This is a genomic window from Actinomyces sp. MRS3W, assembly GCF_032465695.1.
Classification (GTDB): Bacteria; Actinomycetota; Actinomycetes; order Actinomycetales; family Actinomycetaceae; genus Actinomyces.
In genome coordinates this window covers 1-57318 of record NZ_JAWDJJ010000209.1, presented here as the reverse complement: position 1 = coordinate 57318, position 57318 = coordinate 1, and the positions used below count along the sequence as shown (strand labels likewise).

Genomic DNA, 57318 nt, shown 5'->3' with positions numbered 1-57318 from the left:
AGACCTCGGCCCTCATGTTCCCGCCGCAGCCCCAGGGCTCATTGCCGATCCCGAAGAAGGGCACCCGCCACGGTGCTTCGCGGCCGTTGGCCCGTCGCAATCGCGCCATGGGGGAGTCGCCGTCCCGCGTGAGGTAGTCGACCCATTCGCTCATCTCTTGCACCGTTCCGGAACCGACGTTGCCGGTGATGTAGGCGTCGGTGCCGAGCAGCTCGCACAGCTCCATGAACTCGTGCGTGCCGAAGGAGTTGTCCTCCACCACGTCCCCCCAGTTAGTGTTGACCATGGTGGGGCGCTGCTCCTTGGGGCCGACGCCGTCGCGCCAGTGGTACTCATCGGCGAAGCAGCCGCCCGGCCAGCGCAGGTTGGGGATGGCGATGGCCCGGAGCGCCTCAATGACGTCGGTGCGCAGGCCGTGGATGTTGGGGATGGGGGAGTCCTCGCCCACGTAGAAGCCGCCGTAGATGCACCGGCCCAGGTGCTCGGCGAAATGGCCGTAGAGGTGGCGGGAGATGATGGGGCCGGGGACGTCGAGGTCGACGACGGCGCGGCTGGGCTGAATGGACATGGTGCTCCTGACTTGGGCGGGTGATTCGGTGGTGGAAGCAGGCTCGTGCGAGCTGTGGCTGTCTGCCGCCGTGCGGAAGACGGTGGATGGAATGAAGGGCAGCGACATGATCAATCTTTCAAGTAATGGTGATCAATGGCCGGTCACTGCGCAGAACATGCTCGCGCCGTGCGCAGGCACAACGCTCTGCCACCAGCCATCGGTCAGCGTTTGAGTCTCGCCCGACCACAGATCGAGCACCGCAGCCGTCGCCGCTGGCAGGCCGAGATCGTCCACATGCAGCCGGATACGTCGCGGCGACCGGCCGAGATTGAAGACGGCGCGAACCTCTTGCTTGTCGCGCTTGACGGCCGCGTCGGTGTTGCGGCAATGATCGGGGCGGAGTGTGGATCGCCAGACGACAAGCTCCTGGTCCCGGATAATTTCGCGGCAGTTCTCGCCGCGCTCGCCGACGGCGAGAACCGCATCGGCTTGAAGGAGAGCGATTGTCTCCGGAACGGAGTCGGGAAGGTGCCCGCCGACCATGAGTGGTGAGCGCGCGATGCTCCACAGTGTCACCACCGTGCGTTGTTCCTCAAGGGTGAGGCGCGAATCGCGTGGTCCGCCGACATGTGCTCGTATGCCCAGGCGCCCGAGCGGAAGCATATCGAGATCACCGACGCCGTCGTCGGACTGGACGTGGGCCCAGCGGGCGGCTCGTTGGAATTGTTCAACTATGGCCGGCCAGTCATCCCACAGATCGTCCGAGACACGCCACATCTCGGCGTTATCTCGAAGAAAAGCAGCATGTTCGAGCGAGAGCTCGCGTCCGGGGGAGAGGCTGAGGATAATCCCTCCTCCCGCGTGTTCAATAGCCCGGTGAATCATGGTGATGTCCGCTCGCCTGATGGGCGGATAGAGAACGTCATCGACTTTGACGAAGTCGACGCCCCACTGCGTCAAGAGAGCGAACACCGAGTCATACCATGCTTGGGAACCAGGATGATCGGGGAGAACGCCCTCATAATCCGGATTCCAGGGACACCGCTCCGACTCGGGTGCCGCAATGTCCCGAGCGGTGTATGAGGTCCCCAGGATCGGGGAGTCGGCCTGCACCGCCCGCCGCGGGATTCCGCGCATGAGGTGAACCCCGAAGCGCAGCCCCATGGCGTGCAGGGCCTCGGCCAATGGCGAGAAGCCGCGCCCGTTCGCGGCGGAGGGGAAGCGCGAGACGACGGGCTGAGGGCGGCCGTAGTCATCGATGACGGCATTGGAGACGGAGTTGTAAGCGTTGATTCCGGGGTCGGGCTCGTACCACTGGATGTCGACGACGACGGTATCCCACCCATGCGGGAGCAGGTGGTCTCGCAGGAAGCGTGCGTTATCAAGCACCTCCTGCTCGGTGACCGAACCGCCGAAGCAGTCCCAGGAGTTCCAGCCTCGCGGCGGGACAGTGGCTGATGCAGGTGACGTCATTGTCATCTCCTCACGTGGCAGTGCGACGATATGATGACCGCAACGATGAAGCGTTGTCAACTCGGTGGGCTCGCATGTGCCGACGCCAGACGACGGCGAGGATGCTGGTGATGAAGCGTGGCACATCGCAGCTCTATACCGCAGTCGGTAGCGTGTGCCCACGAGGATCGGGGGTGAGATGCCATGGCTGCCACAATGCGTCAGGTTGCTGAACTGGCTGGCGTGTCGCTCAAGTCGGTCTCGCGCGTGGTCAATGACGAGCCCAATGTGAGCCAAGCGCTGCGGCGCAAGGTATTGGCAGCCATCGATGAGCTCGGCTGGCAGCCCAACGCCCTCGCCCGGACGCTGCGGACCGGGCGGACCGAGACCATAGCGGTATTGATCCCCGAACTACGTGATCGTTGGGTCGCTGCGCTGACACAGGCCCTGGTTGTCGAGGCGGATCGGCGCGGTCTCACGGTCACCATCGAGCCCTGTGGGGGTGATCCCGAGCGGGTATCACAGGTGCTCATTGAGCAGAGGACGGCGTTTGACGGCGCCATATTGGTGGGCACTGTTCACGGTGATACCCCGAGCCCGCCGCCCGATTATGCGTTGCCAACGTGCAGCATAGGGGCATGGGCGGATGCGGAGGGGAGCGGATCATCAGACCGGGTGTGTCTTGATCTCGACCGCGCTGCGGACGCGGTGGCGCGGCACTTGCGCGCTCTGCGATTCAAGGCCATCGCCGTCGTTGGGCCGCCTCAGCCCGGGCAGGAGGCCATGACGCGGGCGCTGGCCGATGCGATTCCGGGCGCCGTTGTTCTAGACGCCCAGTCCTGTGCACATCGCGCGGAGGGGCTTCGGATCGGTCGGGCGCTCACCAAGGATCGGACGGCGGTGGATGCGGTGGTGTGCGCGGACGATGACCTAGCGCTCGGGGTGCTATCTGGACTGCTTGCTGGCGGGGTACGCGTGCCGGAGGATGTTGCCGTGTGCGGCTGCGGAGACCTCGAAGACGGCCGATTCTCGACCCCCACACTGACAACCCTGCGCTTCCCCATGTCCGAGATTGCCCGAGCGGCCCTCGACGATCTGGAACGCCGATGGGAAGTAGAGGCGCGGTCGCCGCACAGCACCACGGTGGGGCCGACACTGGTGCGCAGGGAATCAACGCTCGGCTTCAGCTCGGCTGTCTACATCGAGCGGCGACGATCGGGGGGTGCCTTGTGAGAGGGCGTGTCAGGCTGCGGGATGTTGCCGAGGCCGCGGGCGTCTCGCTCTCGACTGCGTCGACGGCTTTGTCGTCCCGCCCCAGCGGGACAACCCGGCTGTCCCCGAGTACGCGCGAGCGCGTGCGCCGGGCTGCCCGCCGCCTCGGCTATGTTCCCTCGGAAGCCGCCAGAGGCCTGGCGCGGGGCTCGTTCGGGCGAGTCGCCATTGTGGTTCCCAACCTGCATCAGCCCTACTTCTCGCAGATTGCCGAGCTACTTATTGATGAGCTCGCCGGCCGGGGAATGCGTTCAACGATCCGCCTGACGGAGGACATCCCGGAACGGGAGGTCGAGGCTGCCTTGGGCATTTCCACGCACGACGCCGATGCGGTGCTCCTATGTCCCCATCACCTCAACGACGCGCTACTCGCCGGTAGGCGGCCAGCGCTGCCCGTTGTCCAGGTTGGGGCGCTGCCGACCGAGGGGATTGCCAGGGTTGCCATGGATGAGTATGGCGGTGCGCTCGCAGTGGCACGTCATCTGGTCGAGTCGGGGCGGCGACGTATCGCCAACCTTTCGACGGCGGGCCTAGGCGGGGAGGGCGGCCCACGTTTCCAGGCATATCTTGACGCTTTGCAGGAGGCAGGCCTGTCAGCCGATGAGGAGCTGTTCGTAGCCGGTGAGGACTGGGACCGCCGCGATACGGGACTGGAATCCACTATCGGGCTGCTGCGCTCGGGTGTCGACTTCGATGCCCTCATGTGCGTCAATGACGCTGTTGCGATCGGAGCGATGCGCGCACTCCAGGCCGCCGGCTTGCGGATCCCGGACGACGTCGCCGTGACGGGTTTCGACAACACGGAGGAGGGGGCTTACAGCACCCCATCGCTCACGACTGTCGACCCCGGCAGCGCCGAGATGGCTCGACTCGCCGTGCAACAGGTGATCGCTCTGCTCGAGGGCCGTGCACCGGTACCGGACGCGGCCGCTGCTACGCGGCTCATCGTGCGTGATTCCAGTCGCTAATCGCTCTTCCCGGGCTGATTCCCGGTCTCGCGGGCATGTTCCCGGGCCGCGGCCCGGTCGGGAGCAGCCCGGTCGCGGTATGTCCGACGGGTCGTCAAGCGGTTGTGGGCACTCGGCGCCGATCCACTGGGCGACGCGGCATTCCGGTCGCCTGACGTATCGTCACCAAAACGTAATTGACAACGCTTCATCAATTCCTTCATCATGGTCGTGCCACAACGATGTGAGGAGCAGACCGTGTCATCAGCGCAGCCCCAACGGACAGGAACAGCCGGACGTGTGAGCGTCCCGGCGCTGCCCGGGACCCATGCGAAACGCACTCCCCTCGGCATCGGCTCCGTCAGGATCGCGGCGGACAGCCTGATCGGTCGCTGGCAAGCCCGTAACGCAGAACGAACCCTCCCGCACTGCATCGCGAACCTTGAATCCTCGGGGGTTATGGACAACTTCCGGCGGGTGATCGGGGAATCTGGTGCGGAGTATCGCGGCTTCGTCTTCGCCGATTCTGATCTGTATAAGGTCATTGAGGCGGTCGCCTGGGAAATCGCCCGTTCGGGAACGCACGATTTCGATGCGTGGCTGGACGAGTCGATCTCGCTCATCTCTCGCGTCCAGGAGCCCACCGGGTATCTGCACACCTGGATTCAGGGAGGACATCCCGATAAGCGCTTCGCCGAACTCGACTGGACGCATGAGATGTACGTCCTCGGTCACATGATCCAGGCCGGAGTGGCCCTGGATCGTGCCGCGGGAAGGGATGACTTACTGCGGATCGCCATCCGCTTCGCGGCACTCGTCGACCGCCGCTTCGGTCCGGGCAGAGAGGACGGAATACCCGGACACCCTGAAATCGAGACGGCGCTCATCGAGTTGTACCGCCACACCGGCCAGCTGCGCTGGCTCAAGTTGGCCGAACATCTTGTCAATCAGCGCGGACACGGCATCCTTCCCAACAAAGGATTCGGCAACCGGTACTACCAAGACCACATTGCTGTACGCGATGGCGTGGATCCGTCTGGCCATGCCGTCCGCCAGCTGTATCTGAACGCCGGAGTCACCGATCTGTACCTGGAGACCGGAGAAGAGGCGCTGCTCGCCGTCATGCGGGAGCAGTGGCAACGTGTCCACGAACGCAAGATGTACCTGTCCGGCGCCTTCGGCTCCCGACACCGCGACGAGTCCTTCGGCAACGACTACGAGTTGCCCTCGGACCGCGCTTACGCCGAGACCTGCGCAACTATCGCCGACCTCCACTGGACATGGCGCATGATGCTTGCGAACGAGGACCGCCGCTATGGCGACGTCATGGAACGCGAGTTGTTCAACGCCCTGGCGGCATCCGTGGACCATAGTGGTACGCGGTTCTTCTACTCCAACCCCATGCAGCGACGCCCCGACCGCTTCAGCGAGGAAAACGCTCCGGCCGAGCGCCAACCCTGGTACTCGTGTGCATGCTGCCCACCCAATATCGCCCGCATCATCGCTCAGGCAGGTGCCTATATCGCCACCGTTCAGGGCGGCAACGTGCTCGAGATCCATCAGCTCATCGCCGCGGATATTGATCTGCCTGCCGCTCTCGGCGGGGGTAGATTGGTCATTCAAACGCGTTATCCCGCAGACGGTGACGTAGCGCTCCGGCTAGAGGGCTCGGCGCTACCACCCGGCGCATACCTGCGGGTCCGCATTCCGGCATGGGCCGACGGCGCCACGCTGCTTGTAGACGGTCAGTCGCGGGCAGTATCCGAAGGCGAGCTGGCTCAAGGTTACGTTGAGATCAACGCGGACGACGTCGACGGCGCTGTCCTCAGGCTCCCGATGCAGCCCCGCTGGACGGCGGCACACCACCGCGTGGACGCAGTCCGTGGAAGTGTCGCCCTTGAGCGTGGTCCCATCCTGTACTGCCTGGAGCAGGCCGACCTTCCCCAGGCCGTCGCTGCCGATGACGTGTATCTTCCCGAACCGCCGGCAATCACCGAGCTGCCGCTTGCACCGGATGCCCCGGCACCCACGCTGCGGGTTGGGATGCATGTACATGCGCCTGAAGACACGCTCTATCGAGATGCGTCTTGGAACGAGCGCGGTCGTTCATCCCCAACAATTCACGCGGACATGGTGCCGTTTTCCACCTGGGGCAACCGTGGCCCAGGCGCCATGCGCGTATGGATCCCTGTTTTCTGACCTGCTGCTTGAAGCTAGAGGGGGAGGGTATCGTGGCCTTGACTCTCTGAAAGTGAACGTTCACAATAGGGGCGTCCGGGCGGCGGCCGCATGCCGCGTTCGGAGCCGGACACGTCGGGCTCGAGGGGGTGCCCTTGGGTGTGGCTGGTTTTGTGTGTTGCTGCTAGAACTTCAAACCCGCTATGAGAGGGAGAAATGAGATGACCGAGCGGATCGTACTGGCCGAGCTGGATCCTGAGGTGCAGGCGGCCGTGGCCGCTACTCGGGAGAAGGTGGCGGTGCTGCATGCCGAGTTGCCCCGTTGGGGGCTGGTGGTGTGGACCGCCGGCAACGTCTCCGAGCGGGTGACGCTGACTCGCGCCGACGGCAGTGTGGAGCGGACCGACCTGTTCGTCATCAAGCCCTCGGGGGTGTCGTATGACGAGTTGAGCGCGGACAACATGGTGGTGTGCACCCTGGATGGGGACAAGATCGAGGATGGCACGCCGGCCTCGCTGGCGCCGTCGTCCGACACGGCGGCGCACGCCTACGTTTATCGGCACATGGACCGTGTGGGCGGGGTGGTGCATACCCATTCGACCTATGCGACGGCTTGGGCGGCGCGGCGTGAGCCGATCCCGTGTGCGTTGACGATGATGGGTGATGAGTTCGGCGGGCCGATCCCGGTGGGGCCTTTCGCCCTGATCGGGGATGACTCGATCGGACGCGGCATTGTGGAGACCCTTAAGGACTCCAAGTCCCCGGCCGTTCTCATGGCCAACCACGGCCCCTTCACCATCGGTAAGGATGCGCGGGCGGCGGTTAAGGCTGCGGTGATGTGCGAGGAGGTTGCCCGTACCGTGCATATTGCGCGCCAGGGCGGTGAGCTGGAGCTTATTGATCAGGATCTCATCGACCGGCTCAACGACCGCTACCAGAACGTCTACGGACAACACTGAGCACGCGGTGGCGGTACCGCCCGGTCTGCTTGACACGTCCTGGTCTGCCCTGCCGCATGTTGCTCGGCCTTTACCCACTTACTCGGCTACTTACCTACTGACGACTCCGTCACTGATTCAAAGGAGAATTCCGCATGAACGCCCTTCCCAGCCCGTTTACCGGCAAGGCGATCTGGTTCCTCACCGGTTCCCAGGACCTCTACGGTGAGGAGACCCTCGCCCAGGTCGCCGACCAATCCCAGCAGGTGGCCGCCTGGCTCGACGACGCCGACGCCATCCCGGTGCGCATTGTCTGGAAGCCGGTCCTCAAGGACCGCGACGCCATCCGCACCGCCATGCTCGCCGCTAACGCCGACGACTCCTGCATCGGCGTCATCGCCTGGATGCACACCTTCTCCCCGGCCAAGATGTGGATCGCCGGTATTGACGCCTTGGCCAAGCCGCTGGTTCAGCTGCACACTCAGTACTCCGAGTCCCTGCCCTGGTCCACCATCGACATGGACTATATGAACCTCAACCAGGCGGCCCACGGCGACCGCGAGTTCGGCTACATCCTCACCCGCCTGAACCAGCCCCGCAAGGTCGTCGTCGGCCACGCCTCCCAGGCCGCCACCCAGGCCAAGATTGCCACCTGGGCGCGTGCCGCCGCCGGGTGGGACTCCCTCCACCACACCCGCCTCGTCCGCTTCGGGGACAATATGCGCAACGTTGCCGTCACCGAGGGCGATAAGACCGAGGCTGAGCTCCGCCTCGGAGCGAGCGTCAACACCTGGGGTGTCAACGACCTCGTTGCCGCCGTCGACGCCGTTACCGACGCCGAGATCGACGCTCTTATCGAGGAGTACCTCGCCGCCTACGACGTCGTCGAGGAGCTGCGCCCCGGTGGTGAGCGGCACGAGTCGCTGCGCTACGGCGCCCGCATCGAGGCCGGCATGCGGGCATTCCTGGAAGAGCGCGGGGCCACGGCCTTCACCACGAACTTCGAGGACCTGGGCGGGCTGCGTCAGCTGCCCGGGCTGGCGGTCCAGCGGCTCATGGCCGACGGCTACGGCTTCGGCGCGGAGGGCGACTGGAAGACCGCCCTGCTCGTGCGCGCAGCCAAGGTCATGGGCTACGGCCTGCCCGGCGGCGCTTCCCTCATGGAGGACTACTGCTACGAGATGACCCCGGGCAAGGAGAAGATCCTCGGCGCGCACATGCTCGAGGTGTGTCCCTCGCTCACCGAATCCAAGCCGCGTCTGGAGATCCACCCGCTGGGTATCGGCAACCGGGAGGACCCCGTGCGGCTCGTCTTCGACGCCGATCGCGGCGCCGGGCTGGTGGTGGCCATGTCCGACATGCGCGAGCGCTTCCGCCTGACCGCCAATGTCGTCAACGTGGTCGGCCCCGACGAGCCGCTGCCCAAGCTGCCCGTCGCCCGCGCCGTGTGGGAGCCCGCTCCGGACTTCTACACCTCGACCGAGTGCTGGATGCAGGCCGGCGCCGCCCACCACACCGTCATGACCACGGCCACCACCCTGGCGATGTGGCAGGACCTGGCCGAGATCGCGCAGATGGAGCTCGCCGTCATCGATGAGCACACCAACACCCGCCGTTTCGGACACGAGCTGCGGGCCGCGCAGGTGTACTACCGCCTCAACCAGGGCTGAGGCTCAGTTACCGGATGGCGCAGCCGCTGCACTTCTCCCCGCCCCGGCGCTGTTGACTGTGGAATCACGCACCGACAGCGCCGGGGCGATCTCGATCACCCGCGCCGCGTCATCATCTGCGCGGGTCGGGTCCGGCCCGAGCAGCCCAAGCGCCGCACTGGCGAGGGCGGGCAGGTCCAGGGATACGCTGGTGAGCGTCGGGGTGGAGAAAATGGCCGTCTCGGTGTCGCCGCGGCCGATGACGGCCACGTCGTCCGGTACTCGTACGCCTCGACGGCGCAGCGCACTGGTCACTCCGGCGGCGAGCGCATCGTTGTGGCACACGACAGCGTCCACGGGTGCGCCCGCATGCGCCAGACGTGCTACCGCTTCGACTCCGCCGAGTAGCCCGTCCGGGCTGTCCGCTCGGAGGACAAGCTCGTCATCTACCGTCAGCCCGGCCCGCCGCAGCTGCTCGGTGCACGCTGCGGTCCATCGGTCGGCGTCACTCGATATCCCGACGACGGCGGGGTGATGACGACTCAACTCGCGCAGGTGAGCGGCAATGAGCTCCGCCTGCGCCGAAGCGGGACACGCCGCTCGCGGCAGGGCAGGCGGGCCATCGTCCGCGATAAGGACGAGTGCGCGCTCGGACGGGGTGTCATCTGTGGGACTCTGCGCCGTCGGATCGAGCCCCCGCGGAACGAGAATGGCCGCGTCTGATTGGCGCGCCCAGGTGCCATCGAGGATCTCCTGCTCCCGGTCTGGCTCCCCGCGAGTCAATTCGAGAATGACGGCCACGCCACCGGCTGCCTTCATCACTTCCTGGGCTAGGGCGGCGTACAGGGGCTGCTGCAGCGTGGGGATCGCCAGAGTGATGCTTCCACGGCGCCCCGAGCGCAGCGCCGAAGCGCTCGTATTGAGCCGATAGTCGAGCTGCGTCACCGCTTCCATCACGCGACGACGGGTCTCCGGTGAGGCCCCCGGAGCGCCATGCAGCACGTTGGAGACCGTCTTGGCGGACACCCCCGCCCGCGCGGCAACATCGCTCATGGTCACCCGTGCGGCCACGGAGCTTCACCTCCCACCGTTGAATCCCTGGCTAGCAGTGCCACATCTTCCATGACCGTGCGCGGCGGCTGCGACGGGGACTCGATGCGCCGACGCAGCAGCGACACGGCATCGGCGGCGTAGGCGGCCAGGAAGGGGGACACGGTGGTGAGCGACGGAGAGGTGTAACGGGATATCTCCAGGTTGTCGAAGCCGGTGACGGCTACGTCGTCGGGAACTCGTACCCCGGCCTGAGCGAGTTGGCGAAGCGCACCGAGCGCCAGACCGTCATTGAAGGCGATGACGGCGTCGAAGGGCACCTGCCGCGAGAGCAACGTGCGAATGGCAGCGGCGCCGTCCGTACGCCGCCACTCGTTGGAGGCAATGACACGGTCCTCGTCGATCGCCAAGGCGTGGTGCTTCATATGGGCGCGCCACGCTGCCATGCGGGTGCGCCCCGCCGCGTGTCCTCGAGCACCGGGCAAGGGCGCTCCCAGCGCCGCAATGCGGGTGCGTCCCAGGGCATGCAGATGCGACACGACCAGGCCGATGCCCTGGTCATTGTCCATGGTGACGCGGTCGACGGCGTCATGGTGCCGCTCTCCGAGCAGCACGAGCGGGTGGCCGGCGGCAGCGTCCCGGAGCTGCGCCGTCGACATTCCCTGCCAGTACATGATCGTGCCGTCGAGCTCCCGGTGTTGGGCGAGGAAAGAGGCTTCACCCTCCCCATGCTCGCCAGTGACCCCGAGTACAACCGTCAGACCATGGCGGCGGGCCTCGGCGGCGATGCGGTCGGCGATCTCCGCAAAGAACGGTTGATTCAACTCGGGAACCGCCAGCCCGATGATGCCGGAACGGCCGGTGCGCAGCGAACGTGCCGAAGCGTTGGGGGAGTAGTCGGTCTGCGCCACCGCGGACAGCACACGCTCGCGAGTGGCGGGGGGGACCCCGGGCTCGTTGTTGATGACCCGAGACACCGTCTTCGCCGAGACACCGGCCAGGGCGGCGACGTCGAGGAGGGTGGCGGCCATGCGCGGCAGCATACCGGCAAACGCTGTCATTGTGCGGAGGCACACGTTCAACGATGTCATAACGCTATGTTGTGGCCGAAGGAGGTGTAGTCGCTGAAATATGAGGAAAAAGTTGAATGTATGGGAGGCGTGCGGGGAACATCGGTGTTGACAACGTTGAAGTAGGGAGGTCATGATGATGCTGCAAGCCGGAAGGCACACCCGACAGGCTCAAAGGAGAGGCACTCTTGTCTGCACGTATCTCGGTCGACGTCGACCGCCCCATCGGTGAGATCTCGCCCCGCATGTATGGCTCCTTCGTTGAGCACATGGGCCGGTGTGTCTACACCGGCATCTTCGAGCCGGGACACCCCACCGCCGACGAGCATGGCCTGCGCCAAGATGTCATGGAGCTGGTCAAGGAGCTCGGCGTGACCACGGTCCGCTATCCCGGCGGCAACTTCGTGTCCAACTACCGCTGGGAGGACGGCGTCGGTCCGATTCAGGACCGACCCCGCCGCCTCGAGCTCGCCTGGCACACCACTGAGCCCAACACCTTCGGCACCGACCAGTTCATGACCTGGTGCGACCAGGCCGGCATCGAGCCGATGATGGCCATTAACCTCGGCACCCGCGGAGAGACCGACGCGGTCAACCTCCTCGACTACGTCAATGGCCAGGTGGACACCGAGTACGCCAATATGCGCCGCGCCAACGGGCACGAGGAGCCCTACAACGTGCGCATGTGGTGCCTGGGCAACGAGATGGATGGCCCCTGGCAGGTCGGCCACAAGAACGCCGAGGACTACGCCTACCTGGCCCTGTCCACCGCCCGCGCCATGCACATGGTGGATCAGAACCTCGAACTGGTGGCCTGCGGCTCCGCCTCCTGGGAAATGCCCACCTTCGGCGACTGGGAGCGCACCATCCTCGACTTGGCCTACGACGAGGTCGATTACATCAGCCTCCACCGTTACGTCGACCCCGACGCCCAGGACCGCGCCAGCTTCCTCGCTGCCGGCGTGGACCTGGACCGCTTCATCGACGGCGTGATCGCCACCGCCGACGCCGTCGGCGCCAAGCACCGCTCGAGTAAGAAGATCATGGTCTCCGTTGACGAGTGGAACGTCTGGCGCCTGGGGGCATGGAACTCCATCGAGCACAGCTTCGCTCCCGAGGACTGGCCGGAGGCGGCCCCCCGCATTGAGGACGTCTACACCGGCGCCGACGCCCTGGTGGTGGGTGGCATGCTCATCTCCCTGTTGCGCCACGCCGACCGCGTCAAGGCGGCCTCCCTGGCGCAGCTGGTCAACGTCATTGCGCCGATTATGACGGAGAAGGGTGGTCGGGCCTGGCGCCAGACCACCTTCTACCCCTTCTCCATCGGGGCGCGGATCGCGCGCGGCAAGGCCTACGACGCCGTCGTCGCCAGCCCCACCACCGGCACCGAGTGCTACGGTGACGTTGACGCGGTCGACGCTGTGGTCACGTGGGATGAGGAAGCCGCAACCGGTTCCCTGCTCGCACTGAATCGTTCACTCACCGACTCCATCGACGTCACCGCCGCGCTTGGATCGCTCGGCGCCAGCCGAGTCGTGAGCGCGCAGATCATCGCCCCCGACGACCTCGACGCCGTCAACACCGCCGACGATCCCGACCGTGTACGCCCCGTCGCTCACGAGGTCTCACTGGTCGACGGCGTGCTGGCCACCACCCTGCCGCCGGCCAGCTGGCTCGCCGTCGAGCTCGGTTGAGCAGAGGGCATCGGAAGATCCGTCGCGAGCAAGGAGCAGGAAACTCCCATGGCGAGCAAGTGGTATGAGGACGGGGCGCTGCACTTCGCCCTCGGATTCGAGGACACCTTCGTGCCTCAGCCCGGGCCGGGCGAGCGGCCTATCGACGAGTACGAGTTGACTGAGCACTACACGCGTTATGACGAGGACTTCCGCAACGCCGCTAGGTCAGGGGCCGAGCTCCTGCGGTGGGGGCTCCCCTGGTATCGGGTCAACCCCGAACCGGGCGTGTGGGACTGGGACTGGGCTGACCGCGCGGTGGATGCGCTGACCACCGCAGAGCTTCGGCCAGTCCTGGACCTCCTTCACTACGGCACGCCCCTGTGGCTTGATGATCAGTTCCTTAACCCCGACTATCCGGAACGGGTCGGTGACTACGCCCAGGCCGTCGCGGAGCGCTACGGAGACCGGATTGAGGACTACACACCTGTCAACGAGCCTATGATCCATGCGCTCTTCTGCGGCGAGTACGGCTACTGGCCTCCGTACCGCTCGGGGTTCGAGGGCATGTGCCAGGTCGCCCTCGCCTTGGCGAAGGGCTTTGTGCTGAGCCAACAGGCAGTCACGGCGGCCTTGGGATGCCGAGCGACTTTCGTACACGTCGATGCAGGTATGCGCTACGCCAGCGCGGATCGAGATTCCGAACACCAGCAGACTATTGCCAGGCTGAATGAGCAACGTTTTCTCGTGGAGGACCTCGTGACCGGGCGCGTTGACTCAGCCCATTGTCTGGCTGAGAGCCTCATGAGGCACGGCGTCTCGGAGACGGATCTTGACTGGTTCTCCACTTATCGGGCCATGCCGGATGTCATGGGCGTGAACTACTATCCGCGCCAGTCAACCGAGCTATTCGAGAACGGCGTCTATCACACGGGCGGCTTCGCGGATCCGCGCCCCTCACGTGATGACGGGACAGAAGGCCTCGTTGACGTCCTGACGACCTGGTCTCGGCGCTACGGTGTTCCAGTCATGCTCACGGAGACCTGTGTGACGGCGAGCGTGGCCGAGCGAGTGGCATGGATGCGCGAGTCTGTCAGCGCCATTGAGAGCCTCCGGGACGATGGCCTCAACGTCGTCGGCTACACATGGTGGCCCTTGTTCGACATGTACGAGTGGACCTATCGCCACACGACCGAGCCTCGCGGCTCCCACCTTCTCACGATGGGACTTCAGGACCTCGTCGAGACTTCGAAAGGACTCACGCGCAGGGACAACGACGCCTTGCTGGAGTTCCAACGGCTCGCGGGTGCTTGTACCCGGGTCTGAGGTTGCGCGGGCCGGCTGAAGGGCTACGACTAGCCCATCCCGGCTTGTACTTCCCATCGCGACACCCCATCCATCGCTGAGCTCAAAGGAGAGACATGACGAACCTCAGCCGGCGTCACTTCGTAGGCGCTGCTTTGATGACGGGAGTTGCTGCGCATCTGATCGGTGAGATACCGGAGGCCGCAGCCGCAACCCTCACGGACCTCAGCCCCCAGCTTATCTACTCGCCGGACGCAGGAACCTCATTTAACCCAGAAGGAGGGCGCGCGGCGGGAACGACCTACGCGAAGACGATCATCCTGAAGAACTCGGGTTCTTCCAACGGAACCGCTCTGGTCACCTACGACCAGCTCGTCCTGGAGAACGGGGTCCAGGTCTACCCGATCTACCGTCGCCTAGCAGGCTCCGACCAGTGGACCAGGATTGCGACTATCACGCCCAGCCAACAGTTCCCGTCCCTGACTCGCACCGCGCAGCCGTTCCTCTACGAGGTGCCACCGGGAACCGCTGGGATCACAGCTGGAACGCTGCTCTTCGCTGGCATGATCATGCCCGAGGACCGTTCAAGTTCCACTCTGGTCCTCTACTCTTCCGTGGACCACGGCATGAGCTGGACCTACCTCAGCACCATCGATGCCGGAGGACCCGCCACCTACGACCCCTCACCCAGCTCGACCACCACCACCGTCTGGGAACCTTCGCTCGCTGTTGACGCCCAGGGTGGACTGGTCGCGTACTACTCGGATGAGCGCCAGAAGAAGGATGGGGTCCTCCAGGCTGTGGTGTATCGCCGGTCGCTGGACGGGGGAAAGACATGGGGCGAGCTGGTCAACGTCTCCGCCCCCAATAATCGTAGCGATCGCCCGGGCATGATCACTGTGACCAGGATGGCGAACGGCAAGTACATCGCCGTCTATGAGGTGGTCAATCGCCCGTCCCGTACCCAGAACAATGCGGTCATCTACTACCAAATCTCCGAGGACGGGCTGACCTGGCAGGAGCGGAGTATCGGCACCAAGATTGAACTCGCTGACGGGCGCGGCATCGGCTCCTCACCGTTCGTCCGTTGGGTTCCCGAGGGCGGTCCAGAGGGAATGGTGGTCGTTGCCTCGAAATGGGCGTTGGACGCGGAGGGGAACATCGACGGCGGCCAGAACTACTATGTCAACCGGGCCAGCGGACAAGGAACCTGGGAACGCCTTCCGTACGGTGCCACGTACGACGCGTCTGATACCGCGGGAGGAACGTTCTCTGGGTTCGCGCAGGCGCTTGACTACGACCCCTCCACCAGGACACTGTGGCAGGCGACGAATGTCGAAAACCTGACAACAGGCTACAACGACATCGTCATGGCGCCGACACCGCTCAACGCCGTCGTATACGAGGCAGACCTCGCTGCATGCAGCAATACGCGCCTGGTTACGCACGGAGACGCGAGTAACGGTTCCAAGATCGGCGATATCAACGAGAGCACCTCGACCGTCACCTTTGCGGTGACCGCGCCCCAGGATGGGACCTATTCTCTGGATGTCCGTTATGACAATGGTACTGGGGCGCCTTCCTCGCATCAGCTCTCGGTCAACGGCACACGCATCGGGACGATCCGGTATGCCGCTACCCATGACTGGGGACGATTCGGGTGGGCGAGCACAACGGTGACGCTTCGCTCAGGACTCAATACCATCGTGTTCAGCAAGGGAACCTCCTACGCGGAGATCGACCTCATCCGCGTGCGGGCCAGCGAGGTAGATATGCCGCTGAACCTTCGCCTCCTCAACCGAGGCAGCGGCAAGTATCTTGAGATTCCTTCCGAACAGACCGCGAACGGGGTGGGCGCAGTCCAATGGGAACGGACCAGTAGCCAAACTCAAGTCTGGAACTTGGCAGCCGAGGCCGGCGGCGTCTTCACCCTCCGTAACGTCAACTCCGGTCTCCTACTGGAGATCCCTGCGGCACAGACCGCGTCCGGGGTCCAAGCCGTTCAGTGGGCGGACACCGGCCACGCGACTCAGCGATGGGCCATGACGAGCGACGACGATTGGTTCCGGGTTGTCAACTCACACTCGGGCCTCACGTTGGAAGTTGCTTCGGGGAGTACCGAGAACGGTGCGGCCGTCCAGCAGTGGCAGGCAAATACCTATCCCTGCCAGCAATGGCGTCTCAGCGTCGAAGGTGCGCAATAGCACTTCTCAGGCTGAGCACACACAAACACAGCAATCGGATAACACCACATCTCAAGGGAGAGAACAGACATGGTAACGATCGACAGACGCCGTTTTCTCGGCCTCGCCGCCTCAACAGCCGTGATGACAACGCTCGCGGCTTGCGGAGGTGGTGGCAGCCAGTCGTCCAGTACCGGCGAGGGCGGCACCACCACCCTCAAGCTCTGGCACGGCTACACCGAGGCCGACGGTAAGGTTCTCGACTCCATCGTCGAGGCCTTCAACGCCAGCCAGGACACCTATAAGGTCGAAGCCGAGGTGACGGCATGGAGTTCCATCAGCGAGAAGCTCCTCACCAGCCTCAGCGCAGGTGACGGCCCGGACATCGTCTGTCAGGGCGTCGACACCGGGCCTGGTTATGCCAAGCAGGGCGCTTTTATCCCCCTCCAGGACTTCTACGATGACCCCGAGACCTACACCTCCTCGTCGGTCTACTACAGCAATGTCGTGGAGCAGGTCACCTGGGACGGAGCTACATACGCGGTTCCCATGGGCGTCTCCGCCTTCGCGGTTTGGTACAACACCGCCATGTGGGAGGCGGCCGGCCTTACGGAGGCCGACTACCCCACCACGGTGGACGAACTCATCGAGGTGGCGAAGAAACTCACTATCGCCTCGGACGACGGCGGCGCCCCCAAGCAATACGGGCTTGCCTTGCCCGACTCCGATGCCGGGGTCCTCTCCACCCTCCTGCATTCGGGCGGCGGGGACTTCATTAGCGACGGCGAGGTGCTCATCGATTCCCCCGAGAACATCGCGACCCTCACGACCTGGCAGAAGGCCTTTACCGAGGACCACATCAGCCCGGTCGGCATGGACGTCAACGCTGCAGCGCAGCTCTTCCAGGGCGGTAAGGCTGCCATGATCCTCAACGGGCCGTGGCAGATCACCGCAGCGGCAACTAGCGGGGTCGAGGTAGGGCTCTTCCCCTGGCCCGGGGACTGGGTCGAGTCCGTGGCTATGTACTGGTACGCAACCTCCATGGTCAACACCGAAGAAAAGACCAAAGCCGCCTACGCCTTCATGGATTTCTGGAACTCTCACGAGCAGCAGGTGGCCTGGACTGCGTCTTACTACCCGCCCAATCGCTCCGACATCACGGCGGACGAGTTCTCCGACCCACTCGTCGCGACGCTGTCCACTTTCTCGGACCAGGCGCATTACTACATGACAGGGGTGGATACGTCCGTCACCGACATCACCAATGAGACGAGCTCCATGATGAGCAAGATCGCCGCTGGTGGTGACGTGGCAGCTCTGGTGGCCGAGTGTCAGACCAAGGTCGAGGGGTACATGGCCTCCTGAAGCCAGGGGTGGTGGGCGTGCCGAATCCGACACGCCCACCACCCGGCCCGGGCTGACACAGCGGACAACCAAGGGGGAGCACAAAGGACATGACAGGACTGATGGATACGGGTCGGAGAAAACGACCTCTCGAGCCACGCACAAGCGCCGTGCCGCGCCAACGAGTAATTGACTCGCGGGAAAGACAAGCACGGGCTCGTCGTCGCCAACGAAGGCTCGATGCGCACGGTCTCGCCTTCAGCGGTCCTGGCCTGCTGATCTTGAGCGTGTTCGTCCTGGTGCCGACGTTCTATGCGCTCTGGCTATCGTTCACCGATGCTTCCGGCTTCAACACCCCGCAACTGATCGGCCTGGACAACTACATCACAGCTTTCACCGATCCCGACTCTCTCGGGGCTATCGGGCACACGATCCTCTACGCTGCGCTCTACCTGCCCAGCGTCATCATCGCAGCGCTCGCAGTCGCGATCCTTCTTAACCGTTCAGACCTTGTCGCGCGAGGCGCGATGCGAACAATCATCTTTGTGCCCTTTATTATTTCGATGGCGGTGGCGGCGCTAGCATGGGGGTTCATCCTGGATCCGGAACTGGGAATCCTCCCGTATTGGTTGAGTAAAATCGGGCTCCACATTCCGGACCTGCTTAACTCCACCACCTGGGCCATGCCCACGGTCGTATTCGTCGCTGTGTGGAAGAACTTCGGGTACTTCATGGTGATCTTCCTCGCCGGCCTGCAGAACGTCCCGCGCGAGCTGTACGAGGCAGCTTCTATCGACGGTGCAGGCACTTGGAAAAAATTCACATCGGTGACCCTGCCGGGGTTGCGCCCCACAATGACGTATGTCGTCGTCCTCGCTGCCAATGGGGCCTTCCAGGCATTCGACCAGATCTACATCATGACTAAAGGCGGGCCATTGCGTTCGACGGAGACGGTGGTATATCGCGTTTACACGGAGGGCTTCATGAACTTCCGGCTCGGCGAGGCCTCGGCGCTCTCCTTTGTGCTCATGGCCCTGACCCTGCTCGTCGGGATCGGCCAGCTCATCATCAGCCGCCGCCAGGAGAAGGACCTCGCATGACCATCTCGCTACAAGCACGATCCAGCAAGACCACAAGTAGACGGGGCTCTCGCGTTCTGGCTAACTTAGCGGTCCTTGCCGTCGCTATCTTGGCGGCCTTCCCTCTGCTGGTCGTCCTCATCACGGCCTTCAGCCCACAGTCCGATGTGCTGTCTTGGCCGCCATCCTTGCTGCCCTCATCTTGGACTGCTGAGAATTTTGCAGGGGTCTTCGAGCGTCTGCCGGTGTGGGCCGAGCTGCGCAACACCGTGGTTCTGTCCGTCTCGGTTACCATACTTTCCCTGATCTTGGACTCGCTCGTGGCCTATGCGCTGGCGTTCGTCCCCTTCCGTGGACGTTCCGTGCTCTTCATCATCCTCATCTCAACGATGATGATTCCCTTCCAATCGTTGCTCGTCCCCCTATACAAAATGCTCTCCTCGGTAGGACTCGTGGGGACAATGATCGGTATGGTGTTGCCTCGCGCGGCCGACGTGACGGGTATCTTCCTCCTCCGGCAGTTCTTCATCCAGATTCCCCAGGATCTCCACAACGCAGCCCGGATCGACGGCGCCTCGGAGTTCCGCATCTACCGCAGCATCGTGTTGCCCAACGCCTCAGCGGGGCTCCTCACCCTGGGGATGTTCAACTTCATTGGGAACTGGAACGACATGCTCTGGCCCATGGTCATGACGAACTCGGCCGAGGACCGTACCCTCACAGCAGGGCTGGCCTTGCTCAACGGTTCCTCTCTGGGCGTGATCCCCTACGGTGTCACTATGGCCGGGTCGCTAATCTCCGTCATCCCACTCGTGGTCGTATTCGCCGTCGTTCAGCGTCGCTTCATTGAAGGGGTGGCCACTTCCGGGATCAAGGGCTGAGTACCAGATGCCCGGCAGATCATCGCCGGGTCTTGCTCCAACGGATAGGTCTGTCTCGCGAGACCTAGCGAACCAGGTCGCGCGGCAGGACATGAGGCTGCTCAGAGGTGCGCCGTGCCGCCTCCACCATCATGACAAGGAGGTCACCCCAATGAATCGCAATTCCTATGTGCGTGGAATGCCGCCCAGCCGGCGCAGTTTCCTCGCCGGAACGCTCCTGGGCGGTGCCGCACTCGCCGGAACCGGCCTGCTCGGGGGCTGTGCGTCGTCGGCGTCGGCCGACGACCGGACCAGAGTTCAGCTCTGGCATCTGTTCACCGGCGGAGACGGTGGCGTGTTCCAGGCGATGATGGACACCGTCGACCAACAGAACCCACAGCTTGAGATCGACCCCGTGGTGCTCACCTGGGGCGGTCCCTACTACACCAAGCTCGCCATGTCCTCGGTGGGCGGCCGCTCCCCGGATCTGGCCGTCATGCACGCCACTCGCGTGTTCGGCTACGCCCCCGGCGGGCTACTCGACACCTGGGACCTGAACCGCCTGGCCGACCACGGCATCACCCCGGACATGTTCCCCGATCTGCTGTGGGACAAGTGCTTCGTGAACGGCGAGCTCTACGCCATCCCCCTGGACTTCCACGCCTTCATCCTCTTCTACAACACCGAGCTGTGCGACCAGGCCGGGCTGCTCGCCGCCGACGGTACGCTCACGGGCCTGGATTCGCTCGAAGGCTTCCTCGACGCCGGTCGTCGCCTGGCAGAGGTGACCGGCGGGCAGGGGATGTCCTTCGGCTACACCGGCGACGGCGCCCAGGTCTCCCGCATGTTCTGGGGCCTGTACGCGCAAACTGGAGCCACCTGCACCCTTACCCCGGGGCAGGAAGCGAGCCTCGACCGCGACGCGGCCATCGAGGTCACCTCCTTCATCAAGGACATGCTCGACGGCACCGTCGCCGAGCCGGACATGGACTATGGCGGCGCGATCGCCTCCTTCTCCACCGGTCGCACCGGCATCACCTTCATGGGCAACTGGGAATACCAGAGCTTCCTCAGCGCGGGCGTCCCCCTGGACGCCATGCCGATGCCGAATGTTTTCGGTACCCCCGCCACTTTCGGGGACTCCCACGTGTTTGTGCTACCGCACCAGACCAGCGTGGACGAGGAGCGCCGCGATGCCGCCTATGAGGTGGTCGCCGGCATGCTCACCAACTCGCTCGACTGGGCGGCCGGCGGACACACCCCCGCCAATGTGGCGGTCACCGAGTCGCCGGAATACCAAGAGCTAGTGCCCCAGTCCCACTACGCCGAGGCGATCGACCAGGCCGTTTTCGAACCAGCCGCGTGGTTCACCGGCTCCGGCTCGGACTTCCAAGCGCGCGTTGCCGAGGTCATGCAGTCCTGCTGGCTGTCGGGCTCCCTCACTCCGGAGCAGGCCGTCGACGGTCTCATTGACCGCCTCAACACCATGCTCGCTCAGAACCCGCCTGCCTGAACGGAAAGGAGATCCATCATGTCTGTCAGCACGACATCCAGCGCAGCGCATGGCGCTCCGGCCGACACGGGGTCCGGGGCACCGGCCGGGCGCTCCGCCCGCGGCTCCGAGGACTCCTCTCGTACGGTGAGGCGACTCGGCTCGGGCCTGCCTTTTGCCGTCCCCTTCCTCATCGTGGCGGTCCTCTTCCTCATCGCTCCCATCGTCTATGGGCTGTGGCTGTCCTTGACCGAGCAGTCCCTCATGGGCAACGGTGGCTGGGTGGGTTTGGCGAACTATGCCGAGGCCCTGCGCGACCCGACCATGTGGTCGACCCTGTGGCACACCATCCTGTTCACCCTCATGAGCACAATCCCCCTCGTGCTCATCGCCCTGATCATGGCACTGCTTGTGTACATCGGCATCCCTGGCCAGTGGTTCTGGCGACTGTCCTTCTTCGCTCCTTATCTGCTGCCGGTCGCCGTCGTTGTACAAATCTGGACCTGGCTGTTCAACTCCGACGTCGGGTTCATCAACTATTGGCTTCAGCAGCTCGGCCTGGATAAGGTCGGCTGGCTGACCGACGTCGATGTGGCCATGTGGTCCATGGTCATCCTTACCGTCTGGTGGACGGTGGGCTTCAACTTCCTGCTGTACCTGTCCAGCCTCCAGGCCATCCCCGACCTGCTGTACGAGGCGGCCGAGGTCGACGGCGCCGGATTCTGGCGCAAGCTCTGGTCAATCACCCTGCCGCAGCTGCGCGGCACCACGGTGCTCGTCGCCACGCTGCAGGTGATCGCCTCGCTGAAGATCTTCGACCAGATGTTCATCGCCTTCTCCGGCGGCTCCGGCCCGGAAGGGTCCACCCGTCCCATCCTCCAATACATCTATGACACGGGCTTCACGAACTACCGCATGGGCTACGCCTCGGCGATGTCGTACATCTTCTTCATCGTCATCATCGTCATCACGGTGGCCTTCCGGTTCCTGACCCGCTCCCGGAAGGAGACAAGCAATGAGCGCTGAATCCGTCGTCACGTTCCACCAAGCCCGCAGCCGCACCCGCGCCGAGCGCAAGGCGGAAATCCGGCGCACCCGGGGGTTGCTGCTTGGCCAGAGCAAGGTGGCCCGCGTGGTTGCCTTCTTGATCCTCGCCCTGTTCGCATTCTCTTGGCTGTTGCCGCTGGCGTGGGCGCTGGACACCTCCTTCAAGACGGAGGTGCAGGCACAGTCTCTGCCGCTGCAATGGTTCCCCGACGGCGGTTTCACCCTCGAGAACTACCGCACCGTATTCGCGCGCGGTGAGGTGTTCACCTGGATGGGCAACACCTTCTTCATCGCTGCCGCCGTCACCGTCATCACCGTCATCATCAGCGCCCTGGCCGGCTATGCCTTCTCACGCACCGTATTCCGGGGTCGCAAGGCGCTACTCGCGCTCACGATCGCGCTCATTATGGTGCCCGGGCAGATCCTCATCGTGCCGCTGTTCAAGGAAATGGTGCTGTTCAACGCCGTTGACACCTTTGCCGGCGTCATCCTGCCGCAAACCATTGCTCCCATGATGGTCTACATCTTCAAACAGTACTTCGACCAAGTGCCCCAGGAAATCGAGGACGCCGCCCGCGTGGACGGCGCCAGCAACTGGCGGCTGTTCTGGAACGTCATCCTGCCGATCTCGCGTCCGATTGTGGCCGCCGTGGCGATCTTCGTGTTCATCGGTGCTTGGAACAACTTCATGTGGCCGTTCATCGTCACCAACAACCCCGACCTCATGACGCTCCCGGTGGGACTGTCAACGGTGAAGAACGCCTACGGCACCATCTACGCCCAGACCATGGCCTCGGCCATGATCGCGGCGCTACCGCTGACCATCCTGTTCATGCTCTTCCAGCGCCAGATCATCAAGGCGGTAGCCACCACCGGCCTGGGCGGTCAGTAATGCCGTCGGCTGCTGCGCGGGCCTCAGCTAACCTACGGCTACCGGAGAACCGTCCGGGGCCACAACCCCCAAGAGTCTGGACAGGAATCATGCACGACACTTCGCTCAACGGAGAGCTCATCGATTTGCGCGCCGGCGACTACGAGGCCCGCATCGCCACCTCGGGCGCCACCCTCGTTCACCTGCGCCGCCTCGGGCACGATCTGGTCATCCCCTTCGACGCCGACGCCGCCCTGCCCGGTGCCTGGCAGGGCAAGACCCTGGTGCCCTGGCCCAACCGCATCGCCGATGCCCGCTACACCTACCGGGGCGTGGACTACCTCGTGCCCTGCAACGAGCCGGAGACGGGGGCGGCCCTACATGGTCTGATCGGCTGGACAAACTTCGCCGTTGCGCCCGCGCCCAACGCCGCGACGGAGCAGCCCAGCGCGGTCACCCTCACCCTGGACCTGCCCGCCTCCTACGCCTACCCCTGGAGCCTGCACATCTCGGTCTGCTTCACCCTGGACGCCGCCACCGGATTGACCGTGACGACGACCTCCACGTGCACCGGCGCGGCCCTCTCGCCCGCCGCCGGCGTCGTCGGCGCCCCGGAGGAGAACGGCGTGCCCGCGCCGGCCCCGTACGGGGTCTCCTGCCACCCTTACCTGACCCGCTCGGTGCCGTTGGACGAGTGCACCCTGCAGGTCCCGGCCGGCCGTGTCCTCGACGTCGACGCCCACATGGCGCCGGCGGGGGAGCGTGAGGTAGCCGGCACCGACTGGGATTGGCGCACCGGACGCCTGGTTGGCATCACCGCCACCGACAATGCCTACACCGGCCTGCCCTCGGGCACTTGGCAGGTGCGCCTGACCGGAGGCGAGGGCGGGCACAGCGTCGTCATGGAGGCCGCTGCCCCCTGGGTCCAGGTCTACTCCGGTGAGCACCTGGCGCGCCGCGGCGTCGCCGTCGAGCCCATGACCTGCCCACCCAACGCTTTCAACACCGGCCAGGACCTGCTCACGCTCGCGGCCGGCCAATCCCACTCCTTCACCTGGAGTTTGTGGGAGGAAGACTGAGCCGCCCGGAGGCACGGCCGCTATGACTGAACAGACCGAGCAGCATGAGCGCGCACCGCAACGGCGTCGCCCGGGAATGATGGACGTCGCCCGTCTGGCGGGGGTGTCCCACCAGACCGTCTCTCGCGTTCTTAACCGCCCCGAGTCGGTCCGGCCCGCTACCTTGGCCAGGGTTCAGGCGGCCATTGACCAGCTCGGCTACCGTCGCAACATGGCTGCGCGGGCGCTGGTCACCGACTCCACCCGCATGATCGGCGTGGTGACCACCGGCTCCCATTTCCAGGGGCCGGCGTCGACGACGGCGGCGATCGAGGTGGCCGCACGGGAGGCGGGCTACGCCACGCTCGTCACCGCGCTTGAGGGACGCGAGGAAGATCAAGCGGAAGCGGAAGTGCGCGACGTCTTCGACTTCCTCATCGATCGCGGTGTGGATGGCATCATCGCTGTCGCCCCTCAGACGTGGATTGCCACGTCCGTTGAACGGGCCGCGCGTGCGGTCCCCCTGGTCGTCGTCGCCGACGGCCTGCCGCCTGCCGAGCGCATTCATGTGGTCTCCGTCGATCAGGAGCTCGGTGCGCGCATGGCGGTGGGGCATCTGCTAGGACTGGGGCGGGAACACGTCGTCCATCTGGCCGGTCCCCCGGACTGGTACGACGCCCTGGCGCGCGCCCGGGGCTGGCGCTCCTCGCTGGAGGATGCCGGTCGTGAGGTCCCGGCCATGATCGCGGGGGACTGGACTGCGGAATGCGGTTATCAAGTCGGCACGGAGATGGTGGCGCGCGGCTGCCCCGACGCAGTCTTCTGCGCGAACGATCTCATGGCGCTCGGGCTGCTGGCGGCGTTGCGCGATCAGGGCGTGCACGTCCCCGACGACGTTGCCGTGGTGGGCTTCGACGATACCCCCGGCACCGCGTTCTTCTCTCCGCCGCTCACGACCGTGCGTCAGCCCTTTGACGAACTCGGGGTGCTGTGCATGGAGGTGCTGCTGCGCGCCATCGACGGCGAGCCGGGCGCTACCCACTCCATCTCTCCCACGCTTCAGGTGCGCCGCTCCAGCAGCTGAGGCCGTGCCCGCGCCCCGCCGTCGGTCAGATGGCCCGCGGACAAGCTCCGGCGGCGCCCGCCACGGCGCAGCCGCATGGCAGGATGGAGCATAGATCCTTGGCAGGATGGCTGATATTCTCTTGGCAGAACGGTTGATAAGACGCTGGCAGGACGGCTGATAGTGGAGGTGTCGGTCGCGGCCCGAAGGGAGAACATCATGCTGAAACCCGGTTCTGGCAACGCCGACGGCTACCTGCCCCGTTATCTTGATGAGGAGATCGAAGGTCTTCTCGCGGGGTTGCCGGCGCTGTCCATCGATGGCCCGAAGGGGGTGGGGAAAACCGAAACGGCCTCGCGTCACGTCAACGCCGTCCTGCCGCTGGACTTTCCCGAGACCAGACAGCTCATCGAGCTTGATACCCGGTCACAACTGCAACGAGCGGATCGTGTATGTGTGGACGAGTGGCAGAAATACCCTCCGGTGTGGGATGCGGTGCGCCGTCTGGTGGATGAGGGCAGCGCTACTCGCTTCATCCTGACCGGCAGTGCCACACCTGCCGCGGGTGCAAATACCCATTCTGGGGCTGGACGCATCATTTCCCTGCGCATGCGCCCCCTGGCGCTCGCCGAGCGGCGGGCAACGACGCCCACGATCGCGCTGGCCGATGTGTTCTCCGGCAATGCAACGATCGCTGGCGAAACGCCCTTCGCCGCCGCAGATTATGCCCGCGAGATCTGCGCCAGCGGGCTGCCCGGAATCAATCCCCTTGCGCCCAGATTCCGTCGTGCGGCTCTGCAGGGGTATATCGAGCGGTTGATCGATCGAGATGTACCCGAGCTGGGAACCAATGTCCGTCATCCCGCGGCCATGCGCGCCTGGCTCAGGGCCTATGCCGCTGCATCCTCCACCACCGCTGCATACTCGACGCTCCTGAACGCTGCGACACCAGGGGAATCCGATAAGCCTGCGCGCAGCACCATGCGGGTTTACAGGGAACTTCTGGCGCGATTGTGGATCCTTGAACCCATTCCGGCGTGGGCGCCCGCACTCACGCCCCTGTCGCGGCTGACCAAGGGGGACAAGCACCAGCTGTGCGATCCCGGCCTTGCTGCCCATCTGCTGGGGATCACGGAGGAGAAGCTGCTGAGTGGAACGTCCGGCGCCGGAGAGATCTTCGGGCGGCTGTTCGAGTCGCTGGCCACGCTATCGCTGCGTGCCGCAGCCACCGGCTGTGAAGCGCAGGTGTTCCACCTGCGTACCCGCGATGGCGTACGTGAGGTCGATCTTGTGGTGGAACGCTACGACGGCGCAGTGGTCGCCTGCGAGGTCAAGCTGGCCCGAGTCATTGACGATCGCGACGTGCGGCACCTCAACTGGCTCGGCGAGCAGATCGGAGAGCGGCTTGTGGACAAGCTGGTTCTGACTGCGGGGCAGACCGCCTACCGCAGACCCGACGGCGTGGCGGTGGTGCCGCTGGCCCTACTCGGCTGAACTGACAGTGCCGAGTGGCGGTGGTGCCGGGCGCCGATGCATTCCGGATGGGGGAGTGCCCCGCTGGTTGATGTTGCGGCTGGAGTGAAGGCTCACCTGTCCGATGCTGCCGACTCGTGTGGGGACATGTCCCTGGAATTGTGCGGAATACGTTGTCAAGGGTGTAGCTGGAACATGACGGCTTGACAATATTCAGGTGAACGTTCACACTAATATGGTCGTTCGTTACCGCTACGCGTCAGCGATGGGGGTGGCAGGACGGCGCAGGATCTCGAGGAGGAGATACGACATGCCTGAATCCCATACCCTGCAGATGTCTCGCCGGCAGATCTTCACCGGCGGGGCACTGGCCGCCTCCGCACTGGCATTGGCGGCATGCGGCGGCCCGGGCGCCACCGGTGGCTCCGGCAGCGATACCGCGGGAAAGGACCCGTCCGAGCTCACCATTGGCATCGCCATGCCCACGAAGTCGTCAGAGCGGTGGATCAAGGACGGCCAGAACATCCGCACACAGTTGGAGGAGCTCGGCTACAACGTCAACCTTCAATTCGCCGAGGATGACATCCCGACCCAGACCAACCAGATCGACAACATGATCACCCAGGGCGTCAACCTGCTCATTATCGCGCCGATCGATGGCACCGCCCTATCCGGTCAGCTGGACTCCGCCGGTGAGGCGGGTATCCCGGTGATCTCCTACGATCGCCTTATCCGCGACAATGAGAACGTCAGCTATTACACGAGCTTTGACAACTACGACGTCGGCACGCAGATGGGTACGTCGTTACTCATCGGTATGGGTGTTCTCGACGCTGACGGCAACGATGCGGGCAAGTCTCCGGCCACGCCCTACAACATCGAAGTATTCGGTGGCTCCCCGGATGACAACAATGCCCCGTTCTTCTTCAACGGCGCGATGGATGTGATCCAGCCCTATATTGACAGCGGTGTCCTCGCCATCAAGTCCGGGCAGACGGACTTCAACACCGTGGCTACTATGCGCTGGGACGCGGCCACAGCCCAGTCCCGCATGGACAACCTCATCACCTCGACCTACTCCGACGGCAGCCGAGTGGACGGCGTCCTGTCACCCCTGGACTCCATGTCGATCGGCATCCTCGGGGCGCTCAAGGGGGCCGGTTATGGCACCAGTGCCCAGCCCTATCCGACCGTCACCGGACAGGACGCGGAGATCGCCGGTATCAAGTCGATCCTCGCCGGTGAGCAGTACTCCACCATTTTCAAGGACACCCGTGCACTTGCAGACGCTGCAGGGCAGATGGCGGTCGCCATCCTCACCGGCGGGGAACCGGAGGTCAACGACACCGAGACTTACGACAACGGCGTCAAGGTTGTCCCCTCCTACCTGCTCAAGTCGGAAATCATCACCAAGGACAACGTCCAGACTTCACTGATCGATACCGGCTATGTCACCGAGGATGAAGTCAAATGACCCCCGCCACCCATGACACCATCCTGGAGATGCGGGGCATCACTAAGCGGTTCCCCGGAGTGGTCGCCCTGGACGACGTCAACTTCGCCGTCGAACGAGGCGAGATCCACGCCATCTGCGGCGAGAACGGCGCCGGCAAGTCGACCCTCATGAAAGTCCTGTCCGGCGTGCACCCGCACGGCACCTATGAGGGGCAGATCCTCCTGGATGGGGAAGAAGTCACCTTTTCGGACATCAAGGCTTCGGAGGCGGCGGGTATCGCGATCATTCACCAGGAATTGACGCTCAGCCCGTTCCTCTCGATTGCCGAGAACATCTTTCTGGGCAACGAGCGCTCCACGCATGGCGTGATCGACTGGCACAAGACGAATACGGCCGCCCGGGAGATCATGGCCAGGGTCGGCCTCACGGACAAGCCGTCAACGCGTGTCCAGGATATCGGCGTCGGCAAGCAGCAGCTCGTTGAGATCGCCAAGGCCCTGTCGAAGGACGTGCGCCTGCTCATCCTCGACGAGCCCACCGCCGCCCTCAACGACGACGACTCCGCCCATCTGCTCGCCCTCATGCGCCAGCTGCAGGAGCGCGGGATCACCTGCATCATCATCTCCCACAAGCTGGGTGAGATCCGGGAGATTGCGGACTCCACCACCGTCATCCGCGACGGGCGCACCATCGCCACCTTGGACATGCACCGTGAGGACGGTGTGAGCGAGTCGGAAATCATCCGCCTCATGGTCGGACGTGCTCTGGACCAACGGTTCCCCGATCACATCTCGACTGTGGGCGGCGAAGCCTTGAGGCTCGAAGGCTGGACTGTCCATCACCCGGCGGATCCGGAGCGGATCGTCGTCGATGATGCCAATCTGGTCCTCAACCACGGCGAGATCGTGGGACTGGCCGGCCTCATGGGTGCGGGACGCACCGAACTGGCCATGAGTCTGTTCGGCCGCTCTTGGGGCAGCGATATCAGCGGGAAGGTCTTTAAGGACGGCCGGCAGATCGAGATCGGTGATGTCACCTCGGCAATTGCTCATGGCATTGCCTACGTGTCGGAGGATCGCAAGCGCTACGGCCTCAACCTCATCGACTCGATCAAGCGCAACGTTTCCTCCGCGTCCCCGAGGCGCTTCTCCAGACGTGGCGTCCTCGATCTTCATGAGGAGCGCGCGATTGTCAGCGATCTGTGCGGTCAGATGGCGGTCAAGGCACCCACCATTGAGTCCGTTGTCGGCGGCCTGTCGGGTGGAAACCAGCAGAAGGTGGTGCTCGCCAAGTGGGTGGCCGCGGAGCCGGATGTGCTCATCCTTGACGAGCCCACCCGCGGGATTGACGTTGGTGCCAAATACGAGATCTACCAGATCATCAATGAGCTGGCCGACGCCGGCAAGGCCGTGCTCGTCATCTCTTCAGAACTCCCGGAGCTCCTTGGTATCTGCGATCGCATCTACACCCTCTCGGCGGGTCGGATCACTGCGGATCTGCCGCGCCGCGACGCCGACCAGGAGATCCTCATGCGCCATATGACCCAGATTAAGGAAAACTGATGTCCACTACATTGTCCAGTTTCAAAGAGACCCTGCAGGCCAACCTCCGGCAAGGCGGCCTTGCTGTCGCGCTCATCATCATTGTCGTCTTCTTCGCCATCGCCACCAACGGGCAGATCCTGTCCGCTCAGAACGTCTCCAACATCATCGTCCAGAACGCCTACGTGCTGGTTTTGGCAATCGGCATGCTGTTCGCCATCCTTATGGCGGACATCGATCTGTCCGTCGGCTCGGTGGTCGCATTGACGGGCGCCGTCGCCGGCGTTGTCTCGGTTAATCACGGTATGCCGTGGTGGGTGGGCGTGCTGGCGGCACTCGTCACCGGCCTGCTGGTAGGAATCTGGCAAGGATTCTGGATTGCCTTCGTCGGCATCCCCGCCTTCATCGTCACTCTGGCCGGCATGCTCATCTTCCGCGGCCTCACGATGATCGTGCTGCACAACCTGTCGATCTCCCCCTTCCCCTCCGGCTTCCGGGAGATCTCCTCCGGCTACCTCAACGGCCTGTTGGGAGGCTATGGCTACGACGTGTTCACGTTCCTGCTCATCGGTGTGGCGCTGGTCGCCTACGTCGTAGCGGAGGTACGCAATCGGCGTCGCTCCATCGCCAACCAGGTGCCGGTTCCCGCGGCAGGCGGGTGGCTCGCACGCATCGTCGTCGTATGCGCTCTCGGCATGGCCTTCGCCTGGAAGATCGGTACCTACAAGGGCACGCCCTACGTGCTCATCATTCTTGCCGTGCTCATCCTGGCCTATTCCTTCGTTGCCAACCGCACCGTCATTGGCCGCCAGATCTACGCCATCGGCGGCAATAAGGAGGCTGCCGCGCTTTCCGGTGTCAAGGTCCAGTGGGTCCGATTCTGGGTGTTCGTCAACAACGGTGTGCTGTGCGCGCTGGCCGGCATCATTTTCACCTCCCGGCTCAACATGGCGGGTCCCAAAGCCGGGCAGGGCTTCGAGCTCGATGCGATTGCCGCGTGCTTCATCGGCGGCGCCGCGGTCACCGGCGGTATAGGTACGGTGGTTGGTGCCATCGTTGGTGGTCTGGTCATGGCCGTCATGAACAACGGCATGTCCCTGCTCGGGGTCGGCATCGACTACCAGCAGGCCATCAAGGGACTGGTGGTGCTGGCCGCCGTCGCCTTCGACCTGCTCAACAAGAAGCGCGCCGTGTCCGCGTAGTCGGCAGGCCGCACGTAGCGTCCGGTTCAGCGTCACTGCACCGCCGCTGAACCGGACGCGTCTTTGTCAGCGCGGCGCTGTTGCGGAATCACGGATGACCAGGCGAGTGCTCAGGCGCACCGGCGTCGTCGTCAGTAGGGGGCGTCCACGGTGGTTGTCCACGATCATGCGCACCGCCTCCTGCCCCATGCGGAACAGAGGCTGCCGCACGGTTGTCAGGCGCGGGGCGGCCCAGCCGGCCATGTCGGTGTCGTCAAAACCGACCACACTGAAGTCCTCCGGTATACGCAGCCCGGCCTCGCGTACCGCCTCATAGAAGCCGAGTGCGGTGGTGTCTGAGGCGGCGAAGACGGCCGTCGGCCGTTTGGATTCCGGCAGCGACAGCAGCATCCGGCCCTGACGCAGACCATTGTCGTAAGTGAATGGTCCCGAGGAGACCAGCGTGTCGTCGGTCGGCAGAGAGTGCATCTGTAGCGCAGACAGATACCCCTGGTGCCGTTCTCGGGCGGGCACCGAGTCACGCGGGCCGCCAATGTGCGCGATCCGCTCGTGTCCGAGTCCAATGAGGTACTCGGTAGCCTCCAACCCACCGTTCCAGTTCGTTGCCCCGATGGAGGCGACGCCGCGCTCCTGGTTGCCCGACGGGTCAATGAGCACCACGGGCAGCCCGATACGCTGGGCGGATAGGTGCTGCTCGTGGGTGAGCGGGGAGGTCAGCACAATGAGCCCGATGTAATCGGTGGACTTCAGCAGCGTGAACCACTCCGGCTCAAACGGGACTGGGTAGTCGCGCGGAGCCGGTTTGGGCGTGTAGGAGGTCATAATGGCGACCCCGGTGTTGAGCGCAGCGGTGGCGGCGCCCTTGAGCACCTCAATGGTGTAGGCGGTGGCAAGGTCGTCAGAGACGACGGCGATTGCGGGGTAGGTGCGGCTCAGGGCGTTCTCGGGGCGGACGTAGCCGAGATCCTTACACGCCTCCAGCACCCGTTCCTTTGTCACCGCCGACACATCGGCTCGATTGTTGAGGGCCTTGGAGGCTGCAGACTTAGAAACGCCTGCGGCCGCGGCCACGTCGTCAAGGGTCACTCGCCGTTGAGTATCCACGTGCATCTCCCCTCAGTGTCGTCAAGCCCCACAGCGTATGCGGAGGCTAGCAGGCCACGTCCAGGTCTCGCCGCAATGCGGCCAGCCAGGCAACCTGCTCACGCCACTGATATGACTCCCCGCCTTCGTGCCCGTTGAACGGGTACACGCGGATGTCCGGCTGTGCCGGGGGCTGTGGGGACGCCTGCCCCCACCGGTTGCGCGCGGCGAAGACGGTGGAGGGCGGGCAGGTCATGTCCATAAGCCCGGTGGAGAACAGCGCCGGGCAGGTGGCACGCCGGCCCAGCAGCGCGCAGTCGAAGTAGGCGAGTGTGTGGTGCACCGCCTCCTCATCGTCCCGGTGCACCGCGAGATACTGGGCAACATCGGCATAGGGTGCGTCGTCCGTCAGTCCCAGCGCGCGGGGGAAGGCACACATGAAGGGAACATCCGGCATGGCGGCGATGACCCGGTGATTGAGCGCGGCCGCTGCGATAGCCAGCCCGCCCCCTTGAGACACGCCGGTGACGGTAATACGGGTGGGATCAACCTCGGGCAGGATGGATACCGCCTCGACGGCGTGATGCGCATCCACGAATAGGCGCCGGTAGAGATACTCGTCGGGGTGCTCAAGCCCGTGGGTGGCGAAACCGGCTGCGGCCGGCCCGGTGCCGTGGGGGTCGGGCGTGTGACCGCCTGAGCCCCAGTGCGATCCCTGACCGCGGGTATCCATGACGAGATGTGCGTAGCCCGCTGCCGACCACATCAGGTTGTCTTGCGGCATACCGCGGCCCCCGCCCATGCCGAGGAACTCGACGATGGTGGGCAGGGGGCCGGTTGCGTCCGCGGGGATGCGCAGCCAGGCGCGAATCGGATCGCCCGCGTATCCACCGAAGGTGACGTCGTCTACCCGGTGCGTGACCAGTGGCGTATCCACCGCCACCGCAGTCACACTGTCGGGATCGAAGGGGTTCTCGGTGAGCGTGCGCTCCCAGAAGGCGTCGAGATCCTCGGGCTCGGGGAGCTCGGGCGAGTAGTGCTCGAGCTCCTCCAATGGAAGGTCGAAGTGGGACATGATGACTTCTGTGTCTCCTACGTGAGGGCCGGTACCTGCGGTTGGCAGGGTTACGTGCACCGCCATACTAAAATATGGGCACAAGTTCGCTAAATCTTTCGCTCGTCCTCGCCCTGCCTGTCGGTGGTGGGTACTGCTGTGGTTCCCGTGGTGTGGTCGGCGTCGCCACGTGGAGTCACGCTACTGCCTGAGCGGGTTCGTTGGAGTGTTGGCGCCGGTGAGTTATGGGGTGGCAGCGTTGGGGGTGGCGAGAGGCGCTGTGCGGTGGCCGATGGTGTGTCTGCGCCCGTGCTGCAAGGTGCGCCTTCACTGACTTGACAGGATTGTGTGTGCGGCTATACTAAATCAACGAGATGGGTTCGCGAAACATTTCGGTCAGCCTGGCCGGACGGGCCCACTACTGGAGGTTTCAATGATGAAGCTCGGTGCGCGTCGCCTCCTCGGGGCGGCAGCTAGCATGCTGGCTGCGTCGCTGGTGCTGGCCGGCTGTGGCGGCGGTACTAGCGGTGGCGGCGAGGGTGACAACACGCTCACGTTGTGGCACAACGCCACGACCGGCCCCGGCTCGGAGTACTGGGAGACCATCGCTTCGGACTTCGAGGCCAGCCATGAGGGTGTCACCGTTGAAGTTCAGGCCATCCAGAATGAGGACCTGGATGGCAAGCTGCAGACGTCTCAGAATGCAGGGGAGGGCCCGGATGTCTTCCTTGCGCGCGGCGGTGGCAAGCTGCGCGACATGGTGGAGGCCGGTCTCGTCCTGGACATTTCGGACATGATCGATGATTCGGTTGCGGCAGACGTGCCCGAGGGTGCGTTCTCCGCTTACACGGTGGACGACGGCATCTACGCGATGCCGACCTCACTGCAGCCCGGCGGCATCTACTACTCCCAGGATCTGTTCGACGCCGCCGGCATTACCGAGACGCCGACGACGATGGACGAGCTGTCCGACGCCGTCGCTAAGCTCAAGGACTCCGGCACGTCGGCGATCGCCCTGGGCGCCAAGGACGCCTGGCCGGCCGCCCACTGGTACTACTTCTTCGCGTTGCGCGAGTGCAGCCAGGACGTGCTGGAGAACTCCTTGGCGGAGCTGGACTTCTCCGATCAGTGCTGGGTGGACGCCGGGGAGGACCTCGCGGACTTCGCCAGCACCGAGCCCTTCAACAGCGGTTTCCTGACTACCTCCGCGCAGCAGGGTGCAGGCTCTTCGGCCGGCATGGTGGCCAACCACCAGGCCGCCATGGAGCTCATGGGCACCTGGAACGTTGGGGTCATCGCCTCGCTGACCCCCGATGAGGAGCCGCTGCCGGACCTGCGCTGGTTCCCCTTCCCCGCGGTCGACGGCGGTGAGGGTGATCCGACGGCCATCATGGGCGGCGTCGACGGCTACGCCTGCTCCTCCACCGCCCCGGCGGAGCTGTGCGCCGAGTTCCTCAACTTCTTCATGAGTGAGGAGAACCAGGAGGCTTACGCCGATGCCTTCGAGACGATTCCCGTCAATGAGAAGGCGCAGGACGTCGTGACGCAGGAGGCGCTGATCCCCCAGGTGGAAGCCAACAATGACGCCGCCTACTCCCAGGTGTGGCTGGACACCAGCCTGGGACAGAACATCGGCAACGCACTCAATGTCGCGGTTGTCGACATGCTGGCCGGCAAGGGTGACGCCCAGGGCATCGTCGACGCGATGACCGCGGCCGCCGCCAAGGAATGACCCGGCGAATCACCTCGATAAGCCAGTAACCAGTCCGCCAGATCACGGCGCCCGCGGGAGTTTCGGACTTCCGGGCACCCTGCGGGCGCCGTGACCGCGTACGAAACGAGACCCACATATGACAGCTGTAACCGCGCAGCCAGCCGGTGCGCCCGTCGCCGGACGAACCGAGAAACGCGCCAGACGGAGGCGGAGCCCCAGCTCCCTGTCCTGGCGGGACCGCGTGGAGATCACCGCGCTATCGACCCCCGCCGTCATCCTGTTCCTGACCTTCGTCATCTTCCCCGTGATCATGGCCGCCTACTACGGCTTCTTCAAATGGAAGGGCTTCGGCATCCCCACCAACTTCGTGGGCTTCGACAACTACAAGACGATCCTCACCGATCCCGAGTTCCACAACGTCCTGCGGCACAACGCGATCGTCGTCGTCGGCTCACTGGCCCTCCAGGGGCCCTTCGCCCTCGGTCTGGCGCTGCTGCTGAACAAGAAGATGCGCGGTCAGTCGGTCATTCGCGTCCTCATCTTCATCCCGTACGTCATCTCTGAGGTCATCGCCGGTACGGCCTGGGGCCTCATCCTCCAGACCGACGGCGCGATGAACGCGTTGCTGCGCAAGCTCGGGCTCGGCGCCCTGGCGACGGACTGGATCTCCAATCCCAAAACCGCGCTGACGATCCTGCTGTTCATCCTCACGTGGAAGTACGCCGGCTTCGCGGTCATTATCTTCCTAGCCGGTATGCAGGGCATTCCCGAAGAGCTGACCGAGGCCGCCAAGGTCGACGGCGCCTCCTACTGGCAGATCCAGCGCAAGATCACCATTCCGCTGCTCGGACCGACCATGCGCATGTGGGGATTCCTCTCGATCATCGGCTCTTTGCAGCTGTTCGACCTGGTCTACATCATCTGGGGCCAGTACATCTCCTCCACTGCCGGCACCTCGACCATGGCGACCTACATGGTGGTGAACGGACGTATGAGCGGCAACTACGGCTACGGTAACGCCGTCGCCGTCGTGCTCTTCCTCATCTCGCTCGTGATCGCCCTGACCTATCAACGATTCGTCCTGCGCCGCGACACCGAAGGCGCACTGACCGGGAACAACCGATGACCTCCGCAGCACCATCCATCACCCCTCTGCCCGCCGCCACTCCCGCGCGCCCTCGCCGCGGCCGCTCCACCAAGCAGAAGCCGCCGTGGGCGAGCCCGATCATCTACCTGGTGGCCGCGCTCGTCATCCTGGCGCTGCTCGCTCCCGTGTTCTACGTCATCCTCGGAGGATTCCGGAACAACTCGCAGATCACCGCCGATCCGGCGGGCCTGCCCGACCCCTGGGTGGTCGAGAACTATCGGGTCGTGCTGGCCAGCTCCGGATTCTGGCAGCAGGTCGGCAACTCCACGATCGCCGCCACCTGCGGCACCCTCGGCACGGTGACGCTCGGCCTCATGGTCAGCTTCGTCATCGCCCGCTACCCCTTCAAGGGCGGCAACGCGTTGTACATGCTCTTTGCGGCCGGGCTCATGTTCCCCATGACGGTCGCCATCACACCGCTGTACATCCTCATCAAGAACCTCGGCATGATGAACTCCCTGGCCGGCATCATCATCCCCGGTATTGCCTTCGCCCTGCCGCAGACGGTCATCATTCTGGTGCCGTTCCTCCGGGCCATCCCCAAGGAACTCGAGGAGGCAGCCTCCCTGGATGGCTGCGGGCGCATGGGGTTCTTCTGGCGCGTGGTCGTGCCCTTGTCGGCTCCCGGCGTGGTCACCACCGGCATTCTTACCTTCGTCGGCAGCTGGAACTCCTACATGCTCCCGCTGTTCATCCTGACCGACCACTCGAAGTACACGCTGCCGCTGGGGGTGCAGGCCTTCGCCTCCGAGCACTCGGTCAACACGGCCCAGGTCTTGGCCTTCACCTCCCTGTCCATGATTCCGGCCCTCGTGGTCTTCAGCCTCTTCGAGCGCCGCATCGTCGGCGGCCTCACCGGCGCCGTCAAGGGGTAGACGTCGGGGCGGGGCCGGTCAGCGCGATACGTTGGCCGCCCCGCCCACCGCCCCAAGCGCATCCGTTCCACATACGACCACGCAGCCCGCGTGTCCTGTCCGCTTCGGGACCGGCCCTGTGGGCCAGGGCTGCCTGACCTCAACCATCCGAAACAACGACCATGGAGCCCTCATGAACCCCTGGAACGACACCGCACTGAGCGTTCCCGAGCGCGTCGAGGCGCTCATCGGCGCGATGAGCCGCAAGGAGAAGATCCACCAGCTCGCCTCCTTCTGGGAACGCGACGAGGACGAGGACGTTCCGGCGCCCGAACCCGCAGCCGCCGGGGAGGACGGCTCCCCAGCCGGCGCCGGGGGCCCCGAGGGACATCAGGTCGCCCCCATGGCCGATGCCTTCGCCGTGGGGCGGCTGAGCTGGGAAGAGAGCATCGATGGGGGCCTGGGGCAGCTGACCCGTGTCTTCGGCACCGATCCGGTCAGCGTCCCCGACGGCGTGGCCAAGCTCGTGCGACTTGAGCGCGACGTCGTCTCCCACAACGCCTTCGGCATTCCCGCCCTGGCGCATGAGGAGTGCCTGACCGGATTCACCGCGCTCGGCGCCACCGTCTACCCCGCCGCCATCGCCTGGGGCGCCACCTGGCGGCCGGAGCTGATCAAGGACATGGCCGGCCGCATCGGCGCCGACCTGCGCGCCGTCGGCATCCACCAGGGATTAGCCCCACTGCTCGACGTGGTGCGTGACTACCGCTGGGGCCGGGTGGAGGAGACCTGCGGCGAGGACCCCTACCTGGTCGGAACGCTGGGAACCGCCTATGTGCAAGGGCTCCAGGAACAAGGCATCCTCGCCACACTCAAGCACTTCGCCGCCTACCCGGCCTCTAAGGCCGGCCGCAACCACGCCCCGGTGGAAATGGGCACCCGCGAACTCGAGGACATCATGCTGCCGCCCTTCGAGATGGCGGTGCGCGAGGGCGGGGCGGCCTCGGTCATGAACTCCTACTCCGACATCGACGGCGAACCCGCAGCGGCATCGCGCCACCTGCTCACCGAAGTACTGCGCGAGCGGTGGGGATTCACCGGCACGGTCGTCTCCGACTACTGGTCGGTGCGCTTCCTGGAGGCGATGCACCACGTGGCCGAGGACTACGCGCACGCGGCCGCACTGGCCGTGCGCGCCGGCCTCGACGTCGAACTGCCCGAGACCACCTGCTACGCCGGGCTGTCCCAGGCGATCGACTCCGGTCTGCTCACCGAGGCGGAACTCGACACCGCGGTGCGCCGCGTGCTCACCCAGAAGGTGCGCCTCGGCCTGCTCGACCCCGACTGGGACCCCAGCGCCGACCCCGCCCGCAATCTGGACTCCGCGGCCAACCGGGCGGTGGCCCGACGCCTGGCGGAGGAATCGGTGGTGCTGCTCAAGAACGACGGCGTGCTGCCCCTGGCCCCCTCCACCCGCGTAGCAGTGGCCGGCCCCGTCTGGGAGGACGAGCGCTCCTTCCTCGGCTGCTACTCCTTCCCCAACCACGTGCTCAGCCGCGACGGCGGGCGCCATACCGGGCTGGAGATTCGCACCCTGCCCGATGCTCTGCGCGTCGCCTTCGAGAAGGCCCCGACCTTCCATCAGGGCGTGGGCTTCATCGACGGGCGCTGTGAGGACTTCGACGCCGCCGTGGCCGCAGCCCGCGCCGCCGACGTGGCGGTGGTGACCCTCGGCGACATTGCCGGGCTGTTCGGCGGCGGCACCTCCGGGGAGGGCTGCGACGTCGTCGACCTGACCCTGCCCGGACAACAGGGGGAGCTGCTGGACGCCATCCTGGCCACCGGCACCCCGACGGTTCTGGTGCTCGTGACCGGCCGCCCCTACGCGCTGGGGCGTTACGCCGAACGCTGCGCCGCCATTGTGCAGGCGTTCATGCCCGGCGTGGAGGGCGCCGACGCCATCACCGGCGTGCTCACCGGAGCGATCAACCCCTCTGGGCGGCTGCCCGTCGCCATCCCCAACGGCCCCGGCGGCCAGCCCGGAACCTATCTGGCCGCGCCGCTCGCCTGGCGCACCGAGGGGGTGTCCAACCTGGACCCCACGCCGTTGTACCCCTTCGGGGCGGGCGAGTCCTACTCCACCTTCACTCTCAGCCAGGCGGAGGTTTCAGCCCCGACCATGCCCGTCGACGGCCAGGTCGACTACTCGGTGACCGTCACCAACACCTCCGGTCCTGCCGGAGCGGAAGTAGTTCAGCTGTACCTGACCGACCCGGTTGCCGAGGTGGTGCGCCCAATGAAGCAGCTCATTGGCTTCGCCAAGGTTGACCTGGAGCCGGGGCAGTCCAAGCGGGTGACCTTCACCGTTGACGCCGACCGCACCTCCTTCACCGGCGTTGGCTATGAGCGGGTGGTCGAGCCGGGCGAGATTCGGCTAGCCGCGGGCCGCTCCAGTGAAGCTCGCCTGGAACCGCTGAGTGTTCAGATCACCGGGGAACGCCGCGTTGTGGGCGAGGGGCGCGTACTGACCACGCCCGTGACGGTGACCGACTGAGACTGCTTGTAGCGGTCAGTTCCAACCAGGCTTGAACCAAAAGGAAGATGATGACCACATCGGCTCCTACGGGCCAACCCGTTCGCTTCGCCATCATCGGCGCCGGCTGGCGCAGCGAGTTCCACATCCGCATGGCTCAGGGAGCCCCCGACCGCCTGTTGTGCACTGGTGTGCTGGCCCGCTCAGCGACCGCGGCGGAGCGCATCTCCTCGCGCTGGGAGGTGCCGGTGGTATCCACGCTGGAGGATCTGCTCGCCACCGAGCCCGAGTACGTCATCGCCTGCGTCTCGTGGCCCTCCATGCCCGCAGTCATCCGCGAACTCGTCTCTCGGGGCGTCAAGGTGCTCGCTGAGACCCCGCCCGCGCCGGATCTGGAAGGACTGCGCGCCTTGTGGGCCGATGTCGGCTCCTCCCGGCTGGTCCAGGTCGCCGAGCAGTACATGCTGATGCCCGGGCACGCCGCCCGCAGGACGATCGTGGCCAGCGGCGCCATCGGCGCGCCGACCTTCGTGGAGGTTGCCTCCACGCACATGTACCACGCGGTATCCATGATGCGCAGTTTCCTCGGCGCCGGGATGGCGCGGGCGGTGGTCAACGGGCGCCGTTTCAACGCCCCCCTGGTCGACCCGCTCACCTTCAACGGCTGGGAGGAGGCGCCGACGGCGCACGAACTCGCCACGACCATCGCGACCCTCGACTTCGGCCAGGGGCGCTCCGGACTGTACCTGTTCACCGACAACCAGTGGTGGAACCCCCTGCTGGCTCGGCGTCTGCTGGTGCGCGGCGAGCGAGGGGAGATCGTCGACGATACGGTGACGCGGCTGACCGAGGGCGGGGTGGTCATCTCTCCGCTCAGCTACCGGCGTCTGGGAGTGGACATGAACCTTGAGGGCAATGAGCTCGCCACCATCTCCTTCGACGGCGACGTGGTCTACCGCAACCCGTGGCCCGGTTCCCGTTTCTCGGAGGACGATATCGCCGTAGCCACGCTGCTCGAGCGGGTCGGCCTGTGGGCGCGAGACGCCGCCCCCGAGCCCTATCCGCTGGCCGAGGCCTGCCAGGACCACTACCTGGCCCTGACAATTGAGGACTCCATCCGCACCGGCAGGGACGTCGTCGCACCGCCGGAGGCCTGGGCATGATGAGGTTGACCCAGGCGGCCGAACCCGTACCGCGCGGCTTGTTGGCGGGCCAGCTTGCGCTTATCACCGGTGCCAGCGCGGGTATCGGCCTGGGTGTGGCCCGGCGCTTCGTGGAGGAAGGTGCCACGGTCGTCATCACGGGCCGCAGGCGGGACAGGCTGGACGCCGCGGCCCATGAGCTCGGGGAGAGCTGTATCCCCGTGCGAAGCGACGCCGCCAACCTCGATGACATCGACGCGCTCATGCGGCGCGTGAGCGAGCTGGGGCGTCCCCTCGACGTCGTCGTGGCCAATGCCGGCGGCGGAGGGGACCGGCCGGTGCAGGACATGGACGAGGCCACCTACGACCGGGTGATGGACCTCAATGTCAAAAGCGCATACTTCACGGTCCGCAAGGCCCTGCCGCTCATGCGCGACGGCGGCCGCATCGTCCTGGTCTCCTCGATCTCCGGGTCCAACGGAGACCCCGGACACTCCGTGTACAACGCGTCCAAGGCGGCTGTCCGCTCGCTGGCGCGCACCTTTACCTCCGATCTGAGGCAGCGCCGCATCCGGGTCAATGCCGTCAGCCCCGGACCCACCATGTCGGAGGGCTTTTCCGACTTTGTCGGCGGTCCCGAGGCCGTTGCACGCATCGAGTCCATGATCCCCGTCGGACACATCGGCTCCGTGGATGAGACCGCCGCAGCTATCACCTTCCTCGCCTGTGAGGAGTCCAGCTATGTGGCCGGAGCCGAACTCGTCGTCGACGGCGGCATGAGTCAGGTCTGAGCCCGCCGCACTATCACCCCCCTCGATCCGACCACCACCGTCAGTAGGAAACACCATGAACACAGTCAGCCTCAGCCTCCCCACCCACCTGCGCCACCGTCTGGCCGAACGCACGCTCACCGTGACCGGTCCCGACGGCGCGCCGCTGGCCGATACCGACGTCGTCGTCGAGCAGACCCGGCATGAATTCGCCTTCGGCAACATTGCCTTCGACTTCGTGCCACTCGCCAACGGCGAGACAAGCAATGCTGGCTCGCTGTTCGGCGGGGCCCGCCCCCAGGCGGCCGCGCAGCTTGTGGAACCCTTCTTCGACCTGTTCAACTTCGCCACGCTGCCCTTCTACTGGGGCAGCTTCGAGCCCGAGGAGGGCCACCCGCAGACCCGGCGCCTGGCCAACACCGCCCGCTGGGTGCGTGAGCACGGCGCCGTCGTCAAAGGGCACCCCCTGGCCTGGCACACCGTGGCGCCCAAGTGGCTGCTGGGCCGCAGCCTGGAGGAGACCGAACGGCTGCTGCGCGACCGCATCACCCGGGAGGTCACGGACTTCCGCGGCCTGGTGGACATGTGGGACGCCATCAATGAGGTCGTCATCATGCCGGTGTTCACCGCCGAGGACAACGCCATCACCCCGCTGGCGCGCAAGCTGGGGCGCGTGGGGATAGTCAAGCTCGCCTTCGAGACCGCGCGGGCCGCCAACCCGGACGTCTTCCTGCTGCTCAACGACTTCAATATGAGCCCGAAGTACGAGCAACTCATCGAGGACTGCCTGGAGGCTGGCATCAAGATCGACGCACTGGGGCTGCAATCACACATGCATCAGGGCTACTGGGGTGAGGAACGCACCCTGGAGGTGCTCGAGCGTTTCAGCCGCTTCGGGCTGCCCATCCACTTCACCGAGTCGACGCTGCTGTCCGGCCACCTCATGCCGCCCGAGATCGTCGACCTCAACGACTACCAGGTTCCCAGCTGGCCCAGTACCCCCGAGGGGGAGGAGCGCCAGGCCGACGAGATTCGCCGCCACTACACCACCCTCGTCTCCCACCCCGCCGTGGAGGCGATCACCTACTGGGGCATGAGCGACGACGGCGCCTGGCTGGGCGCGCCGGTGGGCTTCGCCCGAGCCGACGGCACCCTCAAGCCGAGCTACGCCGCTCTGCACGACCTGGTCAAGGGGGAGTGGTGGACGTCGGCGACCACCGTGCGCACCGATGCCGCGGGACGCTTCGACCTCACCGGATTCCGCGGCACCTACCGGGTGAGCGCCGTCGGGCTGAGCGGCGACGTGGTACTCGACGCCGCCTCTTCCGGTACCGAGGCGGCGGTGGCGCTGCGCGGGGGCTGCGCCGACTAGTTGCGGTTGGCGAAGCGCTCCAGGAGCATGGCGTCTCCCCCGACCACGAGCACGTCGTCGGGGGAGACGAGGGTTGCCGGGGTGGCGTACTCGAAGGGCTCCCCGGGGCTCATGAGGCCGAAGACGGTGACCCCGTAGCGGGAGCGGATCTTGGACTCGCCGATGGTGAAGCCGTGCAGCTCGGCCGGCGGGCGCATCTTGACGATGGTGAAGCCGCCCTTCTCCATCTCGATGTAGTCCAGCATGCGTCCGGACACGAGGTGGGCGGCCCGCTGCCCGGCGTCGAACTCCGGATAGACCACGTGGTGGGCGCCGATGCGCCGTAGGATGCGGCCGTGGGCGCGGGAGACCGCCTTGGCCCAGATCTGGGGGGTCTCCAGGTCCACGAGGTTGCCGGCGATGAGCACGCTCGCCTCCAGGGAGGTGGCCACGCCGACGACGGCGGTGCCGAACTCGGTGGCCCCCAGCTGCTCCAGGGCCTCCATATCCGTGGCATCAGCCTCGACCAGTGGGATGCGGCCGGTCCATTGGCGCACAATGACGGGGTCGCGCTCGACGGCGAGAACTTCTCGGCCGAGGCGGTCGAGCGTCGCGGCCATAGCGGAGCCGAAACGGCCGAGGCCGATCACCAGGGTCGAGTCGTTGTAGGCGGAACGGTCAGGCATGAGTCCTCGTTGGCGGTGAGTGGACCCGGGCGACGACGGACGGCCACGCCCGCACGTGTGCAAGCGCAAACTGCCGGGCCGCCGGATGTTGCCCGGGTGATGTGCCTCCAACGGTAGTCGCTTGCAGCGGGTGGGCCTACCAGGCTGTCGCGGCGAGCATGTCTGAATGTGATGTGACGATGCCGCGCGCGGTGCAGATGAGCGGGGTGGCTCCCGTACGGGAGCGTGTGTCCGAGCCTGGCCTGATCCGGCTGCACCGCCTCAGCCGATGAGGGGCCGCTCGGCGGGCATGTGGATGACGCGACGGCGCTCGCGCAGCGCCAGGGCCGAGGCGGCGGTCATGGTACCCACGCGGCCGATGAACATGAGTACCACGATGACGTACTTGGCGCTCGTCGGCAGGATCGGGGTGATACCCGTCGACAGGCCGACCGTGGCGAAGGCGCTGATGACTTCGAAGAGGATGCGGTCCAGGGTCAGGTCGGTCAGCTGCAGCAGCAGCAGGGAGGCCACACCCACGATGGTGGCACCGATGAAGGCCACCGCCACGCTCAGTCGCACGGTTGACAGGGTGATACGCCGCCCGAATGCCTCAATGTCCTGATCCCCGCGGGCTTCTGCCAGAATCGCCAGCACCAGCACCGCGAAGGTCGTCACCTTGATGCCGCCCGCTGTTGATGCCGAGCCGCCGCCAACGAACATGAGCGCGTCCTGCAGCAGCCAGGTCGACTCGTGCATGTGCTCCGGCGCGATGGTCGACAGCCCCGAGGAACGCGCATTAACGCTGTTGATGAGGGCGGTGAGGATCTTGCCGCCTGTGGGCAGGGTGCCGTAAGTGTTGGGATTGGTCCACTCGAATGCGCCGATGGCCACCGCGGAGATGACGCTGAGTGCCGTGTACGTGGTCAGGGTCAGCTTGCTGTGCAGCGTGAGCTGCCGGGGACGACGGCGGCGGCGCACGAGGTCGCGGATGACCGGGAAGCCGATGGCGCCCAGGAATGTGCCCAGCACGATTGGCAGTCCTATCCACCAGTCGCTGGCGTAGGGGGCCAAGCCCTCGGGCATGACGACGAAACCGGCATTGTTGAAGATGGACAGTGCCATGAAGAACGCGTACCAGGCGGCATGGCCGAAATCGAGTCCCAGGGTCAGGAAGCGGGGCAGGAGCACTGCCATGAGTACGGCTTCGACCCCGAAGGCCGTGTAGGCGACGGCGCGCAGCAGCGACATGACATCGCCCAGGCGTGACATGTTCTCCGACGCGGCGAGCATGCGTTGCGTCAGTCCGAGGTGGCGCGACACGGCGAAGGACAGCAGCGAGGCGAGCGTCATAATGCCCAGGCCGCCAATCGCGGCTCCGACGATGATGACGACTTGGCCGAAGAAGGACCAGTAGGTGGCGGTGTCCACCGTGGTCAGCCCGGTCACGCACACGGCCGACGTCGCGGTGAACAGTGCGTCCACGAACGGAGCGCGCTCCCCACTCGCGGTGGCGATCGGTAGGCTGAGCAGGGCGGTGATGCCGACGACGATGACGGCGAAGACGGTAATCGCCAGACGCGCGGGGGAGAAGCGCGCCACCCGGTGGAACCAGCTGCGCAGGCCCAGGCGGGTCAGCAAGCCGCGTATTCCGCCGACTTCCTCGCCGGCAGCCAGCTCCCGTGCCAGATCGTTGGGATCGACCGGCTCGGTGGGGTCGGTGGGTTCGGATGTGCCCATCATGGCGGTATGACTCGCGGCCGGGTCTGCGGTGTCGCGAGCTCGCGCACGCCGGATGCGGCCCCGCCACCCCGCCCGGGGCTGTGGCCTCCCCGCGGGTGATAACGACGAGGGAGGCGCTCCGGATTCGGGGCTCGGCGAAGAGGACACGGGCCCATTGTGGGCCATGAGGCGCGGTGGTGGGGCGAGGTGGGACCGTCGCGCCCGATCGGGATGTGACTGGCGTGTGAGATGCGGCGCGCGCGACAAATGAGAGAAGAAACAACCTGTGCGTCAGTTGAGACACAGGTTATATTGGAGTCGTTCCGCAACCGCGAGGCTGTCGTATATGGTCCCGACCCCCTCGCGCTCACTCCGACCTGACGACAGGACACCACAGCCATGGTATCGGGCACCTCGAACCCACCCAGCGCCTCGGGCGCCCCCAGCTTTCTCACCGTGGCCGAAGTGGCCGCCATGCTGCGTGTGTCGAAGATGACCGTCTATCGCATGGTCCACTCGGGGGATCTGCCCGCCATGCAGGTGGGTCGCTCCTTCCGCGTTCCCGAGCGCGCGGTCCAGCAGTATCTGGCGGCGGGTCTGGGTGACTGGGGCCACGAGGACTCGGCGTCGACCGGATCCTGAGACCCGCTAGACTCCACCTGTCACCCGTGTGGTCGGGCCCGGCCCGTCAGCGTGGCGGTTGATAGCCAATCGCCCGCAAGCGGCCATCACCGATGGTCGCCAAGGCATCCGCAGTCCGGCCACCGCGCTCGTTCAATCACGCGCCGGCGTCGCCGGCCGCACGAGCAGGCCAGCACAAACAACTATAAGGAGCCTCCATGGGATCTGTTATCAAGAAGCGTCGCAAGCGCATGGCCAAGAAGAAGCACCGCAAGCTTCTGCGTAAGACGCGCCACCAGCGGCGCAACAAGAAGTGAAGTGAACTGTGCCCGGGGCCCGCTCCCCGGGCACATACGCATCCGACCGGATCTGGCAGGAGCACCACATGGCGGTGACCATGCACGACGTCGCCCGTCTGGCAGGGGTCTCGGTCAAGACTGTCTCAAACGTCGTCAACGACTATCCGTACGTCCGCGAGAGCACGAAGGCGAAGGTCCTTGATGCCATAGACAAGCTCGGCTACAAGGTCAACCAGTCGGCGCGCAACCTCCGTCGCGGCTCCACCGGGCTCGTGTGCCTGGCGGTTCCCGAACTGAAACTGGCGTACTTCGCCGAGCTTGCGGACGCGGTCATTGCGGCGGCGGAAAAGTACGACCGGACGGTGCTCATTGAGCAGACGAACTCCGACAAGGAACGTGAGCTGCGGGTGCTCCATAATTCTCGGCAGCACCTGTTTGACGGGCTGCTGTTCAGCCCACTGGAGCTCGGCCAGGAGGATATCGCCCAGTTCCACGTCGACTACCCCTTGGTGCTGCTGGGCGAGCGCGTTTTCGGAGCTCCCGCGGACCATGTGACGATGGCCAACACCGAGGCTGCGGTGGTAGCCACGGAGCACCTGTTGGCACTGGGGCGCAACCGGATTGCCTTGGTCGGTTCTCACGCCGGTGAGGTTGTCGGCTCGGCGGGTTTGCGCGAGGCCGGCTACCGCCAGGCGCACGCACAGGCGGGCCTTACGGTTGATGAGTGCCTGGTGCGCGAGGTCGGATTATGGCATCGCGCGGGCGGTGCGGAGGCCACCCGAAAACTCATTGCCGAGCGCATCCCCTTTGACGGCATCTTCGCTCTCAACGATGCCATGGCCATCGGCGTGCTGCACGAGCTGGTGGGTGCCGGTATCCGGGTCCCCGAGGATGTCGCGGTGATTGGTTTCGACGACGTGGAGGACGCCCAATACACGCAGCCGTCGCTGAGCACCATTGATCCCGGTCTGGAATGGATCGCTCAGCGTGCGGTCGATCTCCTCGTGGCGAGAATCGATGAGCACCTGGCGGGTCAGTCGCCTGCCCCGTACCGCCATGAGGTGGCTCCCTTCCGGCTCGTCGAGCGACAGTCGACGGCGCACTGAGCGGCACGCGGCAACGGGCGCCCGCTCCGCGGTCGCTTGCGGGCCGGTGATGGTTCGCGCCGGCACAGCTCAGTAGCTGGCGGTGTTCCCCAGCTCAGGAAGCGCCCCGATACGACGCAGACGCTCACGAGTCAGCAGGGTTGCGGCGGCAAGTGGCAGGCTGACACCAACCAGCACCCCCAGGAGCGGCCAGCACCAGGCCACGCACGCTGCCCCCGCCACCGTCACCACGACGGCGAGGGTTGTCGGCGGCGAGGCCACCGCGGCGCCCGCCGCCCGGCGCAACAGCGGTTTGGGCTCTTGCTTGCTTGGGGAAGCCAGCAGCACAACCGCGTAGCACAGCGTGACCAGGCACATGACGCAGATGACGGTGACCGGGGCGATAAGCGCGATCAGTGCGCCCTGTGCGCGGGACAGGATCGCCAGGTCTACCGCGCCGATGAACATGACGCCGGTCAGCACCGCACCGGGGCGTGCCGCGTTGCGGAAGACGGTTCGATAGATGCTCCAGAAGTCGTGCCACAGGTGCATGGAAGGATCCCGACGGCTGCGCCGGGCCAGCTCATGCACGGCGCAACTGGCGGGTAAGACTCCGAACAGCACCAGGCCGGGGAGCAGACCGAGCCACCACAGCAGGTTGAGCGCGACCAGCTGCGTGGCTACGCGTAGCCAGCCCATCACGGTCCCTCCCCAACCTGGGAGGTCGATCTCGACCTGTTCCTCCGGCTCTGGGCGACGCCGCGTCATACGGCCCGGACCCCCAAAACGATCTCGCCGTCAACCAGACCTGCGAAGGAGGTCGAGGCGTGGGTACGCCACAGGACCGCGTCAATCGCAGCGCCGTCAATGGCGAGGGTGGCGCGGACCTCGCGGTGTCCCGCGGGAACCGGAAGCAGCTCTGTCAGTGCGACTGGCTGCTCCCGTGGGCGCACCGGATCGGTGGAGTCGGCGCTAAGACGCCAGATTTGCCACGGTCCCGTCAGGTCAGCGGCGTTGACGTCCTCGAGGGGCAGACCGTCGTAGTCGACCGGACTGACCACCGGCCAGCCACTGCTCGTGAGCGCCATCCGCCGCAGCTGTGCCCGGTGACGCTGCGGGGCGGCGCCTTCACGCACATGGTGGACCAGGAGCATGCCGTCGGTCGTGAACAGATGATTGGAGTGCCCAGGGGCCAGATCCGTGCGTCCGGACGGCATGACGAGGGATCCGAGGATCTTGGTGCCCCCATCCACCTGAGCACCTTCCTGCGAGCCCAGGGGACGGCCGGCGGCATCAAGAAACGGCCCCTCGGGACGCTCCGCGCGCGCCGCACGAATGTTGTAGGAGTCGAAGAGCGAGTCGAAGGAACACAGGAGGAGGTAGCGCCCGGTCTCGGCGTCGAACCACATGTGGGCGCCCTCGACGGGGCCGTTCTCCGCCGTCGTGCGGCGGCAGATCGGCACGCCCAGGTCACCGGGGCGGAGTGCTAAACCATCCGCGTCCAGGGCGATGAGCCGTAGCCCGCCGAAGAACGATCCGTAGAGCATGAGATCGGTGCCCTCCGGAGTGCGGACGATGGCGGCATCGATGGCGTTGACCGGATCCTCGGCGCGGGTTCGCACCACCGGGCCGCGGTCGGTCCACGGCCCTTCCAGGTCGGTGGCGACCGCCAGATGGATGCACGAGCGCCGTGAGCCAAAAGTAGAGGCCGAGTAGTACATGCGGTATTCGCCGTCACGCTCGACGACGTCGGGGGCCCAGATCCCCTGAGCAGCGGACCAGCGACGAGCCGACTCGGGGACACCGTCGAAGGCGTGCCCCACCCACCGCCAGTTGACAAGGTCGTCTGAGCACCTGACTTGCACGCCGACTCCGGGGGAGCCGGCGACGTCCGTGTCGGTGGAGAACATGTAGAAGCGGCCCTCGCGCGACCGGATGACCGTGGGATCGTGGGCGCCCCGCACGCCCGGGTCCTGCCCGGCGGATAGGTCGTCGACCACCGGCTGTTCAGTATGTGGCATCGGTGTCAGGCTTTCGTTCCGGTCAGTGCGACGGACTCGATGATCTGCCGCTGGAAGACCAGGAAGATCACGAAGATCGGCAGCAAGGCGACGATGGAGGCCGCCATGATGAGGGGATAGTCGGACTGGATGGCGTAGTTCGCGTTGAAGTTGGCGATGACGAGCTGCAAGGTCTGCTTCTCCGGGCTGTTGAGGTAGATCGTCGGCGCCAGATAGTCGTTCCATACCCCCATGAACCACAGGATGAACTGCGCGGCGATGGCGGGGCGGATGAGCGGAAGGATCATTCGGAAGAAGATCTGCGGGAAGGAAGCGCCATCGACACGGGCCGCCTCGATCAGTGAATCGGGCGTCGAGGTGAGGTATTGGCGTAGGAAGAAGATCATCATGATGTTCCCGAACATGCCGGGCACGATGAGTGGCAGCAGGGTGTCGACCCAGCCGACCTTCGAGAACATCATGAATTGGGGGATCATGAGTGTCGGGAAGGGGATCATCATCCCGGAGAGCAGCAGGAGGAACAGCGCATTCTTGCCCGGCAGGCGCATTTTGGCGAAGGCGAAGGCGGCCAGGGCCGAGACGAACGATCCGACGATCGTCACGGACAGAGAGACGATGAGGCTGTTCTTAATGCCGCTGGCCAGCGGCCCCTCAGTCCAGATGCGCAGGTAGGTGTCCCAATGCGCGGGGTTGGGGATCCACTCGGGTGGCAGGGCGAAGACGCCCTCCTTGTCCTTGAGCGAGGTGGCCAGCATCCACAGCAGCGGGGCGATCATGATGACCGCGCCGATGGCCAGCAGGATGGTGATCCAGATGTTGGTGATGGTGTAGCGCGTCTTCGCCTTCAGCTGGGGCCGGGTGCGGGACGATGAAGCGGTGATGTGATGAGTCTTCTGAGCAGCGGTCGCCGGAGTCTTCATGGTTGCCTCACTCGACGCTGAACGCGTTGCGCGCGTTCATACGCATTTGAATCGCCGTGATGATGAAGATGAGGACGCCCAGGACGAGCGCCATCGATGTCGCATAGCCCATCTGCAGGTTCTTGAAGGCCTTCTGCCAGATGTACCAGACGATGGTCGCGGCGGAATACTCGGGGCCCCCGGTGGGAGTCATGATGTTGATTTCGGTGAACATCTGAGAACCGTTGATGATGTTGGTGACGATGAGGAAGAAGGTCACGGGACGCACCATCGGCAGCGTGATCGAGATGAACTTGCGCCACGAGCCGGCACCGTCAAGCTCGGCGGCTTCGTACAGCGACCGGGGCACAGACTGGATCGCCGCCAGGTACAGCAGCATTGAGTAGCCCAGGCCCTTCCAAACCGACATGATGATGATTGCCGGCTTGACTGTGGCCGTGTTCTGGAGCCAGTTGGGTCCTTGAATCCCGAATAGGCTCAGCACCTGGTTGACCAGGCCGTAGTCGCCGTTGTAGGCCCACTGCCACAGAATTGCGATCGCGGCCAGCGAGGAGATGACCGGGATGTAGTAGACGGTGCGGAAGAAGGTCCTCCCCGGTAGCTTTCGGCTCAGGGCGATGGCGAGCAGGAGGGATAGGACCAGCCCGATCGGAATGCCCAACATGTAGAAGAACGTGTTGAACAACGTCTTGCGGAAGTAGGGGTCGGAGGCGATTGCGACGAAGTTGTCTAGGCCGATGAAGCGCGGCGCCGACAGCCCGTTCCATGACGTGAACGAGGCGTAGATGGAGTAGCCCAGGGGGAAGAGGGTGAAAAGCAGGAAGCCGATGACGGGGGCGGCCACGAATACGGTCGCCCAGCGGTGCTCGCTGCGATGCAGCGTCGACTTGCGGTGTGGTGCAGCTGAGCCTCGGTTCGGCTCGGACGCCCGGGAGGTCGGTGCGCCAGCACGTGCCCGTGCCGACGTCGCCGATGCTGGGGCGGAGGTGAGAGAAGTGGCGGTGGACATGAGGAGAACTCCCGGTCCACGCCGAGGGGTGCCGCCGCACGGCCGCACCCCTCGACGCGGGGTCAGGCGCCGGCCTGGGCCTGCTTGGCGGCCTCGACGGCGGCGTCCAGCTTGGCTTGCATGGTCGGCTGGACTTCGGCGCAGTATTCAGCAGCGGTTTTCTCCCCATCCAGCACGGGCTGAATGTTGGTGAAGAACTCGTCGTACCACTCCGGGCTCCATGTCACCGCTCCGGGCAATGCGTGGCCGTCGGTCTCAACGATCTGAAGGAACTCCTCCTTGTTGGCCGGGGCGGTCTCGGTGTCGGTGGCGTACTCGTTCTTGGCGTAGTCAATGAGGTTGGGGATCTGAATGCCGGCCTCAACGAGCTGCTTCTGGCAGTCAAGGTCCGCGGAGAGGTAGGCAACCAGCTTGGCGGCGAGCTCGGGGTACTTGGTTCCGGAAGAAACGGCGATGCCCAGGGAGCCGATGTAGGTGCTCGGCTTGCCGGTCTTCCCGGCAGGGAACGGAATGAGGTCCCATTCGAAGTCGAGTTCCTGGTAGGTCGACACGTCCCATGGGCCAACGGGGAAGAAACCGATCTGACCGCGCATCCAGCGCTGGTAGGTGTCCATGGTCTGCGCCTGCGCGATCGACGGGGTGATGCCGTGGACGTTCTGCATGTCGGCGAAGAACTGCAAGGCTTCGGCGAACTCGGGGGTATCCACGGTGACCGTCGTGTGCTCCTCGTTGCACCAGTCGCCGCCGTTGGACCACACGAAGGCCTGCAGGCACCAGTTGACGTTCAGACCCGTGCCCCACTGGTCGAGTTCACCATCGCCATCGGTGTCGCGGGTGAGCTGCTTGCACACCTCGATGAACTCATCCCAGGTGTAGGGCACGTCCTTGTCCGGCAGGTCGAGGCCGGCAGCCTCGAACATGGTCTTGTTGTAGCCGAAGGCGAAGGGGCCGACGTCCTTGGGCAGGCCATAGATCTGGCCCTTGCCGACCTGGGTGCCGTCGTAGCGGTAGGAGTCCACGCCGTAGGCCCAGATGTTGTCCAGGTCGACGTCGCCGAGCATGTCGGTGATGTCCATGACGATGCCGTTCGAGGCGAAGGACATGACCGAGCCCTGCTCGAGGTAGAAGACATCGGGGACCTGGTTGCCGGTGATCGCGGCCTGCAGCTTGGTGGAGTACTGATCGGCGTCGGTGGTAATGACCTTGACGGTGCAGTTGTTGGCCTTGGAGAAGTTGTCGATCGCGGTCTGGTAGGCGGCCTTCTCGTCCGTACCGCCGCGGAACATGTAGGTCAGCTCCGGAGTGCCGGAGTCGGAGGAACCTCCGGAGCCGCAGCCCGTCAGGGCGGAAGCTCCGGCCAGGGCGCCTGCGGCCAGGGCGAGCGAGTTGAAGGAGCGACGGCTGAGCATCTGGCGCTTCATCTTTGAAGAACTCCATTCGGGAGGGATGGGGCTGCGTTGGCCCACTCGGTTTACAACGTTAGAAAGCATGACACGTGACGTCGCGCACGTCAAGTGTCGAATATGTGCTGATTTGAGGGTTAAACATCGGTTGTTGACAGGCTGCCAGGTTCTGCGCATCATGTTCTATAACGATGTATTACCGAGTTCGGTGCTGGCGTCGGGCAGAACGGTTCGACGTTGATCGCACTCCGGCGGGGCATAGGAGCCTACCGGGCCGGGATCGTAGGGCGGAGGCAGGAACCACCAATGAAACGACGTTCCCTCTTAGGGCTGGGCGGTCTTGTGGCGTCCCAGACCCTGCTCGCTGCGACGAGTGGCTGCGCCGCGCTGGATGATCGCGTCGCTGAAAACGGACCGAGTGCCCAGGTGCCCGCACTCGCGGGCGACCTCCTCGCCCACGATCCGGCGCTGCTCCTGGACGAGAAGGGACAGCCGCTGGCGGTCTTCTCCACCGGGGATGCAAGCATCGCCGGTGGCGCCATCCTGGTGCGTGTGAGTGCTGACGGGGGTACCACGTGGGGGAGGCGGAACGGTGCCTGGAGCCTTGCCGATGAGCCGGCATGGACGCATGAGGCCGTTCCCGGACTGACGAATTACTGGGCCCCCGATGTGCAGCGCGTGGGTGATGAGATCCGCCTGTATTACGCGGTGTCGACCTTCGGGTCTGCACGCTCGGCGATTGGGCTCATGGCCAATTCTTCCTTCGACCCCGCAGCCCCGCAGGTGGGCTGGGAGGACCGCGGCATGGTCATGAGCTCGGGCGACGGCGAGAACTACAACGCGATTGACCCCTCTGTCCTCACCGATGCGGAGGGACGGACCTGGATGGCATTCGGCTCGTTTTGGAAGGGAATCTTCGCCGTCGAGCTGGGGGAGGACGGTCTCAGGGCAGATCCCGAGGCGCCGCCCATTCACCTGGCCGACCGCGGCACGGCTCTCAACGACGTCGAAGGGGCTGCCCTGACGCGCCACGGGGACCACTATTACCTGTACCTGTCCTTCGGCACCTGCTGCCAGGGGACGGAGTCGACGTATGAAACTGCGGTCGGTAGGGCCGAGACGATCACCGGCCCGTACCTCGACCGCTCCGGTGTGCCGCTCCTCGAGGGCGGCGGGACGGTTCTGCTTGGCAGCCAGGGCTCCATGATCGGCCCGGGCGGCGGCGCCGTGGCCGGAGATTGGCTGGTGCACCACTACTACGACGCAGACAACGGCGGTGCCCCTACCCTGGCGCTGCGGAAAATCGCCTGGGACGACGACTGGCCCGTCCTCCTCAGCAGCGAGGAGCTCCGGTCCACCACGCAGGCCCCGAGTGCCTAACCGAGCGGCGGTCGCCTATCCTTCATGTCATCACGACTGGAGCGGAGCAGCCATGCCACAAACCCCTCACGCCGGCCGTTTCGGCCTTAACGTGCCCGAACCGCTTGCCGGCACCGAGGCGTGCACCATGCCCATATCCGTCCACGCCGACCCCGCCGACTGGCCGGCACCCGTACCGGCGCTTGCTCGGCCGCTGGGGCGGGACGGCGCGGAGCCCGGCGGCCGGCCGCCGTCGCTGGCGGAGCTGACGACCCTGCGCGTGGGCGGCCCGGTCGGCAGCTACATCGAGGCCCGTAGCGAGGCCGAACTCATCGACGCCGTTCGCGAGGCCGACACCGCGGGCACGCCCCTGCTGGTCATCGGCGGAGGATCCAACATCGTCGGCGCCGACACCGGATTCGACGGCGTCGTCGTGCGCGACGCCCGCCAGGAGGTGACCCTGTCCGCCGACGACCGCTGCGGAGGCGTGGAGTTCACCGCCACCGCCGGCACCACCTGGGACGACCTGGTGCGCGAGGCCATCGCCAGCGACTGGGGCGGCTTCGCCCCCCTGTCCGGCATTCCCGGAACCGTGGGCGCCGCCCCGGTGCAGAACATCGGCGCCTACGGCGCGGAGGTCGGTGAACTACTCGCTTCCGTGCGCGCCTGGGACCGGGCGACGGGACAGCCGGTCCAGCTCCCACTCGCCCGCCTGCACTTGAGCTACCGCGATTCCGCGCTCAAACGCTCCCTGACCGACGCCGACGTCGGCGGTGGGCGCACGTGGGGGCCGACCGGACGCTGGGTGGTGCTGTCGGTGACCTTCTCGGTGCGTGCCGCTTCCCTGTCCGCCCCCATTGCCTACGCGCAACTCGCCCATACCCTGGGGGTCGAGGTCGGGGCCCGGGTGGATGCCCGGGCCGTGCGCGAGGCCGTCCTGGAGCTGCGCCGTTCCAAGGGCATGGTGCTGGACGACGCCGACCACGACACCTGGTCGGCCGGCTCCTTCTTCACCAATCCGATTCTCACGCAGGATGCGGCCGCTGCCCTGCCCGAGGACGCCCCGCGCTTCCCGGTCACCGACTCCACCCGAGCGGTGGCGGGGACTCGGGAAGCGCCGGTGATCGAGGGCCTCGTCAAAACCTCCGCCGCCTGGCTCATCGACCACGCCGGGTTCGGCAAGGGCTTCGCCCTTTCAGAGGCCGGTGCCGGGACGGCGCCCGCCAGCTTGTCCACCAAGCATGTGCTGGCGCTGACCAACCGGGGCGAGGCCCGCGCCGCCGACCTGGTCGCCCTGCGCGACGCCGTCGTAGCGGGGGTACGCGAGCGCTTCGGCGTCAGCCTGGTTCCGGAGCCGGTACATGTCGGCTTCTGAACCCCGCGACAACTTCGGCAGCGGCGGCGCCGAGCCCGCCGCCGACCTGGCCGAGCTCCTCGACCTGGCCGTCACCGTGGCCCAGGAAGGCGCGGCGATCGCCCGCGACCCGGGGCGCGACCTCGACGTGAGCACGAAGAGCAACCGCAATGACCTGGTCACCGTGGCCGACCGGCTCGTCGAGCAGCACATCGCCGCCCGCCTGGAGGCCGCCACCGGCTACCCGCTGCTCGGCGAGGAGGGGCACACCATCGACACCTGGGACGGGCGCGTGTGGGTGCTCGACCCCATCGACGGCACCCTCAACTATGTGGAGACGCGACGGGACTACGCGGTGTCTTTGGCGCTGTGCGAGAACGGGACGCCGGTGCTGGCGGTTGTTATCGACGTCGTCGCCGACCTGTGCTACACGGCGGTGCGCGGCGGCGGTGCACGGTGCAACGGCCGGCCCCTGCCCGTGGCAGCCGACCGTGCGCTGGCCGAGGCCGTCATCATCACCGATGTCAAGGAGCTGCAAGCGCTGCCGCGGCTGGCCCGCTGCGTGGAGGACTCCCGCGGGCACCGCCGCTACGGCTCCGCTGCCCTCGAGTGCGTCGCCGTTGCCACCGGGCAGGCCGGGGCCTTCCTCCACCTGCGGCTGTCCCCCTGGGACGTGGCCGCGGCCGCATTGATCTGCACCGAGTGCGGCATTCGTGTCACCCGCCTGGACGGGGTCCCCCTCGATCTGCGCTGGCCGGGATCGGTGCTCGCTGCGCCGCCGCGGCTCCATGACGAGCTCGTGCACCGCCTCGTGGTTGCCCCGTACTAATGGCCGAGGACGCCATGCCCTGGCGCCGACGCCTGTGCGCACGAGCAGAGCCAGCACGGGGCAGTCGACACCCCGCGGCTTATGGACGGCTCACGGGTGGCTACTGGGCGGGTGCCGACGGCTCCGCGGCGAGCCACGCGTCCACCTCGGCGAGCCAGCGCTGCTTGGAGGAGGGCGCGGCGAGCGAGGCGCGGATCGAGCCGCGCGCCAGCTCCGCCAGGGCGGCGTCGTCCAGGCCCAAGCCGCGTGCGATCTCGTACTGGTCCACCAGCCGGGACTGGAACAGGAGCGGGTCATCCGCCCCCAGCGCCACCTGGGCGCCGTGCTCGAGCAGGGTCGGCAGCGGCACGTCCTCCGGCTCCCGGTACACCCCCAGGCACACATTCGATGCCGGGCACACCTCCAGGCTGATCCCGGCGGCGGCGACTGCATCTAACAGGGCGGGATCCTCACTGGTGCGAATGCCGTGCCCCAGGCGGGTCGGACCGAGTGCGGAGACGACATCGCGCACATGCTCCGGGCCCAGCAGCTCGCCGCCGTGGGGGAGCGATGCCAGCCCGGCCCGCCGGGCGATCGCGAAGGCCGGCCCCCAGGAGGAGGTCTCACCTGCCCGTTCGTCATTGGACAGGCCGAAGCCGACGACGCTGCCCGGCTCGTCCCCGGCGTAGCGGGCCGCCAGGCGCGCCAGCGTACGTGCGTCCAGGGGGTGGCGTGTGCGCGAGGCGGCCACGATGACAGCCACTTCAATCCCCGCCAGGATGGTCGCCTGCTTGGCGGCGTCGAGGATGATCTCCAGGGCCGGGGTGATCCCGCCGACGAACGGCGCGTAGGAGGTCGGGTCGACCTGGATCTCCAGACGGCGGGATCCTTCCGCGGCGTCGTCGAGCGCTGCCTCCAGGACGATGCGCCGCATGATCTCTTCGGTGGTGACCAGCTGGCGGGCGGTGTCGTAGGCGCGCTGGAAGCGAAACCAGCCGCGGTGGTCGGCGGGCACGTGCAGCGGGTCCCCCTCCAGGAAGGACGAGGGCAGCCGGGTGCGTGCCGAGGAGGCGAGCTCGACGAGCGTTTCCAGACGCATGGAGCCGGTGAAGTGTAGATGCAGGTGCGCCTTGGGGAGGGAGGAGAGATCGCGCATGGCGGGATTGTGCCACCCGCGCCTCCCCCTCCACCGAGACCGGCACTAATAACATGCCGAAACCGGCACTAATGACGCACCGAAACCGGCACAAGTGACGTGCCGAGACCGGCACCGCCATGGGGCTCCGACTCTCAGAGTCGTGATCCCCACCCGACCCCCACAGTGACTCGGGTGAGGCAGACTGTGCTCATGAGCGTCACCATGGCCGGTCACGAGCCCGAGGAGGTCGCCCTGCTCACCGGGGCGCGCGCCGCCTCCGTGCTGGCCGCCGCGCTCGCCCCGGCCGGCCAACAGCTCATGAGCTGGGAGGTCCACTCCGTCCACCACCGGCCCGGCGCGGGGGTTTCGGTCGGCTACACCGCCGTCGTCGCCCGCCCGGACGGCAGCCGCAGCACCGAATACCTGTGCGCCACCACCGCCCGCTTGTCCAACCCGCACGCCTCCGGCCTGACCCGGGTGGCACCCACCGGCGGGGACGGGCCGGTCGTGCAC

General features: G+C 65.7%; 46 protein-coding genes and 3 pseudogenes. 35 read left to right on the top strand and 14 right to left on the bottom strand.

The features are described 5' to 3' along the window. Together RWX45_RS08010 and RWX45_RS08005 are read right to left on the bottom strand one after the other, a co-directional pair. A pseudogene (locus RWX45_RS08010) lies at positions 1-676 on the bottom strand (hypothetical protein); the annotation flags it as partial. Between the two features lie 24 nt (positions 677-700). After that, entirely contained in the window at positions 701-2023 is a 1323-nt protein-coding gene (locus tag RWX45_RS08005; RefSeq protein WP_316023203.1) for a glycoside hydrolase family 27 protein, read from the bottom strand. Between the two features lie 183 nt (positions 2024-2206). Between RWX45_RS08005 and RWX45_RS08000 the strand changes: the two genes are divergently transcribed. From RWX45_RS08000 to araA, 6 genes and pseudogenes are all read left to right on the top strand, one after another. Further along, positions 2207-3235, top strand: coding sequence for a LacI family DNA-binding transcriptional regulator (locus RWX45_RS08000; RefSeq protein WP_316023202.1), 1029 nt, complete (start codon positions 2207-2209; stop codon positions 3233-3235). Further along, positions 3232-3384: pseudogene (locus tag RWX45_RS13490) on the top strand (LacI family DNA-binding transcriptional regulator); the annotation flags it as partial. The gene RWX45_RS08000 and the pseudogene RWX45_RS13490, both read left to right, overlap by 4 nt. 60 nt (positions 3385-3444) lie before the next feature. Continuing rightward, entirely contained in the window at positions 3445-4242 is a 798-nt protein-coding gene (locus RWX45_RS07995; protein ID WP_316023201.1) for a substrate-binding domain-containing protein, read from the top strand. A gap of 204 nt (positions 4243-4446) precedes the next feature. Next, complete coding sequence (locus tag RWX45_RS07990; RefSeq protein WP_316023200.1) at positions 4447-6420, top strand: glycoside hydrolase family 127 protein; 1974 nt, start codon at positions 4447-4449, stop codon at positions 6418-6420. Positions 6421-6620: 200 nt separating this feature from the next. Then, on the top strand, positions 6621-7358 hold the full coding sequence (locus RWX45_RS07985; protein WP_316023199.1) for an L-ribulose-5-phosphate 4-epimerase: 738 nt from the start codon (positions 6621-6623) through the stop codon (positions 7356-7358). 134 nt (positions 7359-7492) lie between these two features. Next, a complete protein-coding gene (gene araA / locus RWX45_RS07980) occupies positions 7493-9007 on the top strand; it encodes an L-arabinose isomerase (protein ID WP_316023198.1) in 1515 nt (504 codons plus the stop codon). Positions 9008-9010: 3 nt separating this feature from the next. On the opposite strand, the gene RWX45_RS07975 is transcribed toward araA, so the two are convergent. Continuing rightward, a complete protein-coding gene (locus tag RWX45_RS07975; protein ID WP_316023197.1) occupies positions 9011-10057 on the bottom strand; it encodes a LacI family DNA-binding transcriptional regulator in 1047 nt (348 codons plus the stop codon). Further along, positions 10042-11067 carry a LacI family DNA-binding transcriptional regulator gene (locus RWX45_RS07970; protein WP_316023196.1) on the bottom strand — a complete coding sequence of 342 codons (1026 nt, stop codon included), beginning with the start codon at positions 11065-11067 and terminating at the stop codon, positions 10042-10044. The genes RWX45_RS07975 and RWX45_RS07970 overlap by 16 nt, the downstream gene beginning before the upstream one ends. A gap of 227 nt (positions 11068-11294) precedes the next feature. Between RWX45_RS07970 and RWX45_RS07965 the strand changes: the two genes are divergently transcribed. The 15 genes from RWX45_RS07965 (at position 11295) to mmsB (ending at position 30753) form a co-directional block, all read left to right on the top strand. Continuing rightward, positions 11295-12800 carry an alpha-N-arabinofuranosidase gene (locus RWX45_RS07965; RefSeq protein WP_316023195.1) on the top strand — a complete coding sequence of 502 codons (1506 nt, stop codon included), beginning with the start codon at positions 11295-11297 and terminating at the stop codon, positions 12798-12800. A gap of 48 nt (positions 12801-12848) precedes the next feature. Then, the gene (locus RWX45_RS07960) at positions 12849-14105 is read left to right on the top strand and encodes a family 1 glycosylhydrolase (protein ID WP_316023194.1); all 1257 of its coding nucleotides are present in this window, start codon (positions 12849-12851) and stop codon (positions 14103-14105) included. Positions 14106-14200: 95 nt separating this feature from the next. Next, positions 14201-16288, top strand: coding sequence for an RICIN domain-containing protein (locus tag RWX45_RS07955; protein ID WP_316023193.1), 2088 nt, complete (start codon positions 14201-14203; stop codon positions 16286-16288). 69 nt (positions 16289-16357) lie between these two features. Next, a complete protein-coding gene (locus tag RWX45_RS07950) occupies positions 16358-17632 on the top strand; it encodes an ABC transporter substrate-binding protein (protein WP_316023192.1) in 1275 nt (424 codons plus the stop codon). A gap of 266 nt (positions 17633-17898) precedes the next feature. Further along, entirely contained in the window at positions 17899-18711 is an 813-nt protein-coding gene (locus RWX45_RS07945) for a sugar ABC transporter permease (protein WP_316023205.1), read from the top strand. A gap of 89 nt (positions 18712-18800) precedes the next feature. Beyond that, positions 18801-19571: a carbohydrate ABC transporter permease gene (locus RWX45_RS07940; RefSeq protein WP_316023191.1), complete on the top strand. Its 771-nt coding sequence runs from the start codon at positions 18801-18803 to the stop codon at positions 19569-19571. A gap of 151 nt (positions 19572-19722) precedes the next feature. Beyond that, the gene (locus RWX45_RS07935) at positions 19723-21063 is read left to right on the top strand and encodes an extracellular solute-binding protein (protein ID WP_316023190.1); all 1341 of its coding nucleotides are present in this window, start codon (positions 19723-19725) and stop codon (positions 21061-21063) included. A gap of 18 nt (positions 21064-21081) precedes the next feature. Further along, positions 21082-22068 (top strand): sugar ABC transporter permease, encoded by a 987-nt coding sequence (locus tag RWX45_RS07930; RefSeq protein ID WP_316023189.1) that lies wholly within the window; start codon positions 21082-21084, stop codon positions 22066-22068. Beyond that, positions 22058-22981 (top strand): carbohydrate ABC transporter permease, encoded by a 924-nt coding sequence (locus tag RWX45_RS07925; RefSeq protein ID WP_316023188.1) that lies wholly within the window; start codon positions 22058-22060, stop codon positions 22979-22981. Before RWX45_RS07930 ends, RWX45_RS07925 begins: the two co-directional genes overlap by 11 nt. Before the next feature lie 89 nt (positions 22982-23070). Then, complete coding sequence (locus RWX45_RS07920) at positions 23071-24039, top strand: aldose-1-epimerase (RefSeq protein WP_316023187.1); 969 nt, start codon at positions 23071-23073, stop codon at positions 24037-24039. Positions 24040-24061: 22 nt separating this feature from the next. Further along, positions 24062-25102: a LacI family DNA-binding transcriptional regulator gene (locus tag RWX45_RS07915; RefSeq protein WP_316023186.1), complete on the top strand. Its 1041-nt coding sequence runs from the start codon at positions 24062-24064 to the stop codon at positions 25100-25102. A gap of 198 nt (positions 25103-25300) precedes the next feature. Further along, positions 25301-26575, top strand: a complete 1275-nt coding sequence (locus RWX45_RS07910) for an ATP-binding protein (RefSeq protein ID WP_316023185.1) — start codon at positions 25301-25303, stop codon at positions 26573-26575. Between the two features lie 289 nt (positions 26576-26864). Beyond that, on the top strand, positions 26865-28028 hold the full coding sequence (gene chvE / locus RWX45_RS07905; protein WP_316023184.1) for a multiple monosaccharide ABC transporter substrate-binding protein: 1164 nt from the start codon (positions 26865-26867) through the stop codon (positions 28026-28028). Then, entirely contained in the window at positions 28025-29572 is a 1548-nt protein-coding gene (gene mmsA, locus RWX45_RS07900; protein WP_316023183.1) for a multiple monosaccharide ABC transporter ATP-binding protein, read from the top strand. The genes chvE and mmsA overlap by 4 nt, the downstream gene beginning before the upstream one ends. Continuing rightward, on the top strand, positions 29572-30753 hold the full coding sequence (gene mmsB, locus RWX45_RS07895) for a multiple monosaccharide ABC transporter permease (RefSeq protein WP_316023182.1): 1182 nt from the start codon (positions 29572-29574) through the stop codon (positions 30751-30753). Before mmsA ends, mmsB begins: the two co-directional genes overlap by 1 nt. 66 nt (positions 30754-30819) lie before the next feature. Here the strand turns inward: mmsB and RWX45_RS07890 are convergent, their stop codons facing one another. Together RWX45_RS07890 and RWX45_RS07885 are read right to left on the bottom strand one after the other, a co-directional pair. Continuing rightward, positions 30820-31857 (bottom strand): LacI family DNA-binding transcriptional regulator, encoded by a 1038-nt coding sequence (locus RWX45_RS07890; protein ID WP_316023181.1) that lies wholly within the window; start codon positions 31855-31857, stop codon positions 30820-30822. 46 nt (positions 31858-31903) lie between these two features. Then, positions 31904-32911: an acetylxylan esterase gene (locus RWX45_RS07885; RefSeq protein WP_316023180.1), complete on the bottom strand. Its 1008-nt coding sequence runs from the start codon at positions 32909-32911 to the stop codon at positions 31904-31906. 412 nt (positions 32912-33323) lie between these two features. Between RWX45_RS07885 and RWX45_RS07880 the strand changes: the two genes are divergently transcribed. From RWX45_RS07880 to RWX45_RS07850, 7 genes are all read left to right on the top strand, one after another. Next, positions 33324-34622 (top strand): extracellular solute-binding protein, encoded by a 1299-nt coding sequence (locus tag RWX45_RS07880; RefSeq protein ID WP_316023179.1) that lies wholly within the window; start codon positions 33324-33326, stop codon positions 34620-34622. Positions 34623-34740: 118 nt separating this feature from the next. Beyond that, positions 34741-35730 carry a sugar ABC transporter permease gene (locus RWX45_RS07875; protein ID WP_316023178.1) on the top strand — a complete coding sequence of 330 codons (990 nt, stop codon included), beginning with the start codon at positions 34741-34743 and terminating at the stop codon, positions 35728-35730. Further along, on the top strand, positions 35727-36626 hold the full coding sequence (locus RWX45_RS07870; RefSeq protein ID WP_316023177.1) for a carbohydrate ABC transporter permease: 900 nt from the start codon (positions 35727-35729) through the stop codon (positions 36624-36626). Before RWX45_RS07875 ends, RWX45_RS07870 begins: the two co-directional genes overlap by 4 nt. Before the next feature lie 172 nt (positions 36627-36798). Continuing rightward, positions 36799-39159 (top strand): glycoside hydrolase family 3 N-terminal domain-containing protein, encoded by a 2361-nt coding sequence (locus tag RWX45_RS07865; protein WP_316023176.1) that lies wholly within the window; start codon positions 36799-36801, stop codon positions 39157-39159. Positions 39160-39206: 47 nt separating this feature from the next. Continuing rightward, entirely contained in the window at positions 39207-40301 is a 1095-nt protein-coding gene (locus RWX45_RS07860; RefSeq protein ID WP_316023175.1) for a Gfo/Idh/MocA family protein, read from the top strand. After that, positions 40298-41071: an SDR family NAD(P)-dependent oxidoreductase gene (locus tag RWX45_RS07855; protein ID WP_316023174.1), complete on the top strand. Its 774-nt coding sequence runs from the start codon at positions 40298-40300 to the stop codon at positions 41069-41071. Before RWX45_RS07860 ends, RWX45_RS07855 begins: the two co-directional genes overlap by 4 nt. 55 nt (positions 41072-41126) lie before the next feature. Then, positions 41127-42422 (top strand): endo-1,4-beta-xylanase, encoded by a 1296-nt coding sequence (locus tag RWX45_RS07850; protein WP_316023173.1) that lies wholly within the window; start codon positions 41127-41129, stop codon positions 42420-42422. On the opposite strand, the gene RWX45_RS07845 is transcribed toward RWX45_RS07850, so the two are convergent. Then, entirely contained in the window at positions 42419-43087 is a 669-nt protein-coding gene (locus RWX45_RS07845) for a TrkA family potassium uptake protein (RefSeq protein ID WP_316023172.1), read from the bottom strand. The genes RWX45_RS07850 and RWX45_RS07845 overlap by 4 nt on opposite strands. Positions 43088-43348: 261 nt before the next feature. After that, positions 43349-44809: a TrkH family potassium uptake protein gene (locus tag RWX45_RS07840; protein WP_316023171.1), complete on the bottom strand. Its 1461-nt coding sequence runs from the start codon at positions 44807-44809 to the stop codon at positions 43349-43351. Between the two features lie 378 nt (positions 44810-45187). Here RWX45_RS07840 and RWX45_RS07835 point away from each other — a divergent pair, with 378 nt between their 5' ends. The 3 genes from RWX45_RS07835 to RWX45_RS07825 all read left to right on the top strand — a co-directional run bounded on the left by RWX45_RS07835 (position 45188) and on the right by RWX45_RS07825 (position 46814). After that, a complete protein-coding gene (locus RWX45_RS07835; protein WP_316023170.1) occupies positions 45188-45430 on the top strand; it encodes a helix-turn-helix domain-containing protein in 243 nt (80 codons plus the stop codon). Between the two features lie 197 nt (positions 45431-45627). After that, entirely contained in the window at positions 45628-45726 is a 99-nt protein-coding gene (locus RWX45_RS07830; RefSeq protein WP_003792170.1) for a 30S ribosomal protein bS22, read from the top strand. Positions 45727-45794: 68 nt separating this feature from the next. Continuing rightward, on the top strand, positions 45795-46814 hold the full coding sequence (locus tag RWX45_RS07825; RefSeq protein WP_316023169.1) for a LacI family DNA-binding transcriptional regulator: 1020 nt from the start codon (positions 45795-45797) through the stop codon (positions 46812-46814). 69 nt (positions 46815-46883) lie between these two features. Here the strand turns inward: RWX45_RS07825 and RWX45_RS07820 are convergent, their stop codons facing one another. From RWX45_RS07820 to RWX45_RS07800, 5 genes are all read right to left on the bottom strand, one after another. After that, positions 46884-47492, bottom strand: a complete 609-nt coding sequence (locus RWX45_RS07820; protein ID WP_316023204.1) for a DUF624 domain-containing protein — start codon at positions 47490-47492, stop codon at positions 46884-46886. 65 nt (positions 47493-47557) lie between these two features. Continuing rightward, entirely contained in the window at positions 47558-48814 is a 1257-nt protein-coding gene (locus tag RWX45_RS07815; RefSeq protein WP_316023168.1) for an arabinan endo-1,5-alpha-L-arabinosidase, read from the bottom strand. Positions 48815-48819: 5 nt separating this feature from the next. After that, the gene (locus RWX45_RS07810; protein ID WP_316023167.1) at positions 48820-49734 is read right to left on the bottom strand and encodes a carbohydrate ABC transporter permease; all 915 of its coding nucleotides are present in this window, start codon (positions 49732-49734) and stop codon (positions 48820-48822) included. 7 nt (positions 49735-49741) lie between these two features. Further along, entirely contained in the window at positions 49742-50743 is a 1002-nt protein-coding gene (locus RWX45_RS07805; RefSeq protein WP_316023166.1) for a sugar ABC transporter permease, read from the bottom strand. Between the two features lie 62 nt (positions 50744-50805). Continuing rightward, a complete protein-coding gene (locus RWX45_RS07800; protein WP_316023165.1) occupies positions 50806-52164 on the bottom strand; it encodes a sugar ABC transporter substrate-binding protein in 1359 nt (452 codons plus the stop codon). Between the two features lie 288 nt (positions 52165-52452). Here RWX45_RS07800 and RWX45_RS07795 point away from each other — a divergent pair, with 288 nt between their 5' ends. The 3 genes from RWX45_RS07795 (at position 52453) to RWX45_RS07785 (ending at position 55688) form a co-directional block, all read left to right on the top strand. Further along, on the top strand, positions 52453-53526 hold the full coding sequence (locus tag RWX45_RS07795; RefSeq protein ID WP_316023164.1) for an arabinan endo-1,5-alpha-L-arabinosidase: 1074 nt from the start codon (positions 52453-52455) through the stop codon (positions 53524-53526). 127 nt (positions 53527-53653) lie between these two features. Further along, positions 53654-54880, top strand: a complete 1227-nt coding sequence (locus tag RWX45_RS07790; RefSeq protein WP_316023163.1) for a UDP-N-acetylmuramate dehydrogenase — start codon at positions 53654-53656, stop codon at positions 54878-54880. Next, on the top strand, positions 54867-55688 hold the full coding sequence (locus tag RWX45_RS07785) for an inositol monophosphatase (RefSeq protein ID WP_316023162.1): 822 nt from the start codon (positions 54867-54869) through the stop codon (positions 55686-55688). Before RWX45_RS07790 ends, RWX45_RS07785 begins: the two co-directional genes overlap by 14 nt. A gap of 100 nt (positions 55689-55788) precedes the next feature. Here the strand turns inward: RWX45_RS07785 and RWX45_RS07780 are convergent, their stop codons facing one another. After that, positions 55789-56823 (bottom strand): adenosine deaminase, encoded by a 1035-nt coding sequence (locus RWX45_RS07780; RefSeq protein WP_316023161.1) that lies wholly within the window; start codon positions 56821-56823, stop codon positions 55789-55791. A 192-nt stretch (positions 56824-57015) separates the two neighbouring features. Between RWX45_RS07780 and RWX45_RS07775 the strand changes: the two are divergent. Continuing rightward, a pseudogene (locus RWX45_RS07775) lies at positions 57016-57318 on the top strand (aminoglycoside phosphotransferase family protein); the annotation flags it as partial.

What these genes read in the sequence shown, in the direction of transcription:
- RWX45_RS08005 (WP_316023203.1), bottom strand. Translation starts at nt 2,023, where the DNA reads ATGACGTCACCTGCATCAGCCACTGTCCCGCCGCGAGGCTGGAACTCC.
- RWX45_RS08000 (WP_316023202.1), top strand. Translation starts at nt 2,207, where the DNA reads ATGGCTGCCACAATGCGTCAGGTTGCTGAACTGGCTGGCGTGTCGCTC.
- RWX45_RS07990 (WP_316023200.1), top strand. Translation starts at nt 4,447, where the DNA reads ATGGTCGTGCCACAACGATGTGAGGAGCAGACCGTGTCATCAGCGCAG.
- RWX45_RS07985 (WP_316023199.1), top strand. Translation starts at nt 6,621, where the DNA reads ATGACCGAGCGGATCGTACTGGCCGAGCTGGATCCTGAGGTGCAGGCG.
- araA (WP_316023198.1), top strand. Translation starts at nt 7,493, where the DNA reads ATGAACGCCCTTCCCAGCCCGTTTACCGGCAAGGCGATCTGGTTCCTC.
- RWX45_RS07970 (WP_316023196.1), bottom strand. Translation starts at nt 11,067, where the DNA reads ATGGCCGCCACCCTCCTCGACGTCGCCGCCCTGGCCGGTGTCTCGGCG.
- RWX45_RS07960 (WP_316023194.1), top strand. Translation starts at nt 12,849, where the DNA reads ATGGCGAGCAAGTGGTATGAGGACGGGGCGCTGCACTTCGCCCTCGGA.
- RWX45_RS07955 (WP_316023193.1), top strand. Translation starts at nt 14,201, where the DNA reads ATGACGAACCTCAGCCGGCGTCACTTCGTAGGCGCTGCTTTGATGACG.
- RWX45_RS07950 (WP_316023192.1), top strand. Translation starts at nt 16,358, where the DNA reads ATGGTAACGATCGACAGACGCCGTTTTCTCGGCCTCGCCGCCTCAACA.
- RWX45_RS07935 (WP_316023190.1), top strand. Translation starts at nt 19,723, where the DNA reads ATGAATCGCAATTCCTATGTGCGTGGAATGCCGCCCAGCCGGCGCAGT.
- RWX45_RS07930 (WP_316023189.1), top strand. Translation starts at nt 21,082, where the DNA reads ATGTCTGTCAGCACGACATCCAGCGCAGCGCATGGCGCTCCGGCCGAC.
- RWX45_RS07925 (WP_316023188.1), top strand. Translation starts at nt 22,058, where the DNA reads ATGAGCGCTGAATCCGTCGTCACGTTCCACCAAGCCCGCAGCCGCACC.
- RWX45_RS07920 (WP_316023187.1), top strand. Translation starts at nt 23,071, where the DNA reads ATGCACGACACTTCGCTCAACGGAGAGCTCATCGATTTGCGCGCCGGC.
- RWX45_RS07915 (WP_316023186.1), top strand. Translation starts at nt 24,062, where the DNA reads ATGACTGAACAGACCGAGCAGCATGAGCGCGCACCGCAACGGCGTCGC.
- RWX45_RS07910 (WP_316023185.1), top strand. Translation starts at nt 25,301, where the DNA reads ATGCTGAAACCCGGTTCTGGCAACGCCGACGGCTACCTGCCCCGTTAT.
- chvE (WP_316023184.1), top strand. Translation starts at nt 26,865, where the DNA reads ATGCCTGAATCCCATACCCTGCAGATGTCTCGCCGGCAGATCTTCACC.
- mmsA (WP_316023183.1), top strand. Translation starts at nt 28,025, where the DNA reads ATGACCCCCGCCACCCATGACACCATCCTGGAGATGCGGGGCATCACT.
- mmsB (WP_316023182.1), top strand. Translation starts at nt 29,572, where the DNA reads ATGTCCACTACATTGTCCAGTTTCAAAGAGACCCTGCAGGCCAACCTC.
- RWX45_RS07885 (WP_316023180.1), bottom strand. Translation starts at nt 32,911, where the DNA reads ATGTCCCACTTCGACCTTCCATTGGAGGAGCTCGAGCACTACTCGCCC.
- RWX45_RS07880 (WP_316023179.1), top strand. Translation starts at nt 33,324, where the DNA reads ATGATGAAGCTCGGTGCGCGTCGCCTCCTCGGGGCGGCAGCTAGCATG.
- RWX45_RS07875 (WP_316023178.1), top strand. Translation starts at nt 34,741, where the DNA reads ATGACAGCTGTAACCGCGCAGCCAGCCGGTGCGCCCGTCGCCGGACGA.
- RWX45_RS07870 (WP_316023177.1), top strand. Translation starts at nt 35,727, where the DNA reads ATGACCTCCGCAGCACCATCCATCACCCCTCTGCCCGCCGCCACTCCC.
- RWX45_RS07865 (WP_316023176.1), top strand. Translation starts at nt 36,799, where the DNA reads ATGAACCCCTGGAACGACACCGCACTGAGCGTTCCCGAGCGCGTCGAG.
- RWX45_RS07860 (WP_316023175.1), top strand. Translation starts at nt 39,207, where the DNA reads ATGATGACCACATCGGCTCCTACGGGCCAACCCGTTCGCTTCGCCATC.
- RWX45_RS07855 (WP_316023174.1), top strand. Translation starts at nt 40,298, where the DNA reads ATGATGAGGTTGACCCAGGCGGCCGAACCCGTACCGCGCGGCTTGTTG.
- RWX45_RS07850 (WP_316023173.1), top strand. Translation starts at nt 41,127, where the DNA reads ATGAACACAGTCAGCCTCAGCCTCCCCACCCACCTGCGCCACCGTCTG.
- RWX45_RS07845 (WP_316023172.1), bottom strand. Translation starts at nt 43,087, where the DNA reads ATGCCTGACCGTTCCGCCTACAACGACTCGACCCTGGTGATCGGCCTC.
- RWX45_RS07840 (WP_316023171.1), bottom strand. Translation starts at nt 44,809, where the DNA reads ATGATGGGCACATCCGAACCCACCGACCCCACCGAGCCGGTCGATCCC.
- RWX45_RS07835 (WP_316023170.1), top strand. Translation starts at nt 45,188, where the DNA reads ATGGTATCGGGCACCTCGAACCCACCCAGCGCCTCGGGCGCCCCCAGC.
- RWX45_RS07830 (WP_003792170.1), top strand. Translation starts at nt 45,628, where the DNA reads ATGGGATCTGTTATCAAGAAGCGTCGCAAGCGCATGGCCAAGAAGAAG.
- RWX45_RS07825 (WP_316023169.1), top strand. Translation starts at nt 45,795, where the DNA reads ATGGCGGTGACCATGCACGACGTCGCCCGTCTGGCAGGGGTCTCGGTC.
- RWX45_RS07820 (WP_316023204.1), bottom strand. Translation starts at nt 47,492, where the DNA reads ATGGGCTGGCTACGCGTAGCCACGCAGCTGGTCGCGCTCAACCTGCTG.
- RWX45_RS07815 (WP_316023168.1), bottom strand. Translation starts at nt 48,814, where the DNA reads ATGCCACATACTGAACAGCCGGTGGTCGACGACCTATCCGCCGGGCAG.
- RWX45_RS07810 (WP_316023167.1), bottom strand. Translation starts at nt 49,734, where the DNA reads ATGAAGACTCCGGCGACCGCTGCTCAGAAGACTCATCACATCACCGCT.
- RWX45_RS07805 (WP_316023166.1), bottom strand. Translation starts at nt 50,743, where the DNA reads ATGTCCACCGCCACTTCTCTCACCTCCGCCCCAGCATCGGCGACGTCG.
- RWX45_RS07800 (WP_316023165.1), bottom strand. Translation starts at nt 52,164, where the DNA reads ATGAAGCGCCAGATGCTCAGCCGTCGCTCCTTCAACTCGCTCGCCCTG.
- RWX45_RS07795 (WP_316023164.1), top strand. Translation starts at nt 52,453, where the DNA reads ATGAAACGACGTTCCCTCTTAGGGCTGGGCGGTCTTGTGGCGTCCCAG.
- RWX45_RS07790 (WP_316023163.1), top strand. Translation starts at nt 53,654, where the DNA reads ATGCCCATATCCGTCCACGCCGACCCCGCCGACTGGCCGGCACCCGTA.
- RWX45_RS07785 (WP_316023162.1), top strand. Translation starts at nt 54,867, where the DNA reads ATGTCGGCTTCTGAACCCCGCGACAACTTCGGCAGCGGCGGCGCCGAG.
- RWX45_RS07780 (WP_316023161.1), bottom strand. Translation starts at nt 56,823, where the DNA reads ATGCGCGATCTCTCCTCCCTCCCCAAGGCGCACCTGCATCTACACTTC.